The 57,671-nt window shown below is 64.3% G+C and carries 49 protein-coding genes and 1 pseudogene (2 of these 50 cut by a window edge); 30 read left to right on the plus strand and 20 right to left on the minus strand.

Features of this window, described 5'->3' with window-relative positions; translation table 11 throughout:
• From JDV76_RS04500 to JDV76_RS04545, 10 genes are all read left to right on the plus strand, one after another.
• Positions 1-434: the 3' portion of an ABC transporter ATP-binding protein gene (locus JDV76_RS04500; protein WP_198735675.1), read on the plus strand. 334 nt of this gene lie to the left of the window's left edge; the window shows 434 of its 768 coding nt (coding positions 335-768); the start codon falls outside the window, past its left edge; its stop codon occupies positions 432-434.
• Between the two features lie 51 nt (positions 435-485).
• Positions 486-1,604 (plus strand): ABC transporter substrate-binding protein, encoded by a 1,119-nt coding sequence (locus JDV76_RS04505; RefSeq protein WP_198735676.1) that lies wholly within the window; start codon positions 486-488, stop codon positions 1,602-1,604.
• A gap of 57 nt (positions 1,605-1,661) precedes the next feature.
• A complete protein-coding gene (locus tag JDV76_RS04510; protein ID WP_198735677.1) occupies positions 1,662-2,420 on the plus strand; it encodes a MerR family transcriptional regulator in 759 nt (252 codons plus the stop codon).
• 81 nt (positions 2,421-2,501) lie between these two features.
• On the plus strand, positions 2,502-3,257 hold the full coding sequence (locus JDV76_RS04515; RefSeq protein ID WP_198735678.1) for a MerR family transcriptional regulator: 756 nt from the start codon (positions 2,502-2,504) through the stop codon (positions 3,255-3,257).
• Positions 3,254-4,534, plus strand: a complete 1,281-nt coding sequence (locus tag JDV76_RS04520) for an MFS transporter (RefSeq protein ID WP_198735679.1) — start codon at positions 3,254-3,256, stop codon at positions 4,532-4,534. Before JDV76_RS04515 ends, JDV76_RS04520 begins: the two co-directional genes overlap by 4 nt.
• 27 nt (positions 4,535-4,561) lie before the next feature.
• Positions 4,562-5,980 (plus strand): MDR family MFS transporter, encoded by a 1,419-nt coding sequence (locus JDV76_RS04525; RefSeq protein WP_248140891.1) that lies wholly within the window; start codon positions 4,562-4,564, stop codon positions 5,978-5,980.
• A 10-nt stretch (positions 5,981-5,990) separates the two neighbouring features.
• Complete coding sequence (locus JDV76_RS04530; protein WP_198735680.1) at positions 5,991-7,022, plus strand: 6-phosphofructokinase; 1,032 nt, start codon at positions 5,991-5,993, stop codon at positions 7,020-7,022.
• A 104-nt stretch (positions 7,023-7,126) separates the two neighbouring features.
• A complete protein-coding gene (locus JDV76_RS04535; protein ID WP_198735681.1) occupies positions 7,127-7,669 on the plus strand; it encodes a VanZ family protein in 543 nt (180 codons plus the stop codon).
• A gap of 95 nt (positions 7,670-7,764) precedes the next feature.
• Complete coding sequence (gene gatB, locus JDV76_RS04540; RefSeq protein ID WP_198735682.1) at positions 7,765-9,270, plus strand: Asp-tRNA(Asn)/Glu-tRNA(Gln) amidotransferase subunit GatB; 1,506 nt, start codon at positions 7,765-7,767, stop codon at positions 9,268-9,270.
• A gap of 421 nt (positions 9,271-9,691) precedes the next feature.
• Entirely contained in the window at positions 9,692-10,990 is a 1,299-nt protein-coding gene (locus tag JDV76_RS04545) for a YkvI family membrane protein (protein ID WP_198735683.1), read from the plus strand.
• Between the two features lie 71 nt (positions 10,991-11,061).
• Here the strand turns inward: JDV76_RS04545 and JDV76_RS04550 are convergent, their stop codons facing one another.
• Entirely contained in the window at positions 11,062-13,527 is a 2,466-nt protein-coding gene (locus JDV76_RS04550) for a polysaccharide lyase 8 family protein (RefSeq protein WP_198735684.1), read from the minus strand.
• A gap of 395 nt (positions 13,528-13,922) precedes the next feature.
• Here JDV76_RS04550 and mgrA point away from each other — a divergent pair, with 395 nt between their 5' ends.
• On the plus strand, positions 13,923-15,026 hold the full coding sequence (mgrA, locus tag JDV76_RS04555) for an L-glyceraldehyde 3-phosphate reductase (RefSeq protein WP_198735685.1): 1,104 nt from the start codon (positions 13,923-13,925) through the stop codon (positions 15,024-15,026).
• Positions 15,027-15,122: 96 nt separating this feature from the next.
• Here mgrA and JDV76_RS04560 read toward each other — a convergent pair whose 3' ends face one another.
• Positions 15,123-15,851, minus strand: a complete 729-nt coding sequence (locus JDV76_RS04560) for a LysE/ArgO family amino acid transporter (RefSeq protein WP_198735686.1) — start codon at positions 15,849-15,851, stop codon at positions 15,123-15,125.
• Positions 15,852-15,921: 70 nt separating this feature from the next.
• Between JDV76_RS04560 and JDV76_RS04565 the strand changes: the two genes are divergently transcribed.
• From JDV76_RS04565 to JDV76_RS04580, 4 genes are all read left to right on the plus strand, one after another.
• Positions 15,922-16,800 carry a LysR family transcriptional regulator ArgP gene (locus JDV76_RS04565; RefSeq protein ID WP_198735687.1) on the plus strand — a complete coding sequence of 293 codons (879 nt, stop codon included), beginning with the start codon at positions 15,922-15,924 and terminating at the stop codon, positions 16,798-16,800.
• A 39-nt stretch (positions 16,801-16,839) separates the two neighbouring features.
• Positions 16,840-17,583, plus strand: coding sequence for an HNH endonuclease family protein (locus JDV76_RS04570; protein WP_248140893.1), 744 nt, complete (start codon positions 16,840-16,842; stop codon positions 17,581-17,583).
• A 121-nt stretch (positions 17,584-17,704) separates the two neighbouring features.
• The gene (locus JDV76_RS04575; RefSeq protein WP_198735688.1) at positions 17,705-18,634 is read left to right on the plus strand and encodes a DoxX family protein; all 930 of its coding nucleotides are present in this window, start codon (positions 17,705-17,707) and stop codon (positions 18,632-18,634) included.
• Positions 18,635-18,697: 63 nt separating this feature from the next.
• The gene (locus JDV76_RS04580) at positions 18,698-19,156 is read left to right on the plus strand and encodes a hypothetical protein (RefSeq protein WP_198735689.1); all 459 of its coding nucleotides are present in this window, start codon (positions 18,698-18,700) and stop codon (positions 19,154-19,156) included.
• 92 nt (positions 19,157-19,248) lie between these two features.
• Here JDV76_RS04580 and ilvD read toward each other — a convergent pair whose 3' ends face one another.
• The 3 genes from ilvD to JDV76_RS04595 form a co-directional block, all read right to left on the minus strand.
• Positions 19,249-21,090, minus strand: a complete 1,842-nt coding sequence (ilvD, locus tag JDV76_RS04585) for a dihydroxy-acid dehydratase (RefSeq protein WP_198735690.1) — start codon at positions 21,088-21,090, stop codon at positions 19,249-19,251.
• Positions 21,091-21,164: 74 nt separating this feature from the next.
• Positions 21,165-21,878 (minus strand): PH domain-containing protein, encoded by a 714-nt coding sequence (locus JDV76_RS04590; RefSeq protein WP_198735691.1) that lies wholly within the window; start codon positions 21,876-21,878, stop codon positions 21,165-21,167.
• A gap of 45 nt (positions 21,879-21,923) precedes the next feature.
• Complete coding sequence (locus tag JDV76_RS04595; protein WP_232958828.1) at positions 21,924-23,498, minus strand: mechanosensitive ion channel family protein; 1,575 nt, start codon at positions 23,496-23,498, stop codon at positions 21,924-21,926.
• Positions 23,499-23,979: 481 nt separating this feature from the next.
• Between JDV76_RS04595 and JDV76_RS04600 the strand changes: the two genes are divergently transcribed.
• From JDV76_RS04600 to JDV76_RS04645, 10 genes are all read left to right on the plus strand, one after another.
• Positions 23,980-25,866, plus strand: a complete 1,887-nt coding sequence (locus JDV76_RS04600) for an acetolactate synthase large subunit (RefSeq protein ID WP_198735692.1) — start codon at positions 23,980-23,982, stop codon at positions 25,864-25,866.
• Positions 25,866-26,390, plus strand: a complete 525-nt coding sequence (gene ilvN / locus JDV76_RS04605) for an acetolactate synthase small subunit (protein ID WP_198735693.1) — start codon at positions 25,866-25,868, stop codon at positions 26,388-26,390. Before JDV76_RS04600 ends, ilvN begins: the two co-directional genes overlap by 1 nt.
• A 202-nt stretch (positions 26,391-26,592) precedes the next feature.
• Positions 26,593-27,606, plus strand: a complete 1,014-nt coding sequence (gene ilvC, locus JDV76_RS04610) for a ketol-acid reductoisomerase (protein ID WP_198735694.1) — start codon at positions 26,593-26,595, stop codon at positions 27,604-27,606.
• Positions 27,607-28,223: 617 nt separating this feature from the next.
• Positions 28,224-29,618: an MmgE/PrpD family protein gene (locus JDV76_RS04615; protein WP_198735695.1), complete on the plus strand. Its 1,395-nt coding sequence runs from the start codon at positions 28,224-28,226 to the stop codon at positions 29,616-29,618.
• 29 nt (positions 29,619-29,647) lie between these two features.
• Positions 29,648-30,481, plus strand: a complete 834-nt coding sequence (locus JDV76_RS04620) for a phosphosulfolactate synthase (RefSeq protein WP_198735696.1) — start codon at positions 29,648-29,650, stop codon at positions 30,479-30,481.
• A 414-nt stretch (positions 30,482-30,895) separates the two neighbouring features.
• Positions 30,896-31,936, plus strand: a complete 1,041-nt coding sequence (locus tag JDV76_RS04625) for a cation diffusion facilitator family transporter (protein WP_198735697.1) — start codon at positions 30,896-30,898, stop codon at positions 31,934-31,936.
• 106 nt (positions 31,937-32,042) lie between these two features.
• Positions 32,043-33,959, plus strand: a complete 1,917-nt coding sequence (locus JDV76_RS04630; protein WP_198735698.1) for a GmrSD restriction endonuclease domain-containing protein — start codon at positions 32,043-32,045, stop codon at positions 33,957-33,959.
• Positions 33,960-34,038: 79 nt separating this feature from the next.
• A complete protein-coding gene (locus tag JDV76_RS04635) occupies positions 34,039-35,793 on the plus strand; it encodes a serine/threonine-protein kinase (protein ID WP_232958829.1) in 1,755 nt (584 codons plus the stop codon).
• Positions 35,794-36,013: 220 nt separating this feature from the next.
• Complete coding sequence (gene serA / locus JDV76_RS04640; RefSeq protein ID WP_198735699.1) at positions 36,014-37,609, plus strand: phosphoglycerate dehydrogenase; 1,596 nt, start codon at positions 36,014-36,016, stop codon at positions 37,607-37,609.
• A 202-nt stretch (positions 37,610-37,811) separates the two neighbouring features.
• Positions 37,812-38,285: a flavin reductase family protein gene (locus tag JDV76_RS04645; RefSeq protein ID WP_198735700.1), complete on the plus strand. Its 474-nt coding sequence runs from the start codon at positions 37,812-37,814 to the stop codon at positions 38,283-38,285.
• 611 nt (positions 38,286-38,896) lie between these two features.
• Here the strand turns inward: JDV76_RS04645 and JDV76_RS04650 are convergent.
• From JDV76_RS04650 to JDV76_RS04675, 6 genes and pseudogenes are all read right to left on the minus strand, one after another.
• Positions 38,897-39,142, minus strand: a pseudogene (locus JDV76_RS04650) (SulP family inorganic anion transporter); the annotation flags it as partial.
• Between the two features lie 127 nt (positions 39,143-39,269).
• Positions 39,270-39,641: a biotin/lipoyl-containing protein gene (locus tag JDV76_RS04655; RefSeq protein WP_198735701.1), complete on the minus strand. Its 372-nt coding sequence runs from the start codon at positions 39,639-39,641 to the stop codon at positions 39,270-39,272.
• Between the two features lie 87 nt (positions 39,642-39,728).
• Positions 39,729-39,947 (minus strand): hypothetical protein, encoded by a 219-nt coding sequence (locus JDV76_RS04660; RefSeq protein WP_198735821.1) that lies wholly within the window; start codon positions 39,945-39,947, stop codon positions 39,729-39,731.
• Between the two features lie 143 nt (positions 39,948-40,090).
• Positions 40,091-41,644, minus strand: a complete 1,554-nt coding sequence (locus JDV76_RS04665) for an acyl-CoA carboxylase subunit beta (RefSeq protein ID WP_198735702.1) — start codon at positions 41,642-41,644, stop codon at positions 40,091-40,093.
• Positions 41,645-41,684: 40 nt separating this feature from the next.
• Positions 41,685-43,181, minus strand: coding sequence for a methylmalonyl-CoA carboxytransferase subunit 5S (locus JDV76_RS04670; protein ID WP_198735703.1), 1,497 nt, complete (start codon positions 43,179-43,181; stop codon positions 41,685-41,687).
• 222 nt (positions 43,182-43,403) lie between these two features.
• On the minus strand, positions 43,404-43,739 hold the full coding sequence (locus JDV76_RS04675) for a hypothetical protein (protein ID WP_198735704.1): 336 nt from the start codon (positions 43,737-43,739) through the stop codon (positions 43,404-43,406).
• 168 nt (positions 43,740-43,907) lie between these two features.
• Here JDV76_RS04675 and JDV76_RS04680 point away from each other — a divergent pair, with 168 nt between their 5' ends.
• Positions 43,908-44,240, plus strand: a complete 333-nt coding sequence (locus JDV76_RS04680) for a hypothetical protein (RefSeq protein ID WP_198735705.1) — start codon at positions 43,908-43,910, stop codon at positions 44,238-44,240.
• A gap of 49 nt (positions 44,241-44,289) precedes the next feature.
• On the opposite strand, the gene JDV76_RS04685 is transcribed toward JDV76_RS04680, so the two are convergent.
• On the minus strand, positions 44,290-45,819 hold the full coding sequence (locus JDV76_RS04685; RefSeq protein WP_198735706.1) for a SulP family inorganic anion transporter: 1,530 nt from the start codon (positions 45,817-45,819) through the stop codon (positions 44,290-44,292).
• A gap of 323 nt (positions 45,820-46,142) precedes the next feature.
• Between JDV76_RS04685 and JDV76_RS04690 the strand changes: the two genes are divergently transcribed.
• Positions 46,143-47,084, plus strand: a complete 942-nt coding sequence (locus tag JDV76_RS04690) for a type III secretion system chaperone family protein (RefSeq protein WP_198735707.1) — start codon at positions 46,143-46,145, stop codon at positions 47,082-47,084.
• Between the two features lie 88 nt (positions 47,085-47,172).
• A complete protein-coding gene (locus JDV76_RS04695; protein ID WP_198735708.1) occupies positions 47,173-48,189 on the plus strand; it encodes a 3-isopropylmalate dehydrogenase in 1,017 nt (338 codons plus the stop codon).
• A 439-nt stretch (positions 48,190-48,628) separates the two neighbouring features.
• On the opposite strand, the gene JDV76_RS04700 is transcribed toward JDV76_RS04695, so the two are convergent.
• The 3 genes from JDV76_RS04700 to JDV76_RS04710 form a co-directional block, all read right to left on the minus strand.
• On the minus strand, positions 48,629-49,129 hold the full coding sequence (locus JDV76_RS04700) for a DUF1643 domain-containing protein (protein WP_198735709.1): 501 nt from the start codon (positions 49,127-49,129) through the stop codon (positions 48,629-48,631).
• Between the two features lie 175 nt (positions 49,130-49,304).
• Positions 49,305-49,736: an ASCH domain-containing protein gene (locus JDV76_RS04705; protein ID WP_232958830.1), complete on the minus strand. Its 432-nt coding sequence runs from the start codon at positions 49,734-49,736 to the stop codon at positions 49,305-49,307.
• A gap of 43 nt (positions 49,737-49,779) precedes the next feature.
• Positions 49,780-50,889 carry an alpha/beta fold hydrolase gene (locus tag JDV76_RS04710; RefSeq protein ID WP_198735710.1) on the minus strand — a complete coding sequence of 370 codons (1,110 nt, stop codon included), beginning with the start codon at positions 50,887-50,889 and terminating at the stop codon, positions 49,780-49,782.
• A gap of 249 nt (positions 50,890-51,138) precedes the next feature.
• On the opposite strand from JDV76_RS04710, the gene JDV76_RS04715 reads away from it, so the two are divergent.
• Together JDV76_RS04715 and JDV76_RS04720 are read left to right on the plus strand one after the other, a co-directional pair.
• The gene (locus JDV76_RS04715) at positions 51,139-52,995 is read left to right on the plus strand and encodes a putative nucleotidyltransferase substrate binding domain-containing protein (protein WP_198735711.1); all 1,857 of its coding nucleotides are present in this window, start codon (positions 51,139-51,141) and stop codon (positions 52,993-52,995) included.
• Positions 52,995-53,660 (plus strand): exonuclease domain-containing protein, encoded by a 666-nt coding sequence (locus tag JDV76_RS04720; RefSeq protein WP_198735712.1) that lies wholly within the window; start codon positions 52,995-52,997, stop codon positions 53,658-53,660. Before JDV76_RS04715 ends, JDV76_RS04720 begins: the two co-directional genes overlap by 1 nt.
• A gap of 86 nt (positions 53,661-53,746) precedes the next feature.
• Here JDV76_RS04720 and JDV76_RS04725 read toward each other — a convergent pair whose 3' ends face one another.
• The 5 genes from JDV76_RS04725 to JDV76_RS04745 all read right to left on the minus strand — a co-directional run.
• Positions 53,747-54,367 (minus strand): response regulator transcription factor, encoded by a 621-nt coding sequence (locus tag JDV76_RS04725; protein ID WP_198735713.1) that lies wholly within the window; start codon positions 54,365-54,367, stop codon positions 53,747-53,749.
• Entirely contained in the window at positions 54,358-55,440 is a 1,083-nt protein-coding gene (locus tag JDV76_RS12880; protein ID WP_198735714.1) for a sensor histidine kinase, read from the minus strand. The genes JDV76_RS04725 and JDV76_RS12880 overlap by 10 nt, the downstream gene beginning before the upstream one ends.
• A complete protein-coding gene (locus JDV76_RS04735) occupies positions 55,437-56,198 on the minus strand; it encodes an ABC transporter permease (protein ID WP_198735715.1) in 762 nt (253 codons plus the stop codon). The genes JDV76_RS12880 and JDV76_RS04735 overlap by 4 nt, the downstream gene beginning before the upstream one ends.
• Before the next feature lie 13 nt (positions 56,199-56,211).
• A complete protein-coding gene (locus JDV76_RS04740; RefSeq protein ID WP_198735716.1) occupies positions 56,212-57,162 on the minus strand; it encodes an ABC transporter ATP-binding protein in 951 nt (316 codons plus the stop codon).
• 95 nt (positions 57,163-57,257) lie between these two features.
• Positions 57,258-57,671: the 3' portion of a response regulator transcription factor gene (locus tag JDV76_RS04745; RefSeq protein ID WP_198735717.1), read on the minus strand. 201 nt of this gene lie beyond the right edge of the window; only the last 414 of its 615 coding nucleotides appear in the window; its start codon lies off the right edge, out of view; it ends in the stop codon at positions 57,258-57,260.

Genomic DNA, 57,671 nt, shown 5'->3' on the forward strand with positions numbered 1-57,671 from the left:
GTGGCCGTCGGGAGAACGAGATCGTCCACAGCAGCCTCGCACTCGTCGGAATGGAATCCGAGATCGACCGCCCGTGCGACCACCTGTCGGGAGGGCAACGCAGGCGGGTCCTGCTCGCCCGGGGACTCGCGCAGGAAACCCCGGTGATCTTCCTCGACGAGCCGACCAACCACCTCGACGTCCACCATCAACTGCACCTGCTCGGGGTGCTGCGTTCGACGGGCCGGACGGTGATCGCCACCGTCCACGACCTCGATCTCGCGATGGTCTACTTCGACAGTGTCGTCCTGCTCCACGGGGACGGTGTGCTCGCCGCCGGTCCGTCCGGGCAGGTGCTCACCCCGGACCGGATGCGGACCGCCTTCGATGTCGGGGCCCTCATCGCGGACCTGGATCAAGCACGGAACCCGCACCTGATCGTCGACACGCTCTGAGCGACCGATGGTCAACCATTCACCATCCACCACCCAACCAAGGAGAACATCATGAAGAACACAACCAGGGCGCTCATCGCCGTACTGGCCACCTCGACCCTGCTGATCGGCTGCTCCGGAGGAGACTCTGGCACGACCGCTTCAACCGACACGACAGCGAGCGGTGGGAAAACCACCGAGGCGGCAGGCACCAAGATGGCCCAGGGGCCGGTAACCGTGGAGAACTGCGGCACCGAGGTCACCTTTGATGCCACCGACAAGCTCTTCGTCAACGATGGCAACATCATCGCCACCGTTCTGTCCGCCGGGGGACATGACAGGATCGCCGAGGTCAGCTCGCTGCAGCGGGACCGCGACATCCTCGCCGCCAAGTACGGCGCCGACGTCGTCGACGGGCTCAAGGACGTCGCTGAGAAATACCCCTCGCTCGAGCAGATCGTCGCGGAACAACCGGACATCTACGTCGCAGGCTGGAACTATGGGCTGTCCGATGAAAAGAACATCACCCCCGACTCCCTCGCCGACCGGGGCATCGGCACCTACATCCTCACCGAGGCGTGCCGCCAGGAGGGGAGCGATGCCCGCGGGATCGTGGATCCGTGGACCGCAGTGGAGACCGACTTAGCCAACATGGGTAAGATCGTTGGGGCCTCCGACACCGCCCAGGCCGTGATCCGGGATCAGAATGAACGCCTGAAGGCACTGGCGGACGCTCCGCAGCCCGAGAGCCGCCCCGTGGTGTTCCTCTTTGATTCCGGCACGGACGCCGTGTTCACCTCCGGGCGATTCGGCGCTCCGGAGTCGATTCTCAATGCCGCAGGCGCAGAGAACGGGGCGCACGACGTCGAGGACACCTGGGTCCAGGTCGGGTGGGAGAAACTCGCGGCGTCGGCACCCGATGCGTTCGTGTTCGTCGAGTATCCCGGCCAGGAACTCGATGAGAAGATCGAGCTGCTGCGCACCAACCCGGTGACCCGCGACCTGCCCGCCGTCAAGGAGAACAGGTTCATCAACCTGCCCTACGCGATGTGGACCGCGGGCCCGCTCAACATCGACGCTGCCGAGCACGTCCGCAAGGGCCTGGAGCATCTCGAACTCGTCCCCGCGTCCAACATCGTCCCCGAGCTGAAGCTGCCGGCGTCCGTCCCGGGGCAGGAGTACTTCAGCTGACATCGGCGACACCGCGTCGTTGCGGGTGTCGCAGGGGCAACGCCTAATCTCAGCGCTATGCCCATGACGCTCATGATCCGTGACCTCGCCGCGTTCGCCGAGGTCACCACCCGCACGATCCGGCACTACCACGACATCGGTCTCATGCCGCCCGCAGGTCGGGACGGATCCGGACAGCGTATATACGTGCCGGCGGACGCGGTGCGCCTGGTCCGGATCCGGAACCTCATCGAGGCGGGGTTCAGTCTGAACGACATTCTCGATGTTCTTCCGCCCGGCGCCGGGGAGATAGACGGGAACGTCTACACCGCGATACGGCAGCGGGTCGACAGGCGTCTCGACGCCGAGGAGAAGGCACTGCGGGCACGGCGGAGAAGGCTCGGGGAACTCGCGGACCCGGACCGCATCGGGCTTCCCGCCGAGGCCATCGAGATACTCGGGGAATGGCGCCGGATCGGGGTCCGCGAGGAGCTGATCGCGGCGACTCGGGCGACGTGGACGGTTTGTGCGGTGGTCTTCCCTGACCGGTTCCATGAACGACTCCGCTACGGTGTCGCCGACCTTGCCGACCCGGAGTACCGGCAACTGCTCACCGCGATCTCCGGGTTGTGGGAAGCATCCCTGGACGACCCTGCGGTCGAGCACACCGCCCGTAGGCTGGCTGCCTATCTCCGTACCGTGTATGGCCCGGACATGGCGCAGTTCGTGACCCCGGACTCCGCCGTTGTCGATTCCGTCATCGAATTCTATCCACCGGCACTCGTGCGGTTCAATGACCTCGTCTACCGGCTGTACGCCGTCGACGGAGATCAGTGAACAGGTCGGGCGATCGACTGAGGGAACCGTTCCCCCGGATCTCTTGCGGTTGCCCCAACGGAAGCAACTAGCGTCCCAACCATGACGATGCTCACCATCAGCGAACTGGCCGCCTTCGCGGGGGTTTCAGCGCGGACGATCCGGCACTACCACGACATCGGGCTCATGCCGCCCGCCGGTCGGGACAGCGCGGGGCGACGGATCTACGTCCCGGCCGACGCCGTACGGCTCGCCCGGGTCAGGTCCCTCGCCGAGGCTGGATTCACGTTGACGGACATCCTCGAGGTGCTCCCCGTCGGCGTCACCGAGGTGGACACCGGGGTCTTCGCCCGGGTCCGGGCACGGGTCGCCGAGCGCCTCGCGGAGGAGGCGACGGTGATCTCCGGCCAGCGCAGGCATCTCGCCGGGCTGGACTCGCCGGAACTCGTCGGGCTGTCCGACGGGAGCGAGGTCCTGTTCCGCCGGTGGCGGGAGATCGGGGTCGCCGAGGAATTCATCCGTGCAATCGGCCAGGTATGGGTCGTCTGCCGGACGCTGTTCCCGGACACGTTCGACGACGGCGTCCGGTGGGCGACCGAAGCCCTCGAGTCCGCGGAGTACCGGGTGCTGCTCCGGGACGTCAGCCACCTGTGGACGCTGGAGCCGGACGATCCTCTCGTGGCGGAGATCGCCCGCCGGGCGGCCGACTACATCCGGCAGCTCGATGAGGAGGAACTCCGGAGGGGAGAGTTCCCCGCATCGGTCGTGCTCGACTCCGTCATCGAGGACATCCCTCCGGCCATGATCCGGTTCAACGAACTGGTCGGACAGCTCACGGACATGGAGGTCGTACGATGACGACCGGCACCCCGGCGCGCCACCGCGCCTCCGCGTGGCTGTATTTCTCCTCCGCGGGGCTCTCACAGTTCGGCAACTCCATCGCGCTGATCGCCTGGCCGTGGCTTATCCTCGAACGCACCGGGGATCCCGCCGCCGCGGGCACCGTCGTCGCGGTCACCGCGGTCGCCGGACTGATCGTGTCCTTCATCGGGGGTCAGTTGATCGACACGCTCGGACGCAAACCAATGAGCGTGATCTCCGACGTGATCAGCGGTCTGTCCATCGTCGCACTCATCATCGTCGATGCCTCCCTGGAATTGACACTCGCCTGGTTCATCGGGCTCGCTGTGTTCGGCGCCGTCGGCGACGTGCCCGGAATGGCCGCCAGGCAGTCGCTGCTCGGCGACGTCTCGGCCACGTCCGGGGTGTCCCGGGACAGACTCGCCGGGATCATGCAGACACTCGTGGGCGTCGCCGGACTGATCGGGCCCGCACTCGGAGGCGTGCTGATGGCGGTGCAGCCGGTGATCACGGTGCTGTGGATCACCGCGGGCTGTTCCCTGGTCTCCGCAGCGTTGACCGCGGCTGTGCGGGTGACGCACACCGGTGGCTACGCCAGGGACATGGACTCGGAGGTTCCCGATATGAGTGTCGTGCGCCAGTGGCGCGACATCCTCACCCACCCCATCGTCCGTCTCCTGCTCATCATGCAACTGGTGTCCACTATGCTCGTCGTCCCGTACCTGGTCATCCTGCTGCCCGCCCATTACCAGGCCGTCGACGCACCGGCCGTGATGGGAGCGGTGCTCGCCACCTACGCCGTCGGATTCGTCATCGGCGGCGGACTGGCCACGGTCCTGGGCACCCAACGCAGGCGGACGCTCTGGGCGATCACCACCGTTCTGTTCATCCTGTCGTTCCTTTTCCTGGCAGGACTCGGCAGTGATCCGCTCGTGTTCACCGGAATGGTGCTCGCCGGAATCGGAGCCGGTCTCTTCGGCCCGCTGAACCTCGTCCTGATCACCGAAACCGTCCCCGACCGGGTGCGCGGACGGACCCTGTCCCTGTTCACCGCCGCCGGAAACCTCAGCCAACCGTTCGGACTCACCGCAACCGCACCACTGATCGCCGCCTTCGGCATCTACCGCACGGCCCTCGGCATCGGACTCAGTTTCTTCCCGTTCGGAATCTGGGCCGGGATCCGTGGTGTGCGCATCGTTCCGCCGGCACCCGTTCCAGAAACTGATCGCGGCAATGAGCATGACACAGGGAGTGGATCGGGCGCAGGACAGTAGCAACAGCAGTAGTCGTAGTATGGGCGGGTGACCGAGACCCGTACCGCATCCCCCGTCCTACCTGAGAAACAGGCCTGGCGCGCACTCGCTGCTCTGTGCATTGGTTTCTTCATGATCCTTCTCGACCAGACGGTGGTGGCGGTGGCGACGCCGCAATTTCAGACTGAACTGGGTGCTTCACTCAACGCGGTCGTCTGGGTCACGTCGATCTACCTCATCACGTTCGCAGTGCCGCTCCTGGTCACCGGACGTCTTGGTGACAGGTATGGTCAGCGCAACGTGTACCTCGTCGGCATGATCATCTTCACCCTCTCGTCACTGGCCTGCGGACTAGCTCCCGGTATTGAGTGGCTCATTGCAGCACGAGCCGTTCAGGGGCTCGGGGCATCGATCCTCACCCCTCAGACCATGAGTGTGATCAACCGGATCTTCGCCAGGGAACGCCGAGGCGCGGCAATGGGTATCTGGGGGGCTGTTGCCGGGTTTGCGTCCCTTGCTGGCCCACTTCTTGGTGGCTTGATCACCGGCACCCTCGGTTGGCAGTGGATCTTCTTCATCAACATCCCCTTTGGGGTGCTGAGCCTGGTTATGGTCGTGAAGTGGGTACCGACCATGGACACGGTCACGCGCCGCGTAGACGGGCTCAGTGTACTGCTCTCCCTGTTCGCGGTGTTCGGCGTGGTCTATGCGATGCAGCAGGGGCCGAAGCTGCACTGGCCGACGTGGATCTGGCTCGTGTTCGTCGGCGGTCTGCTTTTCCTGGCGCTGTTCCTGCACCGGCAGCACACAGCGGGGGAGAAGGGGGCGGATCCCCTGATTCCGCTCGGGATCTTCCGGAACCGGAACTTCTCCATCGGCGCGTTCTCCATCGCGACGATGGGCTTCGCCGTGTCCTCAATCGCCCTGCCAATGATGATCTACCTCCAAGACGGGCTCGGGATGAGCGCGGAGAAATCTGGACTCATGCTCGTACCCACGGCCCTGATCTCTGGCTTCCTCTCTCCATTCGTGGGGCGGCTGGCCGACCGCATCCATCCGCGGATCCTGTCGATGATCGGCTTCGGTGCCATGACAGCTGCGGTAGGGATCCTGGCGAGCGTGATGCGTGACGGGGTATCCGTCTGGTGGATTCTCGTACCGGTCCTGCTCATGGGCGTCGGGCACGGATTCATCTGGTCGCCGAATTCCGCGACCGCGATGCGCGACCTGCCGCCACAGCAGCTCGGGTCAGCCTCGGGTGTGTACAACACCACACGGCAGGTCGGATCGGTCGTCGGTGCCGCGGCCGTCGGTGCCGCGATGCAGATCGGAGCTGCGCGAACGTCGATCGGCAACGCCATGGGCGACGCCGTAATCATCACCGCGTGCGTACTTTTCCTTGGCTTTGTGTCCGTTTCCTTTTTCAGGTCATCTTCCGAACGGGCATCGATCTGCTCGGCAGACTAGGATGGGTCATATGCGAATCGCTACACTGACCTCCGGCGGCGACTGCCCCGGCCTCAACGCTGTCATCCGCGGTATTGTCCGCACCGCTAGCTCGGACTACGGCTCAACTGTCGTCGGATACCAGGACGGTTGGGTTGGTCTCATGGAGGACCGCCGTGTCCAGCTTTACGACGACGAGTCGATTGACCGGATCCTTCTCCGGGGCGGCACGATTCTCGGAACCGGTCGGCTGCACCCCGACAGGTTCAAGAACGGCCTCGACCAGATCAAGGCGAATCTGGCAGATGCCGGCGTCGATGCCTTGATCCCCATCGGGGGTGAAGGAACACTCAAGGGTGCCAAATGGCTCTCTGACAACGGTATTCCCGTGGTCGGTGTTCCGAAGACGATCGACAACGACGTCAATGGAACCGACTACACCTTCGGTTTCGATACCGCCGTGTCCGTCGCCACGGATGCCATCGATCGGCTGCACACCACTGCCGAATCCCATAACCGGGTCATGATCGTCGAAGTGATGGGCCGTCACGTCGGTTGGATCGCGCTGCACGCGGGTATGGCTGGTGGCGCCCACTACATCGTGATCCCCGAGCAGCCCTTCGACGTCGCCGAAATCTGCAAGGCCATGGAGCGCCGCTTCCAGATGGGCGAAAAGTACGGCATCGTTGTCGTCGCGGAAGGTGCCATGCCCAAGGAAGGCACCATGGAACTCAAGTCCGGGGGAGTGGATCAGTTCGGGCATGAGATCTTCACCGGCATGGGGCAACAGATCGCCGATGAGATCCAGGCCCGGGCCGGACACGATGTCCGAACCACGGTCCTCGGACACATCCAGCGCGGCGGCACCCCGACCGCCTACGACAGGGTCCTGGCGACCCGCTACGGTGTGCACGCAGCCCGCGCCTGCCACACAGGAGACTTCGGAAAGGTTGTCGCCCTCAAGGGTGAGCACATCAACCTCATCGACCTCGAGGAGGCCGTCGGAACGCTGAAGCGCGTGCCGGAGGGACGCTACCGCACCGCCCAGGCGCTGTTCGGCTGAGACACCGTCAACATCCTCGTCGCCGCCCCGGAGGGAACACCGTCCCGCCGGGGCGCCGCCGATTCACAGGTACCGTCCAGGTGCGGTGGTTACACTGTGGCTCCATGCCTACCGTGACCCCCACAGAGAGTTTGCCGGTCGAACGCCGCCACATCGTGGTGGCACTGGCGCTCAACATCGCCGTCATCACGGTACTGACCCTGTTCAAGTTCATCTTCGTCATCGCGGGTCTCTGGTCCGCCGCAGCGCACCGGACCCGCGACATCCGGCTGATCCCGTTCGGTGAGTTGTTCACCGCTCATGTCTGGTATGGGCCGCCCCTCAACATCGCGGGCAACATAGCGCTGTTCCTTCCCTTCGGTGCTCTGGTGTGTCTCCTGCTCCGGGAGCGGTCCGACCGGATCCGGAGGACCGCACTGACCGCCTTCGGTCTCAGTCTCCTCATCGAGACACTCCAATTCGTCTTCGCCGTCGGATACTCGGATGTCGACGACCTCATGCTCAACACCGCTGGAGCCGCGGCCGGGGCGTGGTTCGCCGACCGATACAGCCCGCACCGGGACGGACTCATCATCGGTGTCTCCGTGGTGTTCGTGCTGATCATCTTCTTCCTGCTCGCACTCGGACCGAACCCCGGGAGAATCTGAGCCGCAGTCGGTCTAGATCCTCCCGGGGTATCCCTCACACTCGAAGTCGGGAGTGAACGCGCGGGCGCTGCCCGAGAGCCGTTAGACTGTCGGACATGACTGCTCCGGTAAATGATCTGATGGATTTCGATGAGGTACTCACGCGCTTCGACCCGGTGATGGGACTCGAGGTGCACGTCGAGCTGGCCACCGAGACCAAGATGTTCTCGGCGTCCTCCGCGAACTTCGGTTCCGCCCCGAACTCGAACGTTGACCCCGTCAGCCTTGGGCTGCCTGGTGCACTGCCCGTCGTCAACGCCAGGGGCGTCGAGTGGGCGATCAAGATCGGCCTCGCATTGAACTGCTCGATCGCGGAGTCCTCCCGCTTCGCCCGAAAGAACTACTTCTACCCAGACCAGCCGAAGAACTACCAGATCTCCCAGTACGACGAGCCCATCGCGTATGACGGATACCTCGACGTCGTCCTCGACGACGGGACCACGTGGCGCGTCGAGATCGAACGTGCCCACATGGAGGAGGACACCGGCAAGCTCACCCACCTCGGTGGTGCAGAGGGGCGCATCCAGGGGGCCACATACTCGCTGGTGGACTGCAACCGCGCAGGCGTTCCGCTCATAGAGATCGTGACCAAGCCGATCGAGGGTGCCGGTGAGCGTGCCCCGGAGGTCGCCCGCGCCTACGTCAGCGCGCTCCGTGACCTGGTCAAGGCGCTCGGCGTGTCGGATGCCCGCATGGACCAGGGTTCCATGCGCGTCGACTCGAATCTCTCGCTCCGGCCCATCGGACAGACCGAATTCGGCACCCGCACCGAGACCAAGAACATCAACTCCCTGAAGTCCGTCGAACAGGCCGTGCGCTACGAGATGCAGCGCCAGGCGCGCGTCATCACCGACGGTGGCTCCATCCGCCAGGAGACCCGGCATTACCACGAGACGGACGGCTCCACGACGGCCGGACGCATCAAGGAGACCGCCGAGGAGTACCGCTACTTCAACGACCCGGATCTCCCGCCGGTGATCGCCCCACGTGAGTGGGTCGAGGAGATCCGGGCGACCCTGCCCGAGCTGCCCTGGGTGCGCAAGGCTCGGATCCGCGAGGAGTGGAACCTCTCTGATGCGGAGATGCGCGATCTCATGAACGCCGGTGCCCTCGATCTCATCATCGCCACCGTCGAGGAGGGCGCGACCCCCGCGGAGGCGCGCTCCTGGTGGGTGTCCTACCTCACCCAGAAGGCCAACGAGTCGGGTGCCGAGCTCGAGCAGCTCGACATCACCCCGGCGCAGGTCGCCCACGTCGCGGCTCTGGTCAAGGAGGGGAAGCTGACTAACAAGCTCGCCCGCCAGGCTGTCGATGGCGTCCTGGCGGGTGAGGGCGACGTCGATGAGGTTGTCGCCGCGCGTGGTCTCGAGGTGGTCCGTGACGACGGGGCCATCGAGAAGGCCGTCGACGAGGCGCTCGCCGCGAACCCGGACATCGTGGAGAAGATCCGTGGCGGGAACGCCAAGGCCGGTGGCGCCATCGTCGGTGCGGTCATGAAGGCGACCCGCGGCAAGGCGGACCCAGCCCTGGTGAACAAGCTCATCGCGGAGAAGTGCCGCTGATCCTGCTCTGACGGCGGGGACTGCCGGTGGTGTGGCCGACCGCACCACCGGTTTTGTGTTCCCGGTTTAGGGGGATCTCGGTGGTCCCGCGACGCCCACCGAGACAGTGCAACCCTTGTCTCCCCTTCGCCGGGAAATACTGACCCGTCAACCTCCCCTGAAGAGGGTGGCCCGCTTCACCACGGAGAGTACCGTGTGCTCGTCTGCCTGTATGGGCATTTTATCGATTGCGTGCAGCACCGACGCCTTCGCCGGATTAGTTCTCTGAATGGCCTTACAACAGGAGAGAATCCGTGCCACAGATCCGACGAATGCGGGTTATCGGCTGCGACCTCGTTAGAATCTACCGTGGTGATTCCCGGTAACGGGAGGTCCCCACAAAACAGTGTTCGACGATTCTCCGGAGAGGGAGACCCCCAACATGTTGAAACGAGTAATGGCAATCGCGATGGCCTTCGTCGGCCTGAGCGTTGGAGCCGGATTCGCATCCGGGCAGGAGGTGCTCCAGTTCTTCGTTGTGTTCGGTCATGCCGGTCTCTGGGGGGCTGTTGCTGTCGCGCTGATGATGTGCGTCATCGGACTGGTCATCCTCCAGCTCGGTAGCTACTACCAAGCCACCGAGCACACCGCCGTATTCGACAAGGTGGCTCACCCCGTCGCTGCGAAATTCCTCGACGGCTCGGTGATGCTGACAATCTTCTCCCTGGGCATGGTCATGTTCGCCGGTGCCGGTGCGAACCTCAACCAACAGTTCGGTCTTCCCATCTGGGTCGGCGCCGTCATTTTGCTCGTGCTGGTCGTGGTGCTCGGTCGCCTCGACGTGGACAAGGTCAGCAACATCATCGGCGCGATCACCCCGGGCATCATTCTCTTTATCGTCATCGCCGCGGTCTACGCTTTCGCGACCGCACCTGATGACTGGTCACACCTCGAAGAGTCGGCCTCGACGATCCGCACCACCCTGCCAAACGTCTGGGTCGGAGCCCTGAACTACCTCGGTTTCTCCCTGATTGTCGTCGTCTCCATGTCGATCGTTATCGGCGGCTACTATCTCAACGCCCGGATCGCCGGAATCGGTGGTCTCCTCGGCGGCGGCATCTTCGGCCTGATGCTCTGTCTCGTCGCGTCCTCCCTGTTCCTCAAGGTTGACATGCTCAAAGACGACGCAATGCCGATGCTGACGCTCGTCGGGCTCATGCACCCGATCATGGGCACTCTCATGTCGGTCGCGATCTACGGCATGATCTTCAACTCGGCGCTCGGTATGTTCTACGCCCTGACCCGGCGTCTGACTGTGACCAAGCCGCAGAACTTTAACTCCACCTTCGTCATGGCCGTCCTGGTCGGATTCGTCCTGAGTTTCCTGGGTTTCCGTACCCTGGTCACCTACCTTTACCCGCTGCTGGGCTACGTCGGCGTGGCGCTGATGTTCGTCCTCGTCTACGCCTGGATACGGGACCGTGGCGTGATCGTCAACGAGGTCAAACGTCGTCAGCGCATCCGTGCCTTGGTCACCCGGAAACTCGATCCGGCGCGGAAGTTCACCGCAGTTCACCAACGTGAGCTGGCCCGCCGTCTGAAGGCCTCGAACATCGACGAGGAGGAGATGGCCGCGACCGTCCGGGAGAAGGTCGCACGCCAGCTCGACGAGGATGAATCCGTCGATTTCTCCATCGACGACAACTCATCCTCCGGACATGGTTCGTCGCGCGTCAACTGATCCGTTCAGCCCGGAGTATCGTGAGACGAAGCCCCGCTTTCCGTGGTAATCGGAAAACGGGGCTTCTAGTCTTACGAGGAGAAGAACGAGCTACTGCCGGTGCCACCCAGCCAGGAGCTCAGGCTCCCTGCGGATGACGGATCCTCGGGAGGCAGTGTTCCCTTCTTGCGAAGGACAACCTTGCGTGATGCGCCTTCGAGACCCGCGGTGTCCACGACGAGAGTGGTCACGTCAGGGGTCGCCGTCACGGTGACCCCCTCACCCGTGGATACCGGCCATTCTCCCGGTACCTTGATCGTCACCTGGGCCGCTTCCTGGGTCGGGTCCGCCGCGGTGACGGTAAGGTCGTCGCTGCCGTACTCGGCCAGTACGACGGCGGGCTGTGCGAACTCCCAAGTGGCGTAGGTGCCCGGCTTCCAGATCGCGAAGCCGGTGGCATCGCCGACCTGAACGACCTGGGCGTCGGCGTCGTTGCTTTCGATTTTCGCTGCGGCCGAGGGTCCGTTCAGAGCATCGGCGACCCGGCGGGTCTCCTCGGCGCTGGCCCTGGGTAACAGGATCCAGCCGCCCGATTTCTCGGACTCGCCGACGTGGTCGAACTGGATGGTGGCCCAGGTGCGGGTGACGGGTTCGTCGGCGCCCGGGTATCCGGTGCGGAACGGGTTGACGTTCAACCAGGTGTTGGTGCGGTCGTTGATGCTCGCCCGCACCGTTCCCGGGGTGAGGAAGACGTAGCCGGCGACGCCCTCCAGGTGCGCCCATGTCGGATCCTTGACCGTCGATTCTCCGGTGACCCGGTTGCCGTCGACGGTGAGCACCGCATTGCCGTTCTCACCCATGTTCCGGTGCTCGACGACAGTCAGCGCGGGGCTGTCCGGAGCCGTGACCCCGCCCACGAGCTCCACGACGGAATCCGGCGTTCCGAACCAGAGGCGCCGGGCCTCCAGACCGTTGAGATCGGGTCCGATCAGGTGCATGCCGGCGAGGCTGAGGGGTCCGCTGGTCAGGCCACCGGTCCATTCATTCTGCGGGGTATCCGTGCCCCAGGAATCGCCGACGCTGCGCCGGAGCTCCTGGTGGTCGACCGTTGTTCCGGTCGGCGCGGAGTAGTCAACGGTGCACCAGAAACCGTCCTCATACTGGCCCATGTTTTCCGGGAGCATGAGGTAGCGCATACCGCTTCCGGTCCGTGAACCGAGTTCGTTCTCCTGGTTTCCGTACTCGTACCAGGAGATCCGCTTGGAGCACATCGACACCGCCACGGTCCAGTTTGCGCTGCGGTGGACGAGGCGGTCCATGGAGGGGAACATCTTGGGTTCTGACAAGGCCGGGGCCGCGGGGAAACTCTTTGCACGGTTCACGAGCGCGAGCTGCGACATGCTGCTCGTTTTGGTGAAGTCGTTGTAGGTGTTGCGGTGGAGCCAGCCCGAGCAGAGGCCGCGCCAGCGATCCGCGTACTCGGCAGGCGCCCGCTCCGCGAGACGGATGATAGAGGTGAGGATGGAGATCCCGTGCGAAGATCCGGGCTCAACCTTCCGGGATACAGATCGACCACGGACGCCGTCGATGGCCTGCCCGTCCACGATGATTGGGATGTAGGCCTGGTCCACAAGGTAGTAGACGCGGTTCTTTCCGTCCTCGCTGATATCGAAGGAGGTTCCCGCGACCAGATCGAACATGAGTGACAGACCGGAGATCAGGACGTTGCCGTACGCGCCGGTGTAGGGGATGTGGGTGTGCTGGATGAAGGAACCGTCTCGGTAGAAACCATCGCCCGTCTTCACGTACTGCCAGGTCGCGGACAGGCCGTCCAGAGCATGACGGAGCCGTTCCTCGTCTTCGACTGCGATCGCGGCACACGCTACGGCGCGGCAGAGGTCCAGCCGGTTGGCACCGGTAGATATCTTACGGGCCGCGGCTCCCTTGTTGGCCTCCTGCTCGGTCGGGTCTGGAATGAAGTGGTTGATTCCCGCCGCGGCCTTGGCGAGGGTCTCTGCGGGGAGTTTGTCGCCCAGGAGACACATGATGTCGCCGATGGCCCGGGCAGCCCCTGACTCCCAATCCCACCAGTTGCCGTACTCGAACTGATCGGGGTTGTAGCGCAGTGTCAAGAAGCTGTCGAGAGCGCCGATCGCGGCGGACAGGACCTCGTCGCTTCCGAAGTGCTTCGAGCCGGGGATGGACCAGCCGTTGGCCAGGGCGAGGATGCTTCGGGCGGTGGAGGTGATGTCCGGGGACTTCTCGGCAGCCAGGTTCTTGCTTTTGAATACGGTGGCCGAAGCTTCCGCGCCTGTGGCCAGGTCTTCCAGTGCCCGGTCGACTGAGCGGTCCAGCGATGCGAGGAGGGGAACGAACGCCGCGTCATCGGGTTTGAAGAGGTTCCTGGAGGTGATGATGTCGATCCAGCGTTGACGCAGTTCAGCGAAGAGGGGCTCGGGCATCTCCGCTGCTGCGGCTTCCCGGAATACGCTTCCCATGGCTGCGATCACACCTGCCGCGGCTGATGCCTTGAGGAATGTTCGTCGGGTCAGATTCATGGGTACTCCTTCATATTCGGGCGCCGTGTTATGGCGCTGTTTTCGTCGTGCTACGGCACACCACGGACCGATTCCCGGGGTTTGCGGGTACCGGATGGGCGAAATTGGGGGCGGGCCCCTGTTTTCGACAGCATAACCTGTGAGATGGGGCGGCGAACAGTGTTCAATCCAAGATGGGTCACAGGCATTGACCGGATCTCGGATCTTCTCCTTGTTTGATATGGGTTTTATCAGCGGAGGTACCCCGTGATACTGGGGAAACGCAGGGAATAAATGCCAGTTTTCTCCGTCCCGAGGATCGCCGTGTGGTGGAGCTGACACCCGTAGGTGCGTATGGTGGGTGCACGCCGGGGCTATACGTCGACAACCGACCGCACTGCGGGCAAACTGGGGATATGTCTTACAATCCGGACGCCCAACTCACCTATCAGCCCGCAGTGAACCGTTACCACAACGGTGTGCCTTACCGGACAGTCGGTCATTCCGGGCTGAAACTCCCGGTAGTCTCCCTCGGGATGTGGCACAACTTTGGCGATGACAAACCGCTCGAGACGCAGCGATCCATCATCCGGCGTGCCTTCGACCGTGGTGTCACTCACTTCGACTTGGCTAACAACTACGGTCCGCCGAATGGGTCTGCCGAGGTCAACTTCGGTCGGATCCTCGACTCGGACTTCCGTGGCCTGCGGGACGAAATGATTATTTCGTCGAAGGCGGGCTGGGACATGTGGCCCGGCCCCTATGGTTTCGGTGGCTCACGGAAGTACCTGATGGCTTCACTCGACCAGTCTCTGGAGCGCATGGGCCTCGACTACGTCGATATCTTCTACCACCACCGACCCGACCCGGAGACCCCGTTGGAGGAGACGATGTATGCCCTGCGCGACATCGTCTCCAGCGGCAAGGCACTGTACGTCGGGGTGTCCAGCTACGGTCCGGAGCTTCTCACCGAGGCCGCCGAGATGATGGCAGAGGAAGGGTGCCCGCTGTTGATCAACCAGCCCAGCTACTCCATCGTGAACCGTTGGGTGGAGGAGCCCGGGGAGGACGGTGACACCCTGCTCCAGGCTGCCGCCGACAATGGGGTCGGGACCATCGCGTTCTCCCCGTTGGCACAGGGCCTGCTCACCGACCGCTACCTCAACGGTGTCCCGGAGGACTCCCGGGCGGCCGCACACAAGTCGCTGTCGAGTGACATGCTCAGTGACGAGAACATCGATATGATGCGGAGTCTGAACGACATTGCCCAGGAACGGGGGCAAACCCTGGCTCAGATGGCGGTGTCCTGGGTCCTGCGGGAGCAGGGACGGTACGGGGAGCAGACGGTCGTCTCTGCGCTCGTTGGGGCATCGTCGGTAACACAGCTTGACCAGAACATCGATGCCGCACAGAACCTCACGTTCACTGGCGCGGAGCTTAGCGCGATCGATGAGATCGCGTCCGATGTAGGGATCAACATCTGGGCGCAGGCGACAAAATCTAAGACCCGGGAGAAGTGATCCGGTCGCACGATACCGGACACACCGACGGGCCCCGATCCGGTTTCTGCCGGATCGGGGCCCGTCGGTGATTGCCTCCGTGGCGTGTGGGGAGCGTCAGTGGAGGAGTAGTCGGACGGCGATGGCAATCATCACGATTCCGATGGCTATGTTGACGATGCGCGCCACATCTGGCCGGGAGAGTGGTCCGGAGAGTTTCTTCGCCCCATAGCCGATACTCGGCATCCATATGGTCGACGCTGCCAGCGCTCCGGCAGCGAAGTACCAGCGTCCTACTTCGCCGTACTGGTTCGCGATTCCGCCGAGCATCACCACGATGTCGACATAGGTGGCGGGGTTGAGCCAGGTCATGGCCAGGGCCGCCAGAACTGGCTTGACCCATGTCCGCTCCGGTGCGGTCCGTATGACGCGGGCGGTGCGCTCAGCCACGGCGACCGAAGAACCGTCTCCGGTTCCGATCCCGGGGCCGGTTCCGTCAGTGTCCCCGGGAGGGAGGTCTGCGGGGACCTCGGGATCCATGCCATCCCGGGTGAAGGTGCCGCCGCCGGTACGTAAGGCGTCTCTGAACGATGTAAAGGCGAACCACAGAAGATAGACGAAACCGAGGTACTTCATCACGTCGAGAACCGCGGGTGCTTTATCAATGATGACGCCGACGCCTGCGGTGGAGCCGATGATGAGCATGCACTCGGATATCAGGCACACCGCGACGACCGCCCCGACGGCGGTCCGGCGAATCCCCTGGCGAAGGAGGAGCGTGTTCTGCGGTCCGATTGCGACGATGAGAGACAATCCCATGAGGAATCCGTGGAGTGCGATGTTCATGCCACTGATGGTGTCACCACCCGACTGTTAAGAAAAGTTAAAGTTTTTGAATCTGCGTTAGAATTACTTCATGAACCCGATTCACCTGGCTACACTCCTCGCCGTTCTTGATGAAGGGTCTTTCGAGGGCGCCGCGGATGTGCTTTCCCTAACGCCGTCGGCGGTCAGTCAGCGGATCAAGGCTCTCGAGTCCCAAGCAGGGCGGGTGCTGATCCGACGGACCAGCCCGACGTCCGCGACCGCAGCGGGGGAGGTACTGGCTCAAGCCGCCCGTCGGATGGCCCTCCTTCAGGCGGAGACCGACGCGCAGCTGCGGGGCCGGATCGCACGGGTTCCCCTCAGTGTCGCCATCAACGCCGATTCCCTCGCCACCTGGTTTACTCCTGTTTTTGCGGATGTGGCATCTTGGGATTCCGCCACTCTCCAGTTGCGTGTCGAGGACGAGGCTCACTCGTTGAAGCTGCTCCGCCGGGGAGACTGTCTCGGCGCGATTACCCGGGAGAGTTCCCCGGTCTCCGGATGTACGGTCAGTCCGCTCGGGGTCATGCGGTATCGTGCCGTCGCCAGCCCCTCCCTCCGGGACTCCTACACCGTTAATGGTCGACTCGATTGGGCTGCGATGCCCGCACTGCGCTACGGGCCGAATGACAAAATCCAGGATTCAGACTTGACAGGTCGGGTTGACCGGCCACCACGACACCGGCGCATTTCCCAGATCCCTTCCTCCGAGGGCTTTGTCGAGGCGGCGAGATCCGGACTCGGGTGGGGTCTTGTCCCGGAGATTCAGTCGGCCCGGTTCCTCGACTCGGGGGAACTCGTGCTGCTCGATGAACGGGTGTCCATCGTTCCGCTCTATTGGCAGCACTGGCGTCTTGAGTCTCCGCTGCTGCAGAAGCTCACAGATTCGGTCATCGCGGCCGCGGAGGAGAGCCTCGAACCGGTGTCGTGACCTCACGGTTCGGTTTGCACAGTGCTACGGTAACCACTTGTGAACACCACTGGAGCCCGTCGACGCAGCTTCACTCTGGTCGCCGTCGTCACCGTCTTCCTGATCACGGGAGCGGTTATTTTGGTCTCTGTCCTGCGCGGTGTCGTGGAGGATCGCACGGCTAGCGGTGATGATGTGACCGGAGCACCTGCGACCGACCGTTGGCCGGGTCCACAGATCTACAGTGACATGTTGGCTGAACTCGTAGTGCGGGACCGCGCGCCGTTGACGGGGTATGCCCGGGAGGCGTTCGGACAGCGGTGGAGTGATGATGTCGAGGTTGAACTCGGGCATAACGGCTGCGACACCCGCAATGACATTCTCGCCCGTGACCTCATCCGGGTTCAGTTCCGGCCGGGAACCCGGGACTGTGTCGTCGAGTCCGGACTCCTGAACGACTACTACACCGGTACCCAGGTAGACTTCGTCCGCGGATCCACCACTAGCGAAGCGGTCCAGGTCGATCACATCGTCGCGTTGGCGGATGCGTGGATGAAGGGCGCGCAGGACCTGGAACCGGAGCTGAGACGTGCTTTTGCGAACGACCCAGACAACCTCATGGCGGTCTCGGGGCCGGTGAACCAGGAGAAGGGGGCGGCGGATGCTGCGACGTGGTTACCGCCGAACCCGGATTTCCGGTGCGAGTACGTGAAGCGCCAGATCACCATCAAACACCGCTACCACCTGTGGGTCACGGCTGCGGAACACGACGCCTTGACGGCCCAGCTGGCCGCCTGCCGCTGAACCGCTCATCCTCCACCGGGACCATCCCGCAGGCTGGCGACGTAACGATTCCGAGTCAAAATGCCGACGCGCCCGGGATCGGTGCGGACAAAACACCTGCGGCTCACATACTGTGCAAGATATGAGCGACAATAATGATCCCCGTCCCGACCGGGCAGTACCCGAAGACTTCGACGACAACGATATCCCCACCTACGCCCCCCTGGTCGATGCGGACCGCACGCCGGTGGCCGAGACGTCTCGTGATTCCGTGTACGATCGCGCCGGTCGTGCCGCCCCGCAGTCCGTCGGTGCTGGGACAGAGGAGTCCGCGACCGCAGTGTTCCCGGTAGCCGGACAGGCTCCGGAGCAGCGCTCGATGCAACCAGAACAGCGTTACGCCGACTCGGACTTCGCCACGGATCAGCCGACGACCACGATGCCTGCGATGACGGGTGCCGTGGCACCTGTGCAGCAGGTTCCGCCCCAATCCATTCCCGTCGACTCCGGTTACCCCGAGGAACCGGTCGAAGAGGATACATCCGAAGCCAAGCGCGGCACGATGGACTTCGGGCTGTTCCTCATCCGGCTCTTCTTCGGAGCGGCGTTGATCCTCCACTCGGTGTCCGTGCTATTCCGGCTCGGCAATGGCGGCGGAATCTCGGGGCTCGAGGAGCAGTTCTCGGGCTATGAGCTCGCGGGTGTCCTTGCCATCGCGGTACCGGGTGTCGAGCTTGCCGCAGGTATCCTCCTGGTTCTCGGTCTGCTTACCCCGCTCGCGGCGGCGCTCGCCACCGTGTCCACCGCGTTCCTTGCCCTCCACCAGATCAACATCTCCGGTACCCCGGTCAACCCTGTCCAGTGGGGCGACGGGGTTCGCTTCGCCCTCCTGATGACCGTCGTCGCCGTCGGACTCCAGCTCACCGGACCGGGGCGTATCTCGCTGGACTTCAGCCGCAGCTGGGCGCGCCGCCCACTGTGGAGTTCCATCGTCTTCGCTCTGATCGGCATCGGCTGTGCGATCGGCCTCTGGTGGCTGGTCACCGGCGGCGCCTACCCGTTCACCAACTGAAAGTAGATCGCCTTGAACGCTTCCGGTACGGGGTCGATGCCCGGCCGAGAGTGGATGCGCGGTGTGAGTGTCCTCATCGGATCCCTCATCGGTGCGGTGACCGCCGCCGGGGCGCTCGCCGCTGCGTTCGTCGTCGGCGGCTCCATCGTGGAAGGGATCAGCCCCTACCTCGAGCAGCACCCTGAATTGTGGGACCTGCCCGGAATCCTGATCTACGGGTTGCCGGGTCTCGTCATCGTCACGGTGATCGTGGTCCTCGTGTTCCGTGGCCGGAAGGATCCGGGTCTCGGCGCCGCAGTGGGTGGCGCCATCGGATACTGCTCGGTATGGGCCCTTGAGGCGGCCACGACCGACGTCACGGGGCTATGGATCGTGGGCTTCGTCCTGCTGGTTCCGGGTGTCACCGTTGGGCTCATCCTTGTCTGGTTAGTGGCTCAGGGGATCTACCAGATGCGCTCGGGAGCGGAGGAGGGTGTTCCGGAGTACGGTCTCAGCGCGTCCGACCTCCGTCCGGCCAGGTGATGATCCGTCCTGATCCCGATGGCTGCTGCTCGAAAATAGAAGGTGGGCCATCCGCAAGGATGGCCCACCTTCTCGTTCATGGGGGACAAGGATCAGTCGACCTGGCGAACCGCGCCCTTGTCCGCGGAAGTCGCCATCTTCGCGTAGGCACGCAGCGCCTTGCTCACCGTGCGCTGACGGTTGACGGGCTGCCACGGCCGCTCGGAGGCGTTCATTTCCTCGCGACGGCGCTCGATTTCCGCGTCGTCGACCTCCAACTGGAGCAGGCGCTTGTGGATGTCGATGGTGACGGTGTCGCCGTCCCGGATGAGGCCGATGACACCGCCGTGTGCGGCTTCGGGGGACACATGTCCCACCGAGATACCCGAGGAACCACCGGAGAAGCGGCCGTCGGTGATCAGCGCGCACTTCTTGCCTAGTCCCGCGCCCTTGAGGAACGCGGTGGGGTGCAGCATCTCCTGCATCCCGGGGCCACCGGAGGGCCCCTCGTAGCGGACGATGAGGACTTCACCGGGCTGAATGACCCGCTTGAGGATGACGGACACCGCCTCCTCCTGTGATTCCACGACCCGGGCGGGACCCGAGAAGTGCCACAGCTCCTCATCGATGCCTGCAGCTTTGATGATCGCCCCGTCCGGTGCGATGTTGCCCCGCAGGACCGCTAGGCCGCCGTCGACAGTGTGCGCGTGCTCGACGTCATGGATGCAGCCGTTGACCGCATCGGTGTCGAGGGAGTCCCAGCGGTTCTCCGTGGAGAACGGCTCGGTGGTCCGTACACCGCCGGGCGCAGCGTGGAACAGTTCGATTGCTTCGTCCGTTGCATTCCCGCTGCGGATGTCCCACGCGTCCAGCCAGGACTGTAGATCGGGCGAGTGCACGGAGTGGACGTCGTCGTGGAGTAGCCCGCCACGGTGGAGTTCTCCGAGGATGGCGGGGATGCCACCGGCACGGTGCACGTCCTCCATGTGGTAGTTGGAGTTCGGGGAGACCTTTGACAGGCAAGCGACATTCCGGGAGAGGCGGTCGATGTCATCGAGGTCGAAATCGACCTCGCCCTCCTGCGCTGCGGCGAGGATGTGCAGCACGGTGTTCGTGGATCCGCCCATAGCCATGTCCAGTGCCATGGCGTTGTTAAACGCGTGCTTCGTCGCGATGGACCTTGGCAGGACGGAGGTGTCCTCCTCGCCGTAGTAGCGGCGGCACAGTTCGACGACGGTTTCGCCTGCTCGGGTGAATAGCTGCCGCCGGGCCTTGTGCGTGGCCAGCGTGGAACCGTTGCCGGGCAGGGACAACCCGAGAGCCTCGGTGAGGCAGTTCATCGAGTTCGCGGTGAACATTCCGGAACACGAACCGCAGGTCGGACAGGCTGATGCCTCGATCCGGGAGAGCCCCGGGGCGTCGACGCCATCATTCGCAGATGCCGAGATGGCGGTGACGAGGTCGGTGGGTGCGTGCGCGATACCGTCGACGACGACCGCCTTGCCCGCCTCCATCGGGCCGCCGGACACGAATACCGTCGGGATGTTCAGCCGCAGCGCGGTGTTGAGCATGCCCGGGGTGATCTTGTCGCAGTTAGATATACACACCAGAGCATCCGCGGTGTGCGCGTTGACCATGTATTCGACGGCGTCCGCGATGATCTCCCGGCTGGGGAGTGAATAGAGCATGCCGCCGTGGCCCATCGCGATGCCGTCATCGACGGCGATGGTGTTGAACTCCTTTGCGACACCCCCCGCGGCAGTGATGGCCTCGGCGACGATGTCGCCGACATTCTTCAGGTGCACGTGGCCGGGGACGAACTGGGTATAGGAGTTCGCGATGGCGACGATCGGTTTGCCGAAGTCGTTGTCCTTCATTCCGGTGGCGCGCCAGAGGGCGCGGGCGCCGGAGGCATTACGGCCGACTGTGGTGACTCTTGAGCGTAAGGGGATCATGGGGCTGTCTTCTGCTTGTCAGGGCGGGTCAGGGTGTCCGTGTAAAGGGACTATTGCTGTGTGATCAGAGGGATCTAGGACTCGTCGGTTCGGTTGTTGCCGCCGTCATCACCGGGCTGGGGTTTGCGCTGTTCCTCGATGATGGCGTTACCCTCGGCGTCTGTCTGGTACCAGCCGCCGGGCTCCGTGTTGCTGCGTCGTTTCGCGGCAGCACGCTCCTTCTTCGCCTGCTCGATCTCCTCCTGGGCGGCGAGGATCTCCCGCGCCGCTTCCTCGCGTGTCTTGACGATCTGGCGGCCGTCGCGGCGCATCACCACGACCTTGTCGTCCGCGGCGACTCTCCCCGCGGCGATGACATCGGGGATTCTGCCGCCCGAGGCGGCCGCGAGGTCAGGAACGCTGTTGAACGATACCCCGGGTAGGGCGAACTCCTGCCCGTCGTGTGAGCGGGCGTGAGAGCTACCCGATCCGAAGCGGATTCCGGCGAAGTCCTCCCAGCTGACTCTCCGATTCGCCGAGAACGCGTAGGTGGCCGTGATGCCGTCCACATCGATGGTGGTACGCGACTTCAGAACCCAGTACGCGTAGAGCAGGGGTAGCAGCAGAATCCAGAAGAGGAGCTTCGGTGCGGCCCCGACCGTGAGCAGACTGGTCAGCAGCATCAGGCCGGCACCCAGGAGGTGTGTCCGGTCGGGCTGGAACACGGTAGCGGTGACGGGGGTCGTGCCGGTGGCTCCGTCGGTGTTATCACCGTAGTCGGGATCAGCGTCGGGGCTCGTGGAGGACATACCTGCTGATTCTATTGAATGGCGGGTACCGCAGTCACCTTGGGGTCAGGGGTTGATCGTGGTCCCGGTGTCGCCGGTCTGGTCGGTGGGATCCGTCGTGCTGGGGGTCGGGGAATTCGCGGACGTTGTGGGAGTCGCGCCCGATTCCTGCGTTGGGCGGGGAGTTCTGGTCGGTACGCTGCTCGGCGAGGCGGGTGCGCTGGTCCGGGTCGATAGAGTCGGTGTCCCCACCGTTGAGGTCACCGCCGTGGGTGGGGCGGGCGGAATATCCCCGGTTCCGTCTGCGGCATCGGTCGGATCCAGTGTGAAGCCCTTGAAGAAGAGCAGTGCCACCAGGGCGAAGCAGAGCCCCGTCGTGGAGGGACGCACCCGGCCCCCGAATGAGGCGATTCTCCGCCAACCGGTTGAATCTATCACTAGCTGGGACAGCACGGAGTGGTCGTCCCCGTGGGTGTCCTCCGGGCTGTCGGTGCCGGAAGGATCATTGGTGGAGACGTCGGAGCGGGAACGGTCGTTTTCGGAATCGGCCCGGCCGATCCTGTGCTCCCGCGCCGCGGAGGTGGCGTCCGGGACGTCGCAGGCAGGCGCTGCACCGGTGGACTCGGATCCCGTGACCGGAGTGTGGCCCTCACCTTTGTCCGTGATGTCCCCGGTATCGGCCTGCGCCGCAGCGCCAGGAGCGTAGTCGACGTCGATGAGGGGGGCGCGGGTCAGGACCCGCTCGAGCAGTGGCGCATCGGCGTCGAGGGTGTTCCGGACAGCACCGGAGATGGTCGTGGCGGATCCGTACTCCTTCCAGAACTCCTCAATGATCTTCGTTCTGATCGCGCGCTCGACGGCCCATTGACGTGCCGGGTTGACCTGCACGATGAACCGCATGTTCACCATCCAGGGCATGCCGACCGTGTTCGGCTCCTCGACCCCCACGGCGGGGTGGACGTCGAGCTCGCCGGTGACGTCCTTGGCGATACCCGGCTGTTCGAGGGCGCGGAGGGTCGCGTCGGTGGAGCGTTCGACGGCTTCGTCGATCGAGTCAGAACCGAGCAGCGGGATGGGTATGACGACGACCGCTCTGGCCCAGTAGTTGGAGTGGTTGATGCAGAGCCGGGCTGTGGAGTTCGGGATGTTCACCGTCTCACCGGCGAGGGTGCGGACGCGGGTGGCTCGCATGGTGATCTGAATGACGTCACCCTCCACGTCGATCCCGGGGCCCTGAAACCGAACCCAGTCACCTACCCCGAACTGTTTTTCGGAGATGATGAAGAACCCGGCCAGAAAATCGGCGATGATCGACTGCGCACCGAGGCCGACCGCAGCGGAGATCACGGTCGCGGGGATGGCTGCTCCGGCCAGCGGTACACCAAGGGCCTTGAGTGTGGTGATCGAGAGACAGAAGTAGGCGACCAGCTGAACGAGATAGACGGCGGTGCCGACTATCGCCAGACGCTGCTTCGACTCCTGTTCCGTCGGGTCGAGTCGGCGGGTGATGAGCCGGACTGCGAGCCGCCCGACCCTGGGGACGAGGAACGCGACGACGGTGATGATGGCGAGTTCGATACCGGGATCGATGATCCACTGCCACCAGGTGGACAGGATGTAGGAGATGGGGAAGGTCGGCATGGAGAACAGGTTAACGCGGCTAGCGGCGTGGGGTCAGGGTCGGTGCGATGGGTTGTGTCTCACCCCTGAACCGTCGTGTGACACCGCTTGGAGCGGCCCGTAGTTGGTCTTCAGCTCACTGATGGGACATTTTTGCACCGGGATCTCATCCCACTACGTGGACGGGGGTATGAGATGGGGTGGCGTAAGTTGCCCTTGCATGTGGGGGCCTGTGTAACATCTTTTGGCATGACCAACATTCGACTTGTACTCGTAAGCAGCCGGCGTTTGCCGTAGCGGCCGTACAAGTCGTGAAGTCAAACGCCCTCGGCACCACCGCAGAAACGGTGAGTGGACGGGGGTTTTGTTCATTCTCGACACTGGTGTCCGCCACCTTTGCCCGAAATCCGCCACCGATATTCCCGGTGTCGGGGAGCGAGGACGATGCCAGTGTCCGCCTGATCGTATTTCACCGAGACCATTCCAAAAGGAGCCCGACGTCGTGAACGTGGCAGCTCGTCAACACCCCAGTCCCGCCATGCTGGTGAAGGACGCGAAACCATCCGCCCCCGAGCGTATGACCGGAGCGCAGGCGATCGTCCGCTCGCTCGAGGAACTCGGGGTAGATGTCGTATTCGGAATTCCAGGCGGTGCAATCCTGCCGCTCTACGATCCGCTTTACTCTTCGGAGAAGGTTCGGCATGTCCTCGTCAGGCACGAACAGGGCGCCGGTCACGCCGCAGAGGGGTACGCGCAGGCATCCGGTGAAGTCGGTGTCTGTATTGCTACCTCCGGTCCCGGAGCGACGAACCTCGTCACACCTCTCGCCGACGCACACCTGGATTCGGTCCCTATCGTCGCCATCACCGGACAGGTCGGTCATACCCTGCTGGGCACCGATGCTTTCCAGGAAGCGGATATCCGCGGTATCACCATGCCGGTGACCAAGCACAACTACATGGTCACCGATCCGAACCGGATTCCCGCCGCGGTCGCCGCTGCTTTTCACCTCGCCTCCACTGGCCGTCCTGGTCCCGTCCTCATCGACGTCCCGAAGGATGTCCAGAACGCCATGTGCGATTTCGTCTGGCCGCCGGACATGTCCCTCGCCGGCTACAAGCCCGTCACGACTCCGCATCACCGGCGCATCGAAGAAGCGGTTCGGATGATCTCCGCTGCGGAACGTCCCTGCCTCTACATCGGTGGTGGTGTCATCAAGGCTGACGCGCACGCTGAATTGCTCGCTTTCGCCGAGTACACGGGAATCCCCGTCGTCACCACCCTCATGGGACTGGGTTCATTCCCCGACAGTCACCCGCAACACATGGGTATGCCGGGAATGCACGGCAGTGTCTCTGCTGTTGCCACGATGCAGCGTTCCGACCTGCTCATCACCATCGGCGCCCGTTTCGATGATCGGGTCACCGGCGATCTCGACAGCTTCGCCCCGGATGCCAAAGTCATCCACGCCGACATCGACCCCGCTGAGATCTCGAAGATCCGCCACGCCGACGTCCCGATCGTCGGGGACGCCCGGGAGGTCCTGGACGCTCTGCTGACCATGTACCGCAAGCTTGAGCTGGCTCCGCCTGCCATCGACCGGTGGGTCTCCTACCTGAATGGACTCCGGGACAGGTTCCCGCGTGGCTGGACGGGTAACGATGACGGCACGATCTCCCCCCAGTACGTCATCAACACACTGTCCAGGGAGGTCGGGCCGGATGCCATCTACTGTGCTGGCGTCGGTCAGCACCAGATGTGGTCGGCCCAGTTCATCGACTACGAGAACCCCCGTACGTGGCTCAACTCGGGTGGCCTCGGCACGATGGGCTACGCCGTGCCCGCGGCGATGGGTGCGAAGGCCGGTATGCCGGACAAGGAGGTCTGGGCGATCGACGGTGACGGTTGCTTCCAGATGACCAACCAGGAGCTCGTCACCTGTGCCGTCGAGGGTTTCCCCATCAAGGTCGCGCTGATCAACAACGGGAACCTCGGTATGGTCCGTCAGTGGCAGACCCTGTTTTATGGGGGCCGCTACTCCAACACCCGCCTGCGGAACCAGGGCGAGTACGTGCCCGACTTCGTCAAGCTTGCCGAAGCCCTCGGCTGCGAAGCGATCCGTGTCACCCGTGAGGAGGACGTGATCCCGGCTATTCGACGTGCCCGCGAGATCAACGACCGTCCTGTCGTCATCGACTTCATCGTCGGGGAGGATGCACAGGTCTGGCCCATGGTCGCCGCCGGCCACTCCAACTCCGACATCCAGTACGCCAAGGATCTGCGCCCGCTGTTCGACGAGGACTCGGCGGCGACGGCCCTGGCTGACGTCGAGAAGGCCATCGAGGGCAACGCGAACGACGCCGCCAAGCACACCGAGGAGAAGAACTGATGTTCCCGAAGAACCGCTACATCCTGTCCGTCCTCGTCGAGGACGTCGATGGAATCGTCTCGCGGATCGCGGGACTGTTCACCCGTCGTGGCTACCCGATCGCATCCATCGTCTCCGCGATCACCGACGTCGACGGAATCAACCGCATCACCATCGTCATCGACGGGGAACTGGGCGATGAGCACACGATTGAGCAGATCACCAAACAGCTCAACAAGCTCATCCCCGTGCTCAAGGTCGTCCGTCTCCCGGAGGAGAGCACCGTCGCCCGTGCACTGATGATGGTCAAGGTTTCCGCGGATGCCAGTAACCGTCCACAGATTGTCGATGCCGCGAACATCTTCCGGGCTCGGGTCATCGACGTTTCTCCCGACGCCGTGGTCATCGAGGCGACCGGAACCCCGGGCAAGCTCGAGGCGCTTCTCGACGTCCTCGCCCCGTTCGGCATCCGTGAGATGATCCAGTCCGGTGAGATCGCCCTCTGCCGTGGCCCCAAGACCATGGCCCCGGCCAGCGGACGTTGATTCTGCCGGGGTGCCCGACAACAACCTCGTCCGGATGCCCCCACGAGCCACCTCCATCGCCCACGAGGCGCTGCGCCTGACCTCCCCATCCGGCACACCCGCCGCTGCACACGGGGAATGAACATCTAAGCTGGAACACATCGCATCCGATGCGTTTTTCGACCGATACATCTCAATTCGAGGAAAAGGAACACACAGCACCATGGCAATTGAAGTTCTCTACGACGACGACGCCGACCTGTCGATCATCCAGAACCGCAAGGTCGCGATCATCGGTTACGGTTCCCAGGGTCACGCCCACGCCCAGTGTCTGCGGGACTCAGGTGTCGAGGTCTGCATCGGCCTCCGTGACGGCTCCAAATCCGCGGTGAAGGCTCGTGAAGCCGGTTTCGAGGTCAAGTCAAACGCCGAAGCCTCCAAGTGGGCCGACGTGATCATGCTGCTCGCCCCCGACACCTCCCAGGCCCAGATCTTCACCGAGGACATCCAGCCCAACCTCGTGGACGGCAATGCCCTCTTCTTCGGCCACGGACTGAACATCCACTTCGACCTCATCGAGCCGGCCGACGGCATCACCGTCGCCATGGTCGCTCCGAAGGGCCCCGGCCACCTGGTGCGCCGTCAGTTCGTCGACGGCAAGGGTGTTCCCTGCTTGATCGCCGTTGACCAGGATCCCAAGGGTGAAGGTCGGGATCTGGCACTGTCTTATGCTGCAGCCATTGGCGGTGCCCGGGCCGGCGTCATCCCGACTACCTTCCGCGAAGAGACCGAGACGGATCTCTTCGGCGAACAGGTCGTGCTGTGCGGTGGTCTCGAGTTCCTGATGATGCAGGGCTTCGAGGTGCTGACCGAGGCCGGATATGCCCCCGAGATGGCCTACTTCGAGGTCCTCCACGAGATGAAGCTCATCGTTGACCTCATCTGGGAAGGTGGCCTCGCCAACATGAACTACTCCATCTCCGACACCGCCGAATTTGGTGGTTACGTCGCGGGGCCCCGCATCATTGATGCAGGCACTAAGGAACGCATGAAGGAAGTTCTCTCGGATATCCAGGACGGCAGCTTCGTCAAGCGCCTCCTTGCCAATGTCGAGGGCGGCAACAAGGAGCTCGAGGGCATGCGCGCGAAGATCGCCGAGCACCCCATCGAGAAGACCGGTGTCAAGCTGCGTGACCTGATGAGCTGGGTCAAGAACCCGCTCGACGCCACCGCCTGATCCACTCACCGCGCCGTTCCCGGCGCAGGAGTATCCGACCCGCCCACCAGCCGTCCGCGACGGATGGTGGGCGGTTTTCTCTTCCGCGCCCGGCGCGCTCCCAGAACCCGGCGGTAGCGCGACGTGAAGGGTGGCGCGATCATGGGGGGTAGGAAAAGGGGGTGATTCAGGATGTCGATTTTCACTTTCGCAGAATGCTAGAGTATGGGGCCGTTCGGGGGTGTCCGGGGTGCGGTACTGGCACCTGCCGCGTTGTGCCGCCTTCGGTAGGCAGGGGATCGGACGCTGGCGGTACACGACATTCACGTCCGCTGAATTGTCCACGGTACAGGGTGTGGATGCAGTACTGACGGCACGGGTGCCGGTGCGGCGTTTGTCCGGTATCCGGTCTCGGGCCGGGTGGGGATCGGGGTGGTCGGGGGGTGTTTGAACAGCTGAGATGCCCCCGGGCGCGAGACGACGCGGTACGGGGTGGGGATTACGTGGCGGGATCGGTGGTGCTTGTGTGGGGGCGTTGACAGTTAACAGAACGCTCGTACTGTAAGGGTAGCCTTCCGAAACAGTGTGGGGTGCGGGACGGATGACCGGCCCGCCCGAGGCTGCCCCACCAGAAAGGTATGTACCCCGTGACCACGAACCGCACCGAAGTGCAGCAGATGGCGGACTTCGCCGCCAACGCCAGACTCGAGCAGATGTCGCCCGAGGCGCTGGAACAGCTGAAGATCCGCGTCCTCGACACCCTCGGTGTCGCCGTCGGCGCGCTGGACTCCGACGTTCTCGTCGCCATCCGTTCGCTCAACGACGATCTCGGCGGCAACGGACAGGCCACCCTCATCGGTGGCGGAAAGACGGCCGCCGACCTCGCGGCATTCCACAACTCCGCGGCGTCCCGATACCTCGACTTCATGGACGCGTACCTCGCCAAGGGGGAGACCAACCATCCCTCGGACAATATGGGCGCAGTTCTCGCCGCGGCCGAGGTCGCCGGCGCATCCGGCCGGGACTTCCTCACCGCCTTCGCCGTCGCCTACCAGATCCACACCCGGCTCTCCGACGTTGCGCCGGTGCGTGCGCTCGGCTTCGACCACACCACCCAGGGTGCCTTCGCGGCGGGAGCATCCGCCGCACTCGCCCTCGGCCTGGACGCGGACGCCATCGCCAACGCGGCCGCGATGACCGCCACCGCCAATGTCGCGCTGCGCGTCACCCGCACCGGCAACCTGTCCCACTGGAAGGGGCTGGCTTACCCGCACACCTCCAAGGAGGGCATGTTCTACGCCCTCCTCGCAGGCAAGGGCATCACCGGACCCGAGGCTGTGTTCGAGGGCAACAAGGGCTTCAAGGCTCTCGCCGGCGACTACGAGCTTGACTGGTCCAAGGAGGACCTCGAGTCCGTTACCCGCACCATCATCAAGAAGTACAACGCCGAGATCCACTCCCAGTCCGCCCTGGAGGCGGCCCTTGAGCTCAAGGGCAAGCACGACTTTGATCCCGCGGACATCAAGGAGGTGCGTCTGACCACCTTCGACGTCGCCTACTCCATCATCGGCGGTGGCGAGGAAGGCGACAAGCGCTCCATCCGCACCAAGGAGGAGGCCGACCACTCCCTGCCGTGGATGCTCGCCGTGACGATTCTCGACGGGGAACTCAATCCCGCGCAGTACGAGCCGGAGCGCATCGTCGCCGACGATGTGCAGACCCTCATGGGCAAGGTCACCATCACCCCGTCGGATGAGTTCTCCGACCGGTTCCCGAACGAGATGCCCGCCGACCTCGTCATCGTCATGAACGACGGTACCGAGTACCACGCCGTCGAATCCGCCTACGACGGCTTCCACTCCCAGCCGCTCGACTGGGACGGCGCGGTGGCAAAGTTTACGGCTCTGGCCGAGCCCTTCACCGACGAGGCCCTGCGCACCGAGATCTGCGAGACCGTCCACCGGCTCGATGAGGTCGCTGAGATCTCCGAGCTGACCGATCTGCTGGCCCGGGTCTCCACGACCCGCTCCTAACACCGACCCACCAATAGAAAGGCACCACCATGTCCAACGCCATCGACTTCGACGTCTCCTTCAATTTCGTTCCCCGCGCCAAGCGGCCTGCCAAGCCCCGCTCTTACGGCATGACCGAGGTCCGAGCGCCCTACTACGATACCTTCGGTACCCGTCACCTCCAGGACGTGTTCGACATGGCCGGCCAGTGGGTCGACGGCATCAAGTGGGCCGGCGGATCCTTCGCCCTGTGCCCCACCGAGCAGGTCCGGAAGTTCTCCGACATCGCCCACGAGAACGACGCCTACGTTTCCTCAGGCGGCTGGATCGAGACGGTCCTGCGCTACGGCGACGACGCCGTCGACCATTACCTCAAGGAAGCCAAGGAGGTCGGTTTCGACGTCATCGAGATCTCGACCGGCTTCATCATGCTCCCGACCTCGGGCCTCGAGCGTCTTGTGGAGAAGGTCGTTAAGGCCGGCCTGAAGGCCAAGCCCGAGCTGGGTATCCAGATCGGCTCCGGTGGAGATTCCTCTGAGGCTGAGCTCGCCGCTGAGGGGGCCAAGGACATCGGGGACCTCATTGACCGCGGCAAGCGCGCGCTTGACGCCGGGGCGTCGATCATCATGATCGAGTCCGAGGGCATCACCGAGAACGTCCGGGAGTGGAACACCGGCGCCGCCGCCTCCATCATCAACGGCCTTGGCCTCGAGAACGTCATGTTCGAGGCTGCCGACGGTCCCGTGTTCGAGTGGTACGTCAAGAACTACGGCAACGAGTGCAACCTGTTCGTCGACCACTCGCAGGTCCTGCAGCTCGAGGGTCTGCGCCAGAACATCTGGGGCAACAAGTCCACCTGGGGCCGCGTGATCAACCCCCACTGATCCGCAGCCTTCCGGTTGAGCAGTCACTGACCCCCGTTGTCGCTGTCGCGTATCCGCGACGGTTGACGACGGGGGTCATGCCATTGCGTATCAGGGTGCCTGGACGCTGGAATGTCGGGGGGCACGGGCTGTACCGCCGGGGATTGGACCGCCGACCCGGTCCGCGCTTCCGGTTCGGCCCCGGAGGCGGTCGTGCATCGGGGGTATTTTACGGGTGTACTTTCAGGGTGGACATAAAAGAACTGGCAATCATTTCAGGTAAGTGCGCACTTAGTTCTTTGCCCATGTGGCAAGGCGTTTTACGGTGTACCGCATTCGAAATATGGTCGAGCCCGGCAGGCATTCCCGCAGCTTAAACCCAACACGTTTTCAATAAGGTTTCAATAAGGGGCGTGCTGGGCTAGTGTTCATCCCATGAGCGAGACCACGAAAACCGGGGACCACCACGAGCACGACCACGAGCACCACGAGCACGGACATGGGGCACACGACCACGGTCATGCCCACGGTCAGGGGGATGATCACACCGGACATGATCACTCGGGCCACGATCATGACCACGGTGGACACGCTCACGCACACGCGCCGAAATCCCTTAGGGCTCTGGTCGGTGTCATCATCCTGACCACCACGATTTTCCTCGCGGAGGTCATCTTCGGTCTGCTGTCCGGATCCCTGGCACTGCTTGCCGACGCCGCTCACATGCTTTCCGACTCGGCGGGTCTGGTCATCGCCCTCGTGGCGATTCTCATTGGCAGGCGGGCGGCCACCGCCTCCGCCACCTTCGGATACCGCCGCATCGAGGTCATCGCGGCTGCCGTCAACGCGCTCTCCGTCGGGGCCATCTCTATCTGGATCGTGATCGAGGCCATCAAACGGCTCGGCGGGGACGGGCACATCGATACGACGATGATGCTCATCGTCGCGGTCATCGGTTTCGTCGCCAACGGCGGTTCCGCGCTCCTGCTCGTCCGCCGCCAGCACGACAGCATGAACATGCGCGGCGCCTACCTCCACGTCCTGTCCGACATGCTCGGCTCCGTCGCCGTGATCGTCGCGGGCCTCATCGTCCGGGCGACCGGCTTTATTCTCGCCGACACCATCGCCTCGGTCATCATCGCAGCGATCATCCTGCCCAGGTCCATGCGCCTGCTCCTCGACGCCACCCGGGTGCTGATGGAACGCGTCCCCGGGAACGTCGACCTCGACGAGATCCGCGGTGTGCTCGAGGAAATCGTCGGCGTGGAGACTGCGCATGATCTCCACGTGTGGACGATGGACGGCAGCGAGCTCATCGCGACCTGCCATCTCGTCGTCGATCCGGACCTGGTCGAGTCCGGCTGCGACGTCCTCGACATCGCGAACCGTCGCCTGGAGAAGTACGGCGTCACCCACGCCACCATCCAGATCGAAACCGCGCATCACGCCGAGCACGAGGCGGACGTTCACGATTAACGGCGGGCTCCGCATCGACCCCGACCCCGGGACGGACACGGTTCCGTCACCGGGGTTTCACACGCCGGTAGCGCATATGTCGACAAAGCCCGATAGAGTCGGCGGCATGGGTTTCACGACACCGAGCTATGACCTCACCGATCTCTTCGCCCGCATCGACCGCGGCGACATCCAATTGCCCGACTTCCAGCGGGACTACAGCTGGAACGTCGACCGTATCCGGTCCCTCATCGTGACGGTGCTGCGCGGCTACCCGATCGGCTGCCTCATGGCGCTGGACACCCGGAATGAACCGATGCGTTTCCGCCCCCGACCACTCGCCGGGGCACCGGACATCGGGCGCAACCCGGGCATGCTAATCCTCGACGGACAGCAGCGTCTCACCACCCTTTACCACTGCCTCCGCGGCAATGGACTGGTTGACACCGTTGACTTCCGCAACATGCGCATCCAACGCCGGTTCTATGTCGATGTCGACAAGGCCGTGTCCGAGGACATCATGCCCGACGAGGCGGTGCTCTCCGTCGACGCGTGCGGTGAGATCAAGTCCCACTACGGCCCGAAGATCCCGGGCGGCATCCCGGACCGGGAGACCGCCCGCACCCACGGCCTCGTCCCCGTCTCCGCGCTGCTCGAGGACGAGGGTACCGACATGCTCTTCGACTTCCTCGAGGGCGCAGATGCCGTCACCCGGGAACGTGTGAAACGGTTCAACAACACCGTCGCTAAGCCACTCGTGCGGTACTCCGTCCCGATCATCCGGCTGGATAGGGAGACGGCACAGGGTGGCGTCGGTTCCATCTTCTCTCAGGCCAACTCGGCAGGCCTTCAGATGGATGTCGTCGACCTACTGACCGCCGTCTTCGCCAGCGAGGACCCCGACTTCCGGCTCTCCGACTCGTGGCGCGACATCGAGAAGGCACTGCGGGAACACTCCGTCCTCGACGGCATCGACCGCACCGCGTTCTTCACTGCGGTCGCGCTCCTGACCACAGCGGACAAGGGACACGCCAGCGGGCACCGCGAAGACATCCTCCGGCTCACCCTCGCGGACTACGCACCCGCCGCTCACCGCACGGTGGACGCATTCATCTCGGCCGCCGAATTCCTCGAGAAGCGGTGCATCACCGACACCTCCCGGATCCCGTACGCGGCGCAGATCACCCCGCTCGCGGTGATCCTCTCCCTGCTCGGCGACACCCCGGAGGTGTTCCGCTGCGGCACGGCCGTCGACCGTCTCAACCGGTGGTTCTGGTCAGGCGTGTTCGGGGAACTCTACGGGTCCGCCTCCGTCGTCGTCCGTACCGGGAGGGACGTCAACCAGGTCACACCCTGGGTGCGAGCCGCACTCGACGGGGACTCGGAGGTTCCCGAGCCGGCATCCATCAGCGACGCCCGTTTCGTTGAGTCCCGACTGCTCAGCGTAGGCCCGGAATCCGGCGTCTGGAAGGGCACCCACGCTCTGCTCATGGGCCGAGGGGCCAAAGACTGGCGTACCGGTGACAGGTTTGACGCGCAGAACCTCGTGGAGGACGAGGAAGGCTTCCACCCGATCTTCCCGCCGCAGTACTGCCGCCGGACCGGAGTCAACCAGATGCTCGCAGACAGCGTGCTCAACCGCTCGCCCCTGAGCCGCCGAACCGAGATGGTCATGGATGGCTCCGAACCCGCCCGGTACCTCGCCCGTGTCCAGTCGAAGTCGCTCATGGACGACGAAGAGTTTGACACCGTACTCGCCAGTCATCTCCTCGACCCCAACATTCTTCGACACACGAACTCCGACGGCTTCTTTGCGGATCGCCGGACGCGCCTGCTCACGATGATCGAGGAGGCAATGGGCAAGGAAGCCATCCACGACGTCGACGAGACGAACCTCGGCGGTGGGGAAGAAGGCCCCGACGCGTTCGTCACCACCGTTAAGACGGGTGTCGCCGACGGTGAGGGTGACGGTGCAGCAGACACCACCGAAACCGGGAACAATGGCACCCGGCCGGATGAGTCTCCGTCGATCGAGGAATCCTGACACGCAGGGCCGCACGATAGAAGTAACGGGCAGTTTCCTAGTATTTTGGAATGTCCGCACTGATCCGACGAAAGAAACGATGAGTCCCATGCTTCACGAGCGCAGCACACCGAGCCCGAACCGCAGGCGCATGATCGCGCTATTCTGCGGAGTGGTGATCGCCGGATCCGGACTCGTCGCCTGCTCCAGCGACGGAACCGGGGGACGCGGGCCCGACCAGCAGATGGAACAGCCGTCCGGTGACCCGGCGAAGAACCCCATCGCCGAGCGCTACGGCGCCGCACCACGCGTCCTGGCCGACACAGACCGCTCCGGTATCGAGGTCAGTGAACTGTTCTTCACCGACGCGCCCGCCGCCATCATTGCGACGCCCGAACCCGTGGCGCAGCAGCGCGCCGCCAGTATCGCCGTCACCGCCGGGCTGCCCGTTCTCACTGCAACCGGCACCAACGGACCTGCACTGGCCGCCGAAATCGAAAGACTCGGCGCAGGTGAGGTCCTCACCGTCGGCGGCGCCGCGGTCGAGCTGCCGGAGACCGTCGTCGTTCACGCCGACGACGGAACCCCCGCCGTGTTCGAGGCACTCACCGGGAAAACCCCGACGTCCGTCACCCCGGAAAACACACCCGCGGGAGTCCTCCGCCAGATCGCCGCGCTCAAACCCGGGGGCCTGCTCGGCGCGGCCCCAACGGACCCGGACGTAGAGAATGCGGCGGGAACGGACGCCTCGGCGGGCGAGACCCCCTCGGATTCGGCGCCACCATCCGGCGGCGACCTCGGCAGGCTGCCCACCCGCGACAGGGACAAGGAACGGGCACCACTCGTCCTCGCGGCCCCCGGCGCCGGCATCGCCGCCGTGGCCACCGCCCGCGCCGCGGGAGCGGACGTCGAGATCCTCGACCACGCCGACCCCCGCGAGAGCGAACACTCCCTCGAGCTGATCCGTGGCCTCGACGGTGATCCGGTCATCGCGCTCGGCCAGATGTTCGGCAGCACGGAGTACTTCGCGCGCGCCGCCGAGCTGGCCACGAGCGTCACCGCCGAACAACCCGGCGGCGGACAGCTTGTATTCCCCGGTCGGCGCATGATCGCCTACTACGGCCACCCCTCCGGCGGCGCACTCGGCATCATGGGGGAACGGACGCCCGAAGAATCCGTCGGCCACCTGGGCGAACTCGTCACCCAGTACGCACCGCTGTCCGAGGAACCCGTCATCCCCGCCTTCGAGATCATCGCCACCGTCGCCTCCGGCGCACCCGGGCCCGACGGCGACTACTCCAACGAGGCCGATCCGGAGGAACTGCGTCCCTACATCGACGCCATCACCGACGCAGGCGGCTACGCCGTCCTCGACCTCCAACCCGGGCGTGCCCGGCTCATCGATCAGGCGAAGATCTACACCGACCTGCTGAAACTCCCCAACGTCGGACTTGCGCTGGACGCCGAATGGAAACTCGGCCCCGACGAGGTACCGCTGCAGCAGGTCGGCCACGTCCAGGCGGAGGAAGTCAACGAGGTCGCCGACTGGCTCGCCGAACTCACCGCGGACAATAGCCTCCCGCAGAAGGCGTTCGTGCTGCACCAGTTCCAGCTCCAGATGATCCGCGACCGCGAGACCATCAACCTCGAGCACCCGGAACTCGCCTTCGTCCTGCACGCCGACGGGCACGGAACCGCAGGCGACAAGTTCGCCACGTTCGACGTTCTCCGCCAGGACCTCGACCCCAGGTACTTCATCGCGTGGAAGAACTTCATCGACGAGGACACCCCAATGTTCACCCCGGAGCAGACGATGGAGATCAACCCCCGCCCCTGGTTCGTCAGCTACCAGTGAACGGCTACTGTCCCGGTGCCGGAGCCCCCGGTTCGGAGCACCAAACTGTGTTGTGCATCACCAAACGTTCCGCCGTGGGTGCCCACGGTGGACAGTCGGACAGCACGGTCTAGACTGAAGCGCAGTCGCACGCCACCTTTTGCCGGCGTGGACCCGCCCCGGGCCGACGCGGTCGTGCCTGCCCGGACGCGGACGCAACCAGCATTCCAGGAGTAAGAACGTGAGCCAGAATGGCCGCCCGGTAGTACTCATCGCAGACAAGCTCGCACAGTCCACCGTCGACGCCCTCGGCGACGGCGTGGAGGTGCGCTGGGTCGACGGACCCAACCGACCCGAGCTGCTCGCCGCAGTCGGCGACGCCGATGCCCTGCTCGTCCGTTCCGCAACCACCGTCGACCGCGAGGTCCTCGAAGCCGCGAAGAACCTGACCATCGTCGGCCGCGCCGGCGTCGGCCTGGACAACGTCGACATCACCGCCGCCACCGAGCGCGGCGTCATGGTCGCCAACGCCCCGACCTCCAACATCCACTCCGCCTGCGAGCACGCCATCTCGCTGCTGCTGTCGACCGCCCGCCAGATCCCCGCCGCCGACGCCACCCTGCGCGACGGCGCATGGAAGCGCTCCTCCTTCCAGGGCGTCGAGATCTTCGGCAAGACCGTCGGCATCGTCGGCTTCGGCCACATCGGCCAGCTCTTCGCCCAGCGCCTCGCCGCGTTCGAAACCACCGTCATCGCCTACGACCCCTATGCCAACCCCGCGCGTGCCGCGCAGCTCGGCGTCGAACTCGTCGAACTCGACGAGCTCATGGGCCGCAGTGACTTCGTCACGATCCACCTCCCCAAGACCAAGGAGACCGCCGGCATGTTCGACGCCGAGCTGCTCGCCAAGGCCAAGAAGGGACAGATCATCATCAACGCCGCCCGCGGCGGCCTCGTCGACGAGCAGGCGCTCGCCGACGCCATCACCTCCGGCCACATCCGGGGTGCCGGTTTCGACGTCTACGCCTCCGAACCGTGCACTGACTCCCCGCTGTTCGGGCTCAAGGAGGTCGTGGTCACCCCGCACCTTGGTGCGTCGACCGTCGAGGCCCAGGACCGGGCAGGCACCGACGTCGCCGACAGCGTGCTCAAGGCACTCGCCGGCGAGTTCGTCCCCGACGCCGTGAATGTCTCCGGTGGACGCGTCGGCGAGGAGGTCGCCCTCTGGCTCGACCTCTCCCGCAAGCTCGGCCTCGTCGCCGGCGAGCTCCTCGACACCGCCCCCGTCGCCCTCGAAGTCACCGCACGCGGCGAGCTGTCCACCGAGAAGGTCGACTCCCTCGGCCTGTCCGCCATGCGCGGCCTGTTCTCCTCGATGATCGACGAGCAGGTCACCTTCGTCAACGCCCCCCGCATCGCCGAAGAACGGGGCGTCGACGTCACCGTCACCACCGAGAGCGAGGCTGTCAGCCATCGCTCCACCGTCGAGGTCAAGGCCATCGCCTCCGACGGCACCACCGCAGCCGTCGTCGGTACTCTCGCCGGACTCGACCGCGTGGAGAAGATCGTGCGCCTCAAGGGACGCGGCCTCGACATGCGCGCCGAGGGTCGCAACCTGTTCCTCCACTACACGGACCAGCCCGGTGCACTGGGCAAGGTTGGTACCCGCCTCGGTGCCGAGGGCATCAACATCGTGGCCGCAGCCCTGTCGCAGGACGCCTCTGGCACCGGCGCGACGCTGATTCTCCGCGTCGATGCCGAGGTCCCCGAGAAGATCGTCGAGGCCATCAGTGCTGACCTCGACGCAACCGCCTTCCAGGTGGACTTCGGGGTTTGATCTACCGCTGGTTCCACAAACCGCCGCCCCACCGTTCTTCCCCTTGATGGGGGAGGCACGGTGGGGTGGCGGTTCATTTGTATCCAGAGGTTACATTTTGAAACGTCGTTTTTAGAACAACTGCTATAACGTATCTTCGCAGTGTGGACCGACTTCCCGTAGTCTCTCATCTGCTATCTCAAAGGGGGTAGAGTAGGGGACCATGACTGAAACGGTATCGGGCCTCGAACTACGCACCGCTGTTGGATCGTTCCCCTCCGGGGTCACGGTCGTGACCACTCATTCTGAAGGGATGGACATCGGGCTGACGGTCAGTGCCTTCGCGTCTCTGTCCCTGGAACCAGCCATGGTTGTCGTCTGCATCGAGAGCAAATCCAAGTCCTTGCCGCACCTGGCTGTAGGCCGTGAGATTGGCATCTCCGTCCTCGCCTCGGATCAGCTCGAACTGGCGGTGCAGTTTGCACGGCATGTGGAGGATCGTTTCGAGGGAGTGGAGATTGAGCGCCGCGGCAAAATTGGTGTGCCCTTTATTAAAGGGGCTGTGGCTTGGTTCCTTGGCATAGTTGATTCGTGGTTTGAAGGTGGGGACCATACAATCATAACTGCCCGGGTGATTGGGTGCGATAGTGATGTGCACATGTCTGCCCTGAGTTATTTTAGGGGCAAGCTTTCGTAGGACTGAAAATATCTATATTTGTGTCTCTTATTTTACCTGCTGGTTTAATTTAGATGCAAACCATGTGAGATGCGCATTCGGTCGGGTGTCAGAGGTTTGAAAATTTCTGGTCGATGGAGTGTGGTTTTCTGGGTAAACTATTTTCTTTGTGAAGTTTTCGAAGGAGATTACTGGTTGTCCGTTACCGTGTGTGGGATTTTGTCATGTTTTGAGGTGTGGTATTTTGACATTTTGGATTAACCAAACTTCATGATTCTGAAATTTCGGGGTGTTATTCTGGTCGATTCTCCATTGGATAATTCTTTTGAGAGTGCTGTTTATTGTGGGTGGGTGTTGATTCAGAATTCTCTGGATTTCCAAAGGAAGGTTTGAAGAGGTTTTTTCGCTTATCGGGAATAGGGGTTTCAACCCGTTTTGAGCGGTATCGGACCGATCTGTATTCGTTTGGCATTTCATTAAGGTGTGATGTGAAAACTGGATCAGAAGCGTCCACTAATGTGAAGGCCTGTAGTCAATTGTTCTGTTCAGCCAGTATCTCTGGGGTGTCAACGCCGAGGTTGGGTGGCCAGGGCAGCTGTGACGGCGACGGGCATGAGCGCGGTCTCGGATCAGGGCATGAGGGTGAGGGTTCGGGGTGCGATGGAGTGCCAGTCGAAGGTGCCGACGGAGACCATGATCATGATGGCCACCAGTGCGGCCATGGAGATCTGTCCGACGATGTCGCTGAGGGTGACCACGAGGATCAGCGGGAAGATGCCGGCGAGGAGGGTGGACAGGCGGGTGCGGGCGCGGGATTCCTTGACGTTGATCATCGTCTGGCCGATCAACGCGCAACCACCTATAGCACTGTGATAACCGCGACTTCCTCTCAGCAAATAGGCAAGTCGGTGGGATTGAATGTGAGAGGGGTCGGACTGCGTTGCGCGCAGCCCGACCCCTCTCAGTTCAACGTCAACCGCTGAACACCTCACTCCAAGCCCCGAACTAGCCGATCTCCACCAGAACCTGTCCACCCTGCACGGATTCGCCGACGCTGACGGGGAGGGAGGCGACGGTTCCGCCTGCGGGTGCGGTGATCTCGGTTTCCATCTTCATTGCCTCGAGGACGAGGAGAACCTGGCCCTGCTCGATGGTGTCGCCCTCGTTGATCAGCACCTTGGAAACGCTGCCGGCCAGGGGAGCGACGACCGCGTTCGAAGCGACGCCTTGGACGGATGCTGTGGTCGGTGCAGCCGGGGTATTCACGGCGCCCGAACCTGATCCTGTGGAGAACAGTGTTCCGCGTTGACGCTGCTCCTCCTCGACCTCCACATCGACGGAGTAGGCGACGCCGTTGACGGTGACCTTGAGTTTCATGTGCGGTGTGCTCCTTTGGGGCGATCAGGTGGTTTCAGCGGTGGCGGAGGCGTTCGGTGCGGCCGCTAAGAAAGTGGGCTGGTTGGATTAGATTTGGCTTTCGTGGTGTACATGAGTTGCGCGTCTTCCTTGTTGCGCCCATGTCTGGTGGCGATGGAATCGGACGGCGCGGACCTTGCCGGAATTGCCCAGATATGCGGATACCGCGGCGGAGATCGCCATGAGGATGTCTTCCGGTATCTCCACATCTGATCGACGGCGCATTTCCTCCAGTTCGCGTTCGAGTGCATCGATCCGTGCGCTCATGGCCCTGAGCGTGTCTTCGGTGGCCTTGAGTCGGCCGATGAGCTGGTCTTCTCGTCCGGGCCGCTCGTCTGGTGTCGGGTTCATGGTGTTCACGGTGTTCTCCTGGTGGGCTGTCGCTGTCGGGTGCGTGGAGGTCGGTTAATTTACACCGGCCCAAGCCCGTGTTTCTTCGCTGGCCGGTGGACCCGCTTGTTGGCCAGTAGCTCGAGCGCGTAGCCGACTTCTCTGCGGGTGGTGGCGGGGTCGATGATCTCGTCGACGAGGCCACGGCTGGCGGCCATGTAGGGGGTGGAGAAGGTGTCCCGGTATTCTTCGACGAGCTCGGCGCGGCGAGCCTCGGGGTCCTCGGCTGCGGCGATCTCACGCCGGAAGACGACGTTGACGGCTCCTTCGGCACCCATCACGGCGATTTCGGCTGTCGGCCAGGCGAAGACTTTGTCGGCGCCGAGGTCTTTCGAGCACATTGCGACGTAGGCGCCGCCGTAGGCTTTGCGGAGTACGACGGTGATTTTCGGGACGCTGGCGGAGGAGTAGGCGTAGAGAACCTTAGCGCCGTGGCGGATGATGCCGCCGTGTTCCTGGGAGACACCGGGCATGAACCCAGGGACGTCGACGAGGGTGACGAGTGGGATGTTGAAGGCATTGCAGAAGCGGATGAACTTGCAAGCCTTGTCGGAGGAGTCGATGTCGAGCACGCCGGACATGACGCTGGGCTGGTTCGCGATGAACCCGACGGTGCGGCCGACGATGCGGCCGAAACCGACGACGAGGGAGCGCGCGAACCCGGCCTGTACCTCGAGGAAGTCACTGCGGTCGACGAGGTGGGCGATGACGTCGCGGACGTCGTAACCACGGCGGTTGTCGACGGGGACGATGTCGCGGAGCTCCGGGTCGTCCTCGACGATGTCATCGGGGTCGACAATCGGGGGGTCTTCGGTGTTGTTCTGTGGCAGGAAGCTCAGGAGTTTCTGGGCGAGGAGGATGGCCTGTTCGTCATCCTCGGCGATGAAGTCGATATTTCCGGACTTGGTCATGTGCGCGTCGGCGCCGCCAAGTTCTTCCGCGGTGACCTCTTCGCCGGTGACTGTTTTGATGACACCGGGGCCGGTGATGAACATGGTGGCGCGGCGGGTCTGGATCACGAAGTCCGTGAGGGCAGGGGAGTAGGCGGCGCCACCGGCGCAGGGACCGGCGATAATGGAGATCTGCGGTACCACTCCAGACAGCAGGACGTTGTTGTAGAAGACCTTGCCGTAGCCGGAGAGCGAGTCGATGCCCTCCTGGACGCGGGCACCGCCGGAGTCGTTGATCAGGACGAAGGGGGTGCCGGTGGTGGCGGAGGCCTGCATCATCGCGGCGACCTTGATGGACTGCTCCTCGCCGGCTGAGCCGCCCATGACGGTGAAGTCCTGGGAGGCGATGTGCACGGGTCTGCCGAATACGGCGCCGGATCCTGTGACGACGCCGTCGGCGGGCAGTGCCGCTTTGTCCATACCGAAGCGGGTGGAGCGGTGGGTGGTGAAGGCGCCGGTCTCCTGGAATGTGTCGTGGTCGACGAGGAGGTCGATGCGTTCCCTGGCGGTGAGTTTGCCGCGTTCGTGTTGTGCGGCGATCTTCTTCTCTCCGCCACCGGCGAAGACCGTCGCGCGGCGTTTGGCGAGTTCGGCGAGTCGGGCATCCATGCTGTCGTGTGCCATGGGGTGGGGGACCGTTCCTTCGTGGGGTGGCTGGATGGATCTAGGCGGGTTCGACACGGACGGTCTGGCTGCGGCCGCCGAGACTGACGCGGTAGGTGATGGGTTCGCGGATCGGGGCTGTGTGTTTGCCCGCCTCGCGTTTCTCTTCCGCGAGTTGTTCGGCGGTCTTGCCGACGGACTTCGGGCCCTCGTTTCGGGTGGTGAAGAAACCGGGGGCGACGCCGGGGAATAGGGCGTTGGTCAGTACGTCCTCGTCGGAGCCATCGGTTCCCTCGAGAGCTGCGGCTTGTGCGACGAGTTCATCCCACTCGGGGTCGAGCAGATCCGCCGGGCGGCAGGTGATGGGTTCCTTCTTGGTCTGGCCCTTGGCCTGCTCGATGAGCTCCGGGTTGCGCTCACCGATGCACTCGCCGTAGTAGCCGAGCATGAGGTCAGCGAACTCGGCTGTCAGTACCTTGTACCGGCCCATGAGCACGTTGAACACGGCCTGCGTGCCGACGATCTGGGAGCTCGGGGTCACCAGCGGCGGGTATCCGGCGTCCTTGCGGACCACGGGGACCTCCCTCATGACCTCGTCGATGCGGTCGCCTGCGCCCTGCGCCCGGAGCTGGGACTCCATGTTGGACAGCATGCCGCCGGGGATCTGGGAGAGGAAGATGTTGGTGTCTACCAGCGTCTTCGACTCGAACTCGGCGTACTTGGGGCGAACTTTCTTGAAGTGGTCGCGGATGGTGATGAGCCGCTCCATGTCCAGGTCTGTGGTGTACCCGGTGCCCTCGAGCATCTCGACGAGGGACTCGGTGGGGTTGTGGCCCGGGCCGAGGGACATCGACGAGATGGCGGTGTCGACGACGTCGGCGCCGGCCTCGATGGCCTTCATCAGGGTGACCAGGGTAACGCCGGTGGTGGAGTGGCAGTGGACGTTGATCTGCGTGTCCTCGCCGTAGGTGTCCTTGATGCCGCGGATGATGTCGTAGGCGGGCTGCGGCTTGAGCAGCGCGGCCATGTCCTTCAGCGCGATGGAGTCCGCACCCATGTCGAGAAGGCGTCCGGCCTGTTCGACGTAGCCCTCCACGGTGTGCAGCGGGGAGACGGTGTAGCAGATCGTGCCCTGGGCGTGCTTGCCGACGTTCTTCACCGCGGCCATGGCGTGCTCGAGGTTCCGGGGGTCGTTGAGGGCGTCGAACACGCGGAAGATGTCCATGCCGTTCTCTGCGGACAGTTCCACGAACTTGTCCACCACCATGTCCTCGTAGTGGCGATAGCCGAGCAAGTTCTGGCCGCGCAGCAGCATCTGGAGTTTCGAGTTGGGCAGGAGCTTGCGGAAGGTGCGCAGTCGCTCCCAGGGGTCCTCGTTGAGGAAGCGGATGCAGGCGTCGAATGTCGCCCCGCCCCAGCACTCAACGCTCCAGTACCCGGCCTTGTCGATGTCCTCGCAGATGCCCGTCATGTCCTCCATGGCCATGCGGGTGGCCATCAGGGACTGGTGTGCATCGCGCAGTGCTACTTCTGTCACGCCGATCTTCCGAGGGTTCATGACACCCAAGATACTGGCGTAACGAGTAATGCGGAGGGGTATTGAATGTGGCGACGAACACCCCCATCTTGTTTGGTCGGGCGTAGTCGGAAGTTTACGGGTTGTTTGGTGGGAATCTAGTGGTAGGCGCCTCGAAGTGAGCCTGTCCAGCACACGGGCCACGTTTTGTGTGTTAGATCACATATTCCGGATGGTGGGTTGTACCGGGTAGATGTGTGTCGCCTAACGCTTGTTCGCCGACCCGTGGGCGTCCCGCGTGGCTCCCGTTTCTCCGTTCACGGTTCGGTATGCGGCGGCGACGGTGAGGATTGCCACCGGGATCGAGACCAGGCTCCCCACCCCGAGCGCGAGCGCACCGGCCATGATGACCCCGATGCAGACGAGCAGCAGCGCGACGAGCCTGAGATAGTGCGCCCGGCCCGTGGCGAAGCTCCCTGCGAGGGACCCGCCGACCGTCGCGCCCGCGGTGTAGCAGAACGGGGCGAACGCACAAAGGGCAGCAGCAGAACGCTCACGGCTGCGATGATCAGGGCCGTGAGCCGCAGGCGGAAGTACCACGGCCCGTCGATGAGCGCCCACTCCGGCCCCAAAAGGCCCGCGACGTGGATCGCGGCCGCCTGAACCGTGAGAAACGCGGTGCCAATCAGCAGGAGCACGGGGAAGGCGTTTCCGTATTCCCTGTCGGTGTTGTCCCTGTCTCCTGCTGTGTCGCGGAGTGCAGCCCGGATGATGAAGGTGAACCCGAGCGCGAACAACGCAGTGGATATCGCACCGTTGATGACTGCGCCGGTGACTGTTTCGGCGTTCGCGCTGCCCCCTTCGGAGTCCTCATTCCGGAGGGTCGGCGGCGGGAACAAGATCGCGATGATCCCGTATCCGAGCCATCCCCATATGTTCGTGAGGAAGGTGTCCACGGCCGTGTTCAGGCAGCGGCGGATGGAGAATCCGCCGGTGGTGGTCCCGGAGGTGGCGAGGTCGTCGCTGGTGCGCATCCGGCTCCTCGAAGAAGTCAGCCCCGTGTACGCGCGGGGGAACGGCGTCCGGTCCCCGACAGGGTAACAGGGTGAGCCCGCCGCAGGGGTGGCCGTGGAACCCCACGGCCACCGGGTCAGACGAGTTCGCCGGTGAGCCTGTCCAGGCGCCGCTTCGATGCGCCGTCGAGGCCGATGATCTGCACCTCCGTGCCCTTCGCCGCGTACTTGCGGGTGATGGCGTCGAGGGTGGCGACGGTCGAGGCGTCCCACACCTCGGCGTCGGTGAGGTCGATGACGACCTGGGCGGGATCGTTGTCGTAGTCGAACTGGTAGACCAGATCGTTCGACGAGGCGAAGAACAACTGGCCGACGACGCGATAGGTGCGGAGGTTGACCCGGCCGTCATCGTCGGTGTCGACGTCGGCGATCTTCTCCACCGTGGTCAGGTGGGCGACGCGGCGAGCGAACATGACCATCGCCATGATCACGCCGGTGACTACGCCGACGGCGAGGTTGTGGGTGGCCAGGGTTGCCGCGACGGTGACGAGCATGACCGCGGTCTCGGACCAGGGCATGAGGGTGAGGGTTCGGGGTGCGATGGAGTGCCAGTCGAAGGTGCCGACGGAGACCATGATCATGATGGCCACCAGTGCGGCCATGGGGATCTGTCCGACGATGTCGCCGAGGGTGACCACCAGGATGAGCAGGAAGATGCCGGCGAGGAGGGTGGACAGGCGGGTGCGGGCGCGGGATTCCTTGACGTTGATCATCGTCTGGCCGATCATCGCGCAGCCACCCATGCCGCCGACGAAGCCGGAGGCGATGTTCGCCGTGCCCTGACCCCAGGCCTCGCGGGTTTTGTCCGAGCGGGTCTCGGTGAGATCGTCGACGAGCTTCGCCGTCATCAGCGACTCCATCAGGCCGACGAGCGCCATCGCGAGGGAGAACGGCGCGATGACTGTCAGTGTCTCCAGGGTCAGCGGGACATCCGGGATGAGGAAGTGCGGCAGGCTGGAAGGCAGCTCGCCCTGGTCGGCGACATCGGGGAGCTTGAACCCGCCGAGCATCGCCACCGCGGTGAGCACGATGATTGCGATGAGTGGCGCCGGAACTGTCGTCGTCACGCGCGGCAGGAACACCATGATTGCGATGGCGACCGCCATCAGTGGATACACCACCCACGGCACGTTGTAGAGGTGTGGTATCTGCGCCATGAAGATCAGGATCGCCAGGGCGTTGACGAATCCGACCATCACCGAACGCGGAATGAAGCGCATCAGCTTCGCCACGCCCGTCGCGGCGAGCAGGATCTGGAAGACACCGGCGAGAATCACCGCCGCGATCAGGTAATTCAGTCCGTGGGACGCGACCAGTGGCGCGATGACCAGGGCCACCGCACCCGTCGCCGCACTGATCATGGCCGGACGCCCACCGGCGAACGCGATGGTCACCGCCATGATGAAGGAGGAGAACAACCCGACCCTGGGGTCGACGCCCGCCAGGATGGAGAAGCTGATCGCCTCCGGGATGAGCGCGAGTGCCACGACGAGGCCGGCGAGGACCTCAATGCGCAATCGGCGGGGTGAGGAGAAAGCAGCACGGAAGGAGGCCGGGATACTGATGTCTCCGTGGGTGTCGTTCACGGCGGAGCGCTCAAGCGGCATGGGGGCCTTTCAGGTGGATCATGGGAATTCAGCGTGACGCTCCACCACGCTGTGGCGAGGTCGGCGGGCCAGTGCATGGCGTTCCCGCGGTTGAGCCGGGGAAGGTGCGGCTGATGAAGAAAAAGCCCGATCGGGCGCGTTGCGCTATCCGGTCGGGCACACAGGAGGTCCACCCTAGCGGTGTTGCGGCACAAAGGGAAACGGTGCCGCTAATCCTTCCGCTAACCCGTGGACCCTGTGGCGTAGGTTGGACAAGGAAGAAAACAGCCCGGATCGAACCCCGGCCGCCCCGACCGACCCGAGGAAGTGACCCTCCCCGCTCCATGAACGAACTCACCCTGCCCGACACCGCCCTCGTCCAGTCCGCAGCCCGCAGCATCGGCCTTGAGCCGAGGGCCGCTGCCCCCGGCGCCGACGTCACCGTCGACCACGGACCCGTCACCCTCACCGTGCGCGTGGACGCGGAGAACGACGAACCCCGGATCACCGCGCTGCTGAGCTACAACGGCCGGGTCACAGCGGCCGACTACGTCACCGCGCTCGTCGCTGTGAACGCGGTGAACTCGGCGTCCTGCGCGCCGCATGTGTTTCTCTCGGCACCCGGTGGGGAACCGCTGCGGACGGTACTCTCACCGGGGGAGAACACCTCGGCGGAGGATGCCGCGCCACTCGACGTCACCGCCCGCCTGGTGTTCCCGGTCGGCGACGGGGTGACCAGGGGACAGGTGGCCGGACTCATCGGCACCGCGCTGCGCATCGGCGGGGAACTCGCGGAGGCGATCGCGAAGGCGCTGCCGGACTCCGCCCCCGAGACCACGGAGACACCCGGACGCTCCACCGTCCGGCCACCGTCCCTGGATCTCCCACCGCTGACCCGGGAGCGGGTCACCGGCTGGTTCGCGGCGCGCGGAGTGGAGGAGGTTCCCTACGACGAGGAGACGGACACCGTGTGTCTGTCGATGGACGGAACCCCCGTCGACATCATTCTCGCCAATCCTGAGCAGGCCGTCGTCCGCGTCGCGGCCCGCGTGCCCGCGACCGGTGAGCCGGATCCCGGACAGCTCCTGCACGTCTGCAACCACGCCAACGCACTGTCCACGACTGCGGCGGTGTGCGCGGTGCAGCAGTCGGGTGACTGGTGGCTCGTGTCCCGCGTCGGTGTCCCCGTGGCCGCAGGGGTCAGCGACACACAGGTCGACGCCGTGATCAGGACCGGTGTCATCGGTGCCGGTTCGCAGCTGAAGGCCGTGCTCCGGCAGGTCTGATCCGGCCCCTTCCGCGGGCTGTGGGACCGGTGGGGAAGTGTTAGACTCACCGACAAGAGTTCACTATGTGGGAATGGAGTCTCATCAAATGAAACTGGCGGTTATCGGCGGCGACGGAATCGGCCCGGAGGTCACGGCGGAGGCACTCAAGGTCCTCCGCGCGGTACGCGATGACATCGAGACCACTGACTTCGACCTCGGTGCGCGCCGTTACCTCGCCACCGGCGAGACCCTCACCGACGAGGATCTTGCCAGCCTGCGGGAGCACGACGCGATTCTCCTCGGTGCCGTCGGCGCACCGGGTGAGGTCCCGCCCGGTGTCCTCGAGCGTGGGCTGCTGCTCAGGATGCGCTTCGCTCTCGACCACCACGTGAACCTGCGGCCCGCGAAGCTCTACCCGGGATCCGCCAGCCCGCTCGCGGACCCGGGCGAGATCGACTTCGTCGTCGTCCGCGAGGGCACCGAAGGCCTCTATGCTGGCAACGGCGGCCTCCTCCGCGAGGGAACCGAGCACGAGGTCGCCAGCGAGGTCAGCCAGAACACCCGCTTCGGCGCGGAGCGCGTCGTCCGCGATGCCTTCGAGCGCGCCCGTGCCCGCCGCGGGCACCTGACTCTCGTGCACAAGACCAACGTCCTCGTCCACGCCGGCGGGCTGTGGCAGCGCACCGTTGACGCCGTCGCCGCCGAATACCCGGACGTCACCGTCGACTACAACCACATCGACGCCGCCACCATCTACATGGTCACCGACCCCTCCCGCTACGACGTCATCGTCACCGACAACCTCTTCGGCGACATCCTCACCGACCTTGCAGGGGCGGTCACAGGCGGGATCGGGCTGGCCGCCTCCGGCAACATTGACGTCTCGGGCGTCAATCCCTCCATGTTCGAACCGGTCCACGGTTCCGCGCCGGACATCGCCGGAAAGGGCATCGCCGACCCGTCGGCCGCGATCCTCTCCGCTGCACTCCTCCTGCGACACCTGGGCGACGAGGACAACGCCGCACGCATCGAGAAGGCCGTCGCGGAGGACGTCGCTTCCCGCGGCACCGGTGGGGTCGTCACCAGCGAGGTGGGCGACCGGATCGTCGCGGCGCTGGGATAGAGTTTTAACTGGGCCGCACTGTTAGCTGTTCTGGTTGAGTCATGGGGGTAGAGGGGCCAGCGTTGTGTCCGCTGACTACGATCTAGGTTGTAGTCAGGAGAGTTTCCCCATCTTCCGCTTGAACAGTTCGATCCATGCATCTTCATCTGCGTATTTTACGGTTATTCGTCGTCGATCCCAGCTGTACTTACCTCCTGGAGATGGGTGGCATGGATGACTGTTGCTCGCGTTGGGGAAATATAGCGCTCCCGCTATGTTTAACGGGGTCTTTGTTGTTGTCTCGGAGTCGCTATCTTCCGGTTCCTGGAACTCTGCAACGGGATTAATAACCTCTGTTTTCCAATATTTTTGGAATCTTTTCTTTTTGCACACTCTCCCCAAATTGGAAATATGTATGTCGTTCCTTCGAGGGCTAAAGTTAAATATTTAAGAATGTCAATTATTTGGTAATTAGATTTTTCCCCGGAATCGCCCCCGGCGGTGTTATTTTCCAACGGTCTATGCCGTTTTCTAATTCGGATCTACTACCGATAATCGGAGATAAATTTATTAGTATTGCTCGGTCGACCTTCTCTATTATTTGGGCAGCTCTGTGGTTCTCCGGATTCTCTCTAATTTCTGGAAAGATGTTGTTGTCGAGATTTAAGAGCTGGCGCAGAATTCCTGTCGTCGGGTCGCCACCCCTTTTGCGGAAATCAAATTTCGTCGCTGACGACGGGTTCATGCCGATAAAGAGGATTTGAGCCTTCTCCTCTTCTTTCTTTGTCGAGCCGGGGTTTCGATTCCAGCTGAGAGGTAGACGGTAGTCGCTTGGTTCTTCGATATGTGCCTTTCCTTCTTGGAGTTCCTCTTCAGAAGCAAAAACACTCATGTGTTCCTCGTCTGATCTCATGATTTCTTCAATGCACTCTTCGATGCTTTTGGCTGTGTTGTTGCTCATCGAGATTTCCTAATTACTGGAGTGCTACAGGGGGGGGAGTTGCTTGGGGAGTGTTCCGGCGGAGATATTTGTTTCTGGGGCAATTGTATCAGGCTACTTAGCAGTTTAGGTGGTGGGTTTTGTGTAGGGGTGAAGTCGCGGGATTGTATCAGTGTGGACATCGCGTTCAGGTTCTCTACCGCTGCACCACGCGGAAACGGGCGCACACCACTGGTGTGTCCTCGCTGATGGTGAAGTGGGGATCGTCGATTGCTTCGCGGTATTCGGTGCTGTGCCAGAACTTTCGGTGTGCGGACGCCCATTCCCGGGCGGTCGTGTACCCCTCGCCCTCGGCGCGGGCGAACTCATCGTCCACGTCACCGAACGGGCGGATCGCCACATCCGTCGTCTCGATGACGCACACCGGCCGGTCGTCGCTGTCGACCACGACCTCACGCGTGTCCACCAGGGCCCGGGGGTCGGTCCCTTCGGCTTCGTGCTCACGCAGCAGGGTGGAGGTAGCGGTCTTGTCGCCGCGGAGAATCGCTGCGATGAGTGCATCGCGCAACGGTCCCGGGAATGCGAACTCGCAGGTGGCGAGCGTGGGGTCGGGCGGTGTGTCCATCATGTGCGGAAATGATATCCCGGAGCCCGGTGCAGTGTCCGGCGTGTTACCCCACGATCAGCTTGTAGTCCTCAGCGATGCGCCGCCTCCAGCAGGCGATGTCGTGGCCTCCGACGAACCTCCTCGCGATGTGGTTCACTCCGAGTTCGCGCAGACGATCCTCCGCGTGCTCGAAGCCGTGCACCATGAGCCACTCGAGTTCGCCACCGTCGATGATGACCCGGATCCGGTCCGGGAGTTTGCGCAGCAACTCCCAGTCCTCGAAGCGGGAGAACGGTGTGGATAGTGCGATGACCCCGGCCACCTGCTCGGGTCGGGTCGCGGCGGCGTAGAGGGCGCCGAGCCCGCCGTAGGAGGAACCCGCGACGACGGCCCGCGGCGCGCCGGTCTCCCTGGCGACGGTGTCGAGTACCGCCGCCGTGAAATCGTCGTTGCGGAGGAGATCGCGATTCCTCGACTCGACGTCTTGGCCGTGGATGATGAACGCGATGTGGGAGGGGATCACATCGAGGGTGGACAGTGCAGCCATTGCTCCGGCGTTGTGGAACGACGGGCCGTCGAACACAACCAGCGGTACCCCGGTGCCACCGGTCTCCACGAGCCGCATGCACCGCGGTTCGGCAGCCTCGATGTTCACGGTCCGTGCGGGCCAGCCGGGCTCCTCGCCCGTCGCGTGGTCCATCGCGGCGTCCGGTGCGGAGATCACGGTCGCCGGTGCAGACGAGTGGTTGATCTCTTCGCCCTCGGGGAGGAGCGCACCCCGAATGAGATCCTTCCACCAGGCGCGCTGTGCGGCACCGGTCGGGGCCACAGGATTCTCGCCCTCCATCGGCAGGTAGCGGACGCTTCCGCGCCAGCCCTTCGGGACCTTCAGGACGCAGGCGCGGACCTTGGGGACCTCGGGATGCGGGCGCATCAGGCCGGCCTCGAGGCGCGACCGGTCGGTGATTCCGGAGACATCCGCGAACAGGCTGCGACCGGGAGCCCCCTGGGTGGTGGCCAGGACGAGTGCCCACCCGTCGTCCTGGGGGACGAATCGTGGGATGTTGGTACAGGCGGTATCGCACAGGACATCGTCGGTGACCGTGTCTAGGGGAAGGGAGTTGTCTTTGATGGGGAAGGGGCGGGTGCCCGGTTGGACGCGATCGGTGGACAAGCGAATCACCTCAGGTTGACGGTCGAGTGGGGACGAGCACCCGACTCAGTTCAGGCGTGTGACACTGTGGTCCACGCATATAGTTCGGTTGTGGCAAGCGTACAAAAATCAGGGGCGTGAAACTAGGGTACATCCGGGAATCCACAGTGAACGGTGATAGCTTTTCGGTGAACCCGCGATGACCGAGATGGAGACGTGTATCACCTAAATTGTCTGCATGTGTCCCTGGTCACCAGATACACTTGCTGCATGTCTGTTGAACTTGATGAGGTCCGTGACTTTCTGGCCACCACTGATCCCTTCGCGCAACTGCCGGATGATGTCTTGGACGCCCTGCCCGCACAGATGGACATGCGCTATGTGCGTCGTGGGGTGACGATCGTCGGGACGGGGGATACCAATGACACACTCCACGTGATCCGGTCCGGTGCCGTGGACATCACCGATGCAGACGGCATCCTCCTGGATCGGCGCGGTGCAGGCAGGACCTTCGGGTACTCAACTCTCGTGGGTGACAACGCGGCCTCCCGGTACGACATGATCGCCGTCGAGGACACCCTCCTCCTCGTCCTTCCGCGTCACGCGTTCGTGGAGCTCGCGGAGGAGCATCCCCAGGTTCGGCGATACTACTCGGGCCAGTCCGCCCGGATCGCAGCGGCGGCCTCGTCCCTGCGGCAGGACTCAGCCTCCGATGTGCTGAGCACCCTCGTAGGGGACTTCATGGTCACGGAACCCGTGTCGGTGGAGGACGGAGTCTCGGTCCGTGATGCCGCCAGGACGATGGAGGGCAACCGCGTCTCGTCCCTTCTCATCACCCGCGGTGGAGATCTCGCGGGAATCGTGACCGACCGGGACATGCGGGGCGGGATCGCCGCGGGAACGGACCTGGACGGACCGATCACCGCGATCATGACGGCGGGACCGAAGACGGCGACCTCCGACATGCCCGCCTTCGAGGCGATGCTCCGCATGGCCGAACGACGCGTCCACCATCTTCCGGTCGTCGATTCGGGTCGCCTCGTCGGGCTGGTCAGCTCCTCCGACATCATGCGGCTGCTGCGCCACGACCCGATCTACCTCACCGCGGATCTCTCCAAGCGCAACACCCTGGAGGAGCTGAAGGAGGTCTACGACAACGCCCACGACGTGGCCGTCCGGTTCATCGAACGGGGCGCCAGCTCGGAGGAGGTCACCGGGCTGCTCACCGTCGCCGCCGATGGCCTGGCCAGGCGCCTGTTGCAGCTCGGCGAGGAGAAGTTCGGCGAGCCACCGGTCCCGTACGCCTTCGTCGTCGTCGGCTCGCAGGGGCGCCGCGGCATGGGGCTGGCGAGTGACCAGGACAACGCGATGGTGCTCGACGACTCCTTCGATGAGGCAGAACACGGACGGTACTTCGCAGATCTCGCGACCTACGTGTGCGAGGGCCTGGCCGCAGCTGGTCAGGTGCTCTGCCCGGGCAACATGATGGCGATGAACCCGGACTGGCGGATGACGGTCTCGACGTGGATCTCCACGTTCCACAACTGGATCACCGCACCCGAGCCGGACGCCCTGCTCCACGCACAGACCTTCTTCGATTTCCGCGCGATCCACGGCGAGGAGAGACTCGCAGAGGAGGTACACGCGTTCGCCGTCCAGCAGGCCAGGGGCGCACAGCGGATGCACGCGCACCTCGGCGCGCTCGCGGCCCGCCGCGAACCGCCGCTGGGGCTCTTCCGTGGCCTGGTGGTGGACCGCTCCGGGGAGTACGCGAACACCCTCGACGTGAAGAAGGGCGGTACCGCCGCGATCGTCCAGATGGCCCGGTTGTTCGCGCTCGCCAGCGGAATCGACGCCGTGGGTACCCGTCCACGCCTCAAGCTCGCCGCCGGGAAGGGGGCGGTGTCCACGGGCGGTGCCGAGGAACTCATCGACGCCTTCGACTTCCTCAACACAATCGCCCTCAAACAGCAGGCGGAGCAGGTGCGGCGGGGGGAGGAGCCGAACTACCACATCAACCCGAAGGCGCTGGGCAGGCTCGATTCCGAGCACCTGCGCGACGCGTTCCAGATCATCAAGAACATGCAGAACGCACTGGCGACGAAGTACCCGGTCAGGAGCATCTGATGTTCGGTCTGGACAAGCGCTCCCGCACGGTACGCGCCGCGACCGGCCCGTTGGCGGAGTTTTACCGGAGCAGTTTCCCGGTTCCCTCCGACAAACTGGACACCTTGCCGTTGCTCGCCGTCGACGTGGAGACCACCGGGCTCACCCCGGGAAAGGACCGGCTGCTGTCCATCGGCTGGGTCCCGGTCAACGGCAGGTCCATCGACCTCGCCGGAGCCGGGCACGTCGTGCTCCGCGGAACCGAGGGGGACGGCTCGGTGGGGGAGTCCGCCACCGTCCACGGCCTGACCGATGACGCCGTCGCCGCGGGCGAGGATCCGGCCGAGGCGGTGACGAAACTGTTGCGTGCGCTTGCCGGGCGGGTCATGCTCGTCCACTACGCCCACATGGAGCAGGGGTTCCTCGGGTACGCGTGCAGGCGGCACTTTGGTGCCGACCTGATGGTCCCGATCGTGGACACCTTCACCGTGGAACGCCGACACATGGAACGCATGGGAACCTATCCGAGGGGTGAAGATCTGCGCCTGCCCCGGGTGCGTGGGCGCTACGGGTTGCCGTTGTACCGGAGCCACAATGCACTCACGGACGCGCTGGCGTGCGCTGAGCTCTATCTGGCCCTCGCGGCGAACGCCCGGGGTGACACGATGAAGACGATGCAGCCCTGAACCCGGTTTACTACCTAGATACAGAGGGACATCCATTGTCACTGGGGGTCTGAAGCTACCCCATATTCGGTTAGTAGGCCCCACCTCTAGATCCACCCCAGGTCCCGCGCGGTGACGGCAGCCTCCATCCGGTTGGCAGCGTGGGTCTTGGCTATCGCGCGACTCAGGTGATTACGTACCGTCCCCTGGGTCAGGTGCACGCTCCCCGCTATGTCGGCTACCGTCGCCCCGGTGAGCGCCAGACGGAGCAATTCGGCCTCGCGCTCGGTCAACGGGCTGTGCCCGGCGGCGAGTGAGTCCCGGGCGAGAGCGGGGTCGATCACGGTAAGCCCGGCGTGGATGCGGCGGATCGCTTCGGCGAGTTCCTCCGCCGGGGAGTCCTTCACCATGAAGCCGCTGGCCCCGGAGTCCATCGCGCGGCGCAGATACCCGGCGCGCCCGAAGGTGGTGAGTATCAGCACGCGCGGTGCACCATCCAGCGCGCGGATCTCCCGGGTCGCCGTGATCCCGTCCGTCCCGGGCATCTCTATGTCGAGCAGGCACACGTCGGGCCGGTGTCGGGCGGAGAGATCGACGGCGGCGGCGCCGTCGCCGCAGTCGGCGATGACGTTGATGTCGCGTTCGAGGTTGAGCAGGGCCACGAGTGCTCCCCGGACGAGCGCCTGGTCTTCGGCGATGAGGACGCGGATGCTGTCTGTCACGGCCATGTCGCCTCCACTGTCGTCCCCGAGTTCTCCCCGCTATCCACGGTGAATGTCCCGCCGGTTGATTCGACGCGGCTCCGCATCGAGCGCAGCCCGTTACCTCTCTGCTCCGGGTCGGCCCGGAACCCGGTGCCGTCGTCGGCGACCACGAGCCTGCGTGGGGCGACGGTGACCCGGCAGGTCCGTGCCCGGGAGTGGCGGACGACGTTCGTGGTGGCCTCCCGGACGACCCAGGCCATCGGTTTCTCCACGTCCTCGTCGACCGGCGGGTTCGCGGGCAGGTCGGCGCGGATGCCCGCGGCCCCGAGAATGTCCGCGGCACTGGACAGCTCGAAGTCCAGCGACGACTCCCGCAGTCCCGCCACGACGCTGCGGAGTTCGTTCAGCGCCCGCCGGGTCAGCTCACGGGATTCCGCGATCTCGTCGCGTGCATCCTCCGGTGCCGCGTCGACGAGACGCTCGGCGAGCTGGAGTTTGACGGTGACGGCGGTGAGCGTCTGCCCGACGGTGTCGTGCATGTCGTGGGCGAGGCGCTCCCGTTCCGTGAGGATCGCGAGCTTGTTCTGCGTCTCGGCCTCCCGCAGTCCGAGGTACCGGTAGTGCTGGGTGAGGATCATCGCCCAGCCGAGGATGATGATCCCGATGGACATCGGCACCGGGTTCTCCATCCCGGCCAGGAAGAACACCACGACGGACCCGCCGATCAGGGGTGCACTCACCAGGATCGGCAGGGCGATCCCGGCCCACGCGACCGGGTAGTAGAGCATGCCGACCGCGGTGTGTCCGATGAGGAGCCAGTTGAGTACCGTGAGCCCGAGCAGACCGGTCAGGCCCATGAGCGACCGGCGCCGGGTCATCGGGGAGGCCCGCTTCGTCAGGAGGAACCCGTACAGGGCGACGTAGAGAGCGCCGAAGACGAGGATGGTGGTCACGGACGCCACTCGCACCCACACCGGGTGATCCCCGGTGAGGGCCTTGGCGATGGCCGGGGCGAGGAACACCAGCCAGAGGGCGGTGGTCAGCGCCGCGGGGACGGAGATCAGGTCCCGCCGGCCAGCACTGGTGGTGGAGTTCACCTGCGCAGCCCTCTGCGGTGACCGAGCCACGCGAGCGCGACGAAGATGAGCGTCCATGCCCCCATGTTAAGGATGAGCTGCCACAGCGGGAACAATTGGTTGTCCGCCCCGCCGCCGGTGCCGGGACTCAGGTACCAGATGACCGAGCGGGTGAGCATGCCCGGTCCGAACATCGGGGTGAAGCGCGCGAGGTCCAGGAGCATGCCCTCGAGCGGCAGGAAGAGGTTGCCCATGAACGCGATGAGCATCATGATCAATCCCATGTAGCGGGTGACCGTGGACCCGGAGAACCAGAGTCCCATCATGAGGCCGAAGAGACCGAAGATCACGGCGCCGACGAGGCAGCAGGTGCCGACAGCGAACCACATGCTGACCGGGGCCTCGGCACCACGCAGTGGGGAGATCGCCGCGATCGCGAGGATCGGCACGACGGACACCACCAACGTGATGAGTAGCTTCACCGCAATGTAGCGGTTCATCCCCAGGCGGGTGAGCGCGATGGCCCGCAGCCAGTTCGTGTCCCGTTCCGCCGTGATCGTCGCGCCCTCGTTCGCGGCGACGGTCGCCGTGCCGTAGAGCGCGATGGACATGGCGACGATAAAGTGCAGGTTCGCGACCGGCCCGGCAGGGGTATTCCACTGTCCGGTGTCGAAGGTGACACCCAGGTACACCGCCACTGGGAGGAATACCGCGGCGAGCATGATGGAGATGTCGGTGAGTGTGTAGCGGAGGAGGCGGTTGAGGAAGGTCGTTGTCATGGTCGGCTGCCTTTCAGTGTGTGCTGTGCGTGTCGACGCCCGCAGCCGTCGGGTGGGCCGTGGGCTCGGCGGTGAGCTCGAGGAAGACCTGCTCGAGGGACGGCTGGTGGATGATCAGGTCCCGGGCGCCCGGGATCCGGAGGAGCCGGCGGGCGAGCTCATCCGAGTGGCCGGGTGCGACGGTGATGCGGTCACCGTCCACCCGGGCGTCGAGACCGGTGCATGCGAGGGACACAGCCTCTGGTGGTGCTCCAGTGATCGTGACCGTCCGCGCCCTGGCCCCCAGGAGGTCGCGCACCGACCCGTCGGAGATGATCCTCCCGTGTGCCATCACCACGACGCGTTCCGCGTGTTCCTCCGCCTCGGCGAGGTAGTGCGTGGCGAAGATGATCGTCCGCCCGGCGTCCGCGTCCCGGGAGATCGCTGCCCAGAACTCGCGCCGGGCACCAGTGTCCATGCCCGTGGTCGGCTCGTCGAGGATGATCAGGTCGGGATCCGCGATCAGGGAGACCGCGAACTTGATGCGCTGCTGTTCCCCGCCCGAGCAGTTCTTCACCCGGCGCTTCATCAGCCCGGTGATCCCCGCCCGTTCGGCGACCTCGTTGACGCGCCCCGTCTCCACGCCCTGGGCGGCGGCGATGAGCAGCAGGGTCCTCTGCACCGTCAGGTAGGGATTGAGTCCGCCCGACTGGGGGACGCAGGCGATCCGCCCGCTGCCGGTGACCGCGGACGGCTGCTGTCCGAACACCCGGATGGACCCGCCCCCGGGTGTGGAGAACCCGCAGATCATGTCGATGAGGGTCGTCTTGCCCGCGCCGTTGGGGCCGAGCAGGGCGACGATCTCGCCGGCGTTGATCTCCAGGGTGACGTCGTCGACGGCCCGGACCGTGCGGTCGCACGATCCGAAGGTCCTCGTCACTCCGGAGACCGAGATGACTGGTGTGGTGGGGTCTGTGCTTCTCATGGCCCCAGTGTCGTCCGCGCGCCGGGTGTTCCGGATCCCCGGAATGTCACCACCTGGAGGTGACAGATGTCATGGCCCGTTGATCGGGTGCGGAACTAGATCCAGCCGTGTTCGCGGGCGGTGACGGCGGCTTCTGTCCGGGTGACGGCGTGGGTTTTCGCCATCGCGTGACTGATGTGGTTGCGCACGGTACCGGGGGAGAGCCCCAGATGTCCGGCGATTCCCGCGACGGTGTCTCCGGTCAGGCTCAGTCGGAGGACGTCGCACTCGCGTGCGGTCAGGGGATTGGTTCCGGAGGAAAGTGACTCCCGGGCGAGCACGGGGTCGATCGCCCGGAGCCCCCGGTGGACCCGGCGGACCGCCTCCGCGAGTTCGCCCGCGGGTGCCGTCTTCACGGTGAACCCGGAGGCACCGGCGTCGAGAGCCCGCTTCAGGTACCCGATCCGCCCGAAGGTGGTGACGATGAGTACCTTCGGCGGGTTCGGGAGCGCACGGATCGCCTGCGTCGC

This window comes from Corynebacterium marambiense, from assembly GCF_016342275.1.
In the GTDB taxonomy this organism is placed as follows: Bacteria; Actinomycetota; Actinomycetes; order Mycobacteriales; family Mycobacteriaceae; genus Corynebacterium; species Corynebacterium marambiense.

What these genes read in the sequence shown, in the direction of transcription:
- JDV76_RS04505 (WP_198735676.1), top strand. Translation starts at nt 486, where the DNA reads ATGAAGAACACAACCAGGGCGCTCATCGCCGTACTGGCCACCTCGACC.
- JDV76_RS04510 (WP_198735677.1), top strand. Translation starts at nt 1,662, where the DNA reads ATGCCCATGACGCTCATGATCCGTGACCTCGCCGCGTTCGCCGAGGTC.
- JDV76_RS04515 (WP_198735678.1), top strand. Translation starts at nt 2,502, where the DNA reads ATGACGATGCTCACCATCAGCGAACTGGCCGCCTTCGCGGGGGTTTCA.
- JDV76_RS04520 (WP_198735679.1), top strand. Translation starts at nt 3,254, where the DNA reads ATGACGACCGGCACCCCGGCGCGCCACCGCGCCTCCGCGTGGCTGTAT.
- JDV76_RS04530 (WP_198735680.1), top strand. Translation starts at nt 5,991, where the DNA reads ATGCGAATCGCTACACTGACCTCCGGCGGCGACTGCCCCGGCCTCAAC.
- JDV76_RS04535 (WP_198735681.1), top strand. Translation starts at nt 7,127, where the DNA reads ATGCCTACCGTGACCCCCACAGAGAGTTTGCCGGTCGAACGCCGCCAC.
- gatB (WP_198735682.1), top strand. Translation starts at nt 7,765, where the DNA reads ATGACTGCTCCGGTAAATGATCTGATGGATTTCGATGAGGTACTCACG.
- JDV76_RS04545 (WP_198735683.1), top strand. Translation starts at nt 9,692, where the DNA reads ATGTTGAAACGAGTAATGGCAATCGCGATGGCCTTCGTCGGCCTGAGC.
- JDV76_RS04550 (WP_198735684.1), bottom strand. Translation starts at nt 13,527, where the DNA reads ATGAATCTGACCCGACGAACATTCCTCAAGGCATCAGCCGCGGCAGGT.
- mgrA (WP_198735685.1), top strand. Translation starts at nt 13,923, where the DNA reads ATGTCTTACAATCCGGACGCCCAACTCACCTATCAGCCCGCAGTGAAC.
- JDV76_RS04560 (WP_198735686.1), bottom strand. Translation starts at nt 15,851, where the DNA reads ATGAACATCGCACTCCACGGATTCCTCATGGGATTGTCTCTCATCGTC.
- JDV76_RS04565 (WP_198735687.1), top strand. Translation starts at nt 15,922, where the DNA reads ATGAACCCGATTCACCTGGCTACACTCCTCGCCGTTCTTGATGAAGGG.
- JDV76_RS04575 (WP_198735688.1), top strand. Translation starts at nt 17,705, where the DNA reads ATGAGCGACAATAATGATCCCCGTCCCGACCGGGCAGTACCCGAAGAC.
- ilvD (WP_198735690.1), bottom strand. Translation starts at nt 21,090, where the DNA reads ATGATCCCCTTACGCTCAAGAGTCACCACAGTCGGCCGTAATGCCTCC.
- JDV76_RS04590 (WP_198735691.1), bottom strand. Translation starts at nt 21,878, where the DNA reads ATGTCCTCCACGAGCCCCGACGCTGATCCCGACTACGGTGATAACACC.
- JDV76_RS04595 (WP_232958828.1), bottom strand. Translation starts at nt 23,498, where the DNA reads ATGCCGACCTTCCCCATCTCCTACATCCTGTCCACCTGGTGGCAGTGG.
- ilvN (WP_198735693.1), top strand. Translation starts at nt 25,866, where the DNA reads ATGTTCCCGAAGAACCGCTACATCCTGTCCGTCCTCGTCGAGGACGTC.
- ilvC (WP_198735694.1), top strand. Translation starts at nt 26,593, where the DNA reads ATGGCAATTGAAGTTCTCTACGACGACGACGCCGACCTGTCGATCATC.
- JDV76_RS04615 (WP_198735695.1), top strand. Translation starts at nt 28,224, where the DNA reads ATGTACCCCGTGACCACGAACCGCACCGAAGTGCAGCAGATGGCGGAC.
- JDV76_RS04620 (WP_198735696.1), top strand. Translation starts at nt 29,648, where the DNA reads ATGTCCAACGCCATCGACTTCGACGTCTCCTTCAATTTCGTTCCCCGC.
- JDV76_RS04625 (WP_198735697.1), top strand. Translation starts at nt 30,896, where the DNA reads ATGAGCGAGACCACGAAAACCGGGGACCACCACGAGCACGACCACGAG.
- JDV76_RS04630 (WP_198735698.1), top strand. Translation starts at nt 32,043, where the DNA reads ATGGGTTTCACGACACCGAGCTATGACCTCACCGATCTCTTCGCCCGC.
- JDV76_RS04635 (WP_232958829.1), top strand. Translation starts at nt 34,039, where the DNA reads ATGAGTCCCATGCTTCACGAGCGCAGCACACCGAGCCCGAACCGCAGG.
- JDV76_RS04645 (WP_198735700.1), top strand. Translation starts at nt 37,812, where the DNA reads ATGACTGAAACGGTATCGGGCCTCGAACTACGCACCGCTGTTGGATCG.
- JDV76_RS04655 (WP_198735701.1), bottom strand. Translation starts at nt 39,641, where the DNA reads ATGAAACTCAAGGTCACCGTCAACGGCGTCGCCTACTCCGTCGATGTG.
- JDV76_RS04660 (WP_198735821.1), bottom strand. Translation starts at nt 39,947, where the DNA reads ATGAGCGCACGGATCGATGCACTCGAACGCGAACTGGAGGAAATGCGC.
- JDV76_RS04665 (WP_198735702.1), bottom strand. Translation starts at nt 41,644, where the DNA reads ATGGCACACGACAGCATGGATGCCCGACTCGCCGAACTCGCCAAACGC.
- JDV76_RS04670 (WP_198735703.1), bottom strand. Translation starts at nt 43,181, where the DNA reads ATGAACCCTCGGAAGATCGGCGTGACAGAAGTAGCACTGCGCGATGCA.
- JDV76_RS04680 (WP_198735705.1), top strand. Translation starts at nt 43,908, where the DNA reads ATGATGAAGGTGAACCCGAGCGCGAACAACGCAGTGGATATCGCACCG.
- JDV76_RS04685 (WP_198735706.1), bottom strand. Translation starts at nt 45,819, where the DNA reads ATGCCGCTTGAGCGCTCCGCCGTGAACGACACCCACGGAGACATCAGT.
- JDV76_RS04690 (WP_198735707.1), top strand. Translation starts at nt 46,143, where the DNA reads ATGAACGAACTCACCCTGCCCGACACCGCCCTCGTCCAGTCCGCAGCC.
- JDV76_RS04695 (WP_198735708.1), top strand. Translation starts at nt 47,173, where the DNA reads ATGAAACTGGCGGTTATCGGCGGCGACGGAATCGGCCCGGAGGTCACG.
- JDV76_RS04700 (WP_198735709.1), bottom strand. Translation starts at nt 49,129, where the DNA reads ATGAGCAACAACACAGCCAAAAGCATCGAAGAGTGCATTGAAGAAATC.
- JDV76_RS04705 (WP_232958830.1), bottom strand. Translation starts at nt 49,736, where the DNA reads ATGATGGACACACCGCCCGACCCCACGCTCGCCACCTGCGAGTTCGCA.
- JDV76_RS04715 (WP_198735711.1), top strand. Translation starts at nt 51,139, where the DNA reads ATGTCTGTTGAACTTGATGAGGTCCGTGACTTTCTGGCCACCACTGAT.
- JDV76_RS04720 (WP_198735712.1), top strand. Translation starts at nt 52,995, where the DNA reads ATGTTCGGTCTGGACAAGCGCTCCCGCACGGTACGCGCCGCGACCGGC.
- JDV76_RS04725 (WP_198735713.1), bottom strand. Translation starts at nt 54,367, where the DNA reads ATGGCCGTGACAGACAGCATCCGCGTCCTCATCGCCGAAGACCAGGCG.
- JDV76_RS04735 (WP_198735715.1), bottom strand. Translation starts at nt 56,198, where the DNA reads ATGACAACGACCTTCCTCAACCGCCTCCTCCGCTACACACTCACCGAC.
- JDV76_RS04740 (WP_198735716.1), bottom strand. Translation starts at nt 57,162, where the DNA reads ATGAGAAGCACAGACCCCACCACACCAGTCATCTCGGTCTCCGGAGTG.